The following is a 55,541-nucleotide window of genomic DNA, read 5'->3' as shown; positions in this document are numbered from 1 at the left end:
CCCTTCCGAGGCCTTGTTGATTCCTCATCAATTACGGTCAGGCAAACCTAACTAAATCTGTTCGGCCCCAACGGATCGGGACCGTGGTTTCGATTCCACATTCCCGTGGGTTTAAGGTCAAGGCGTGGGTTCAGGTATACGTCGCGACTGACGCCGGTGCGAGGGCTCGATACCCCTCCGTCGACCGATTCTCCCGTCGTATCCAACAACGATGTCGAAGGCAGGGCTCGATGAGCAGTACTACCGAGGTGGCGGCCGCCGAGGAGCCGCGCCGCGTCTCCCTCTACAAGGGCGATCCGGGCATGTTGAACTGGGTGCTGCACCGCATCAGCGGCGTCACCATCTTCTTCTTCCTGTTCGTCCACGTGCTCGACACCGCGGTGATCCGCGTCGACCCCACGGCCTACGACAAGGTCATCGAGACGTACAAGACCCCGATCATCGGCCTGCTCGAGATCGGTCTCGTCATGGCCATCCTGTTCCACGCGCTCAACGGCGTCCGGGTGATCCTCGTCGACTTCTGGAGCAAGGGCGTGCAGTACCAGAAGGCGATGTCCATCGTGGTGTGGACCGTCTTCCTGCTCACCGGCGCCGGAATGGCCGCGCGCCTGCTCTACATCATGATCTCGCACGCGTAGGGGGCAACGACAGATGACTACAGCGAACGAACCCAAGCTCGCCAAGACCCTCCTCAAGCAGTACGACCGCCCCGCATCGCTCGACGCGCCGCGATCGCCGCACCGCCCCGCGGGCAACAACTTCGAGAAGTGGGCGTGGCTCTTCATGCGCTTCTCGGGCGTGGCTCTGCTCGTGCTCGTCTTCGGACACGTCTTCATCATGCTGGCCATCGACAACGGCGTGCACCGCATCGACGCGGCCTTCGTCGCGAAGCGGTGGGCCAGCCCCTACTGGCAGGTCTGGGACATCACGATGCTGTGGCTCGCACAGCTGCACGGCGGCAACGGCCTGCGCGTGATCATCGACGACTACGCCCGCAAGGACCGCACCCGGTTCTGGCTCAAGACGCTGCTGGCTCTGTCGATGATCCTCGTGGTCGTCCTCGGCACCTACGCGCTGCTCACCTTCAATACGGCCACCAACTAGCGCGCGAGAGGACTCACCCGCATCATGCAGGAACATCGTTACGACGTGGTGATCATCGGTGCCGGCGGCGCCGGTATGCGCGCGGCCATCGAGGCCGGCCCCCGCGCCCGCACCGCGGTGCTCACCAAGCTCTACCCCACCCGTTCCCACACCGGCGCGGCGCAGGGCGGCATGTGCGCCTCCCTCGCCAACGTCGAGGAGGACAACTGGGAGTGGCACACCTTCGACACGGTCAAGGGCGGCGACTACATCGTCGACCAGGACGCCGCGGAGATCATGGCCAAGGAGGCCATCGACGCGGTGCTCGACCTGGAGAAGATGGGCCTGCCCTTCAACCGCACGCCCGAGGGCAAGATCGACCAGCGCCGGTTCGGCGGCCACACGCGCGATCACGGTAAGGCGCCCGTGCGTCGCGCCTGCTACGCCGCGGACCGCACCGGTCACATGATCCTGCAGACCCTGTACCAGAACTGCGTCAAGCACGACGTGGAGTTCTACAACGAGTTCTACGTGCTCGACATCGCCCTGACGGAGACCGAGGACGGCCCCGTCGCGACCGGCGCCGTCGCGTACGAACTCGCCACCGGCGAGCTGCACGTCTTCCACGCCAAGGCGATCATCTTCGCCACCGGCGGCTCGGGGCGCATGTACAAGACCACGTCGAACGCCCACACCCTGACCGGCGACGGCATGGGCATCGTCTTCCGCAAGGGCCTGCCCCTGGAGGACATGGAGTTCCACCAGTTCCATCCGACGGGCCTCGCAGGCCTGGGCATCCTCATCACCGAGGGTGTGCGCGGCGAGGGCGGCATCCTCCGCAACGCCGACGGTGAGCGGTTCATGGAGCGCTACGCCCCCACCATCAAGGACCTCGCGCCGCGCGACATCGTCGCCCGCTCGATGGTGCTCGAGGTGCTCGAGGGCCGCGGCGCCGGCCCGAACAAGGACTACGTCCTCCTGGATGTCACGCACATCCCGGAGGAGACCCTGATGGCCAAGCTGCCGGACATCATGGAGTTCTCGCGCACCTACCTCGGTGTCGACCCGGTCACCGAGCTGGTTCCCGTGTACCCCACGTGCCACTACGTGATGGGCGGCATCCCCACCAACATCCACGGTGAGGTGCTGCGCGACAACGACCACGTCGTCCCCGGCCTGTACGCCGCGGGCGAGTGCGCGTGCGTGTCCGTGCACGGCGCCAACCGCCTGGGCACCAACTCGCTGCTCGACATCAACGTCTTCGGTCGCCGCTCCGGCATCGCCGCCGCGGAGTACGCGAAGACGCACGACTTCGTGCCGCTCCCGGAGAACCCGGCCGACATGGTCGAGAACTGGGTCGCGGGCATGCTCAGCGACCACGGCAACGAGAACGTGATGGCGATCCGCACCGAGCTGCAGCAGACGATGGACAACAACGCCGCCGTCTTCCGCACCGAGAAGACCCTGACGCAGGCGCTCGAGGACGTGCGCGCCCTCAAGAAGCGGTACGAGCACGTCACCGTCACCGACAAGGGCAAGCGCTTCAACAGCGACCTGCTCGAGGCCATCGAGCTGGGCTTCCTGCTCGAGCTGGCCGAGGTCACCGTCGTCGGCGCCCTGAACCGGAAGGAGACTCGCGGCGGTCACGCCCGCGAGGACTACCCGAACCGCGACGACGTGAACTTCATGGTGCACACCATGGCGTACAAGGAGGGCGAGGGCCTGGAGTCCGGGATCCGTCTCGACACCAAGCCCGTCGTGCAGACCCGCTACGAGCCGATGGAGCGTAAGTACTGATGACCGCCGCAGTTGACACCCCCGCCTCCGTGCAGCCGCCGGTCCCGCCCGGCTCCACGATGGTCACGATCAAGGTCTACCGGTTCAACCCGGAGGATCCCGACGCGGCGGGCTGGCAGAGCTACCGGGTTCCCGCGCTCCCCTCGGACCGCTTCCTGAACCTGCTCCTGTACATCAAGGGCTACCTCGACGGCACCCTGACCTTCCGCCGGTCCTGCGCCCACGGCGTGTGCGGCTCGGACGCCATGCGCATCAACGGCGTCAACCGCCTCGCGTGCAAGATGCTGATGAAGGACTTCCTGCACGGCGACAAGGACGTCACCATCACGGTCGAGCCGATCCGCGGCCTGCCCGTGGAGAAGGACCTCGTCGTCGACATGGAGCCCTTCTTCGACGCCTTCCGCGCCGTGAAGCCCTTCCTGATGACCTCGGGCAACGAGCCGACCCGCGAGCGCATCCAGTCCCCCACGGACCGCGAGCGTTTCGACGACACCACCAAGTGCATCCTCTGCGCCTGCTGCACCACCAGCTGCCCGGTGTACTGGATGGACGGCTCGTACTTCGGCCCCGCGGCCATCGTCAACGCGCACCGCTTCATCTTCGACAGCCGCGACGAGGGCGCCGCCGAGCGCCTCGAGATCCTCAACGGCGTCGACGGCGTGTGGCGCTGCCGCACCACCTTCAACTGCACCGACGCGTGCCCCCGCGGCATCCAGGTGACGAAGGCCATCCAGGAGGTCAAGCGCGCCCTCCTGTTCAGCCGCTAGAACCATTTCTGCAGCCCGGAACGCCCCGGACCTCACCCGAGGTCCGGGGCGTTTCTCATTCGACGAGAGGCCGTCCATGGACCTGATCGACACCCCGATCGACGGAAGCCTGTTGCGCGGCCATCTCGACCTCGAGTCGACGGCGCGCGGCCTCCTGCCGCACCGCCTCCCCGCCGCTGCCCGCCGCCGCATCCCGGATGCGCGGCTCACTTCCGCCGAGGCGCAGCCGTCGGGAGTGCGCCTCTCGTTCCGTACCGCGGCCACCGTCATCGAGCTCGAGACGCTGCCGACCAAGCGCGCGTACGCGGGCCTCCCTCCCCTGCCCGACGGTGTCTACGACCTCGTCGTGGACGGCGGGCTCGTCGCGCGGACGACGGTGCCGGGCGGGAACGTCGAGACCGTCGTCGACATGGTGACGCAGGAGGCGGAGTTCACCGAGGGGCCGACGGGAATCGCCCGGTTCGCCGACCTGCCCGCCGGGGAGAAGGACGTCGAGATCTGGCTCCCGCACAACGAGATCACCGAGCTGATCGCGCTGCGCGCCGATGCGCCAGTCGCTCCACTGCCCCGGCGCGAACGCGTCTGGCTGCACCACGGCAGCTCGATCAGTCACGGCTCGGGGGCCACGCACCCGACGGGGACCTGGCCGGCGATCGCCGCCGCGTCGGGCGGGGTCGACCTCATCAACCTGGGGTTCGGCGGCAGCGCCCTCCTCGACTCGTTCGTCGCCCGCACCATCCGCGACACCCCCGCCGATCTGATCAGCCTCAAGATCGGCATCAATCTCACCAACATGGACGTGATGCGCCTGCGCGCGTTCGTCCCCGCGGTCCACGGCTTCCTGGACACCGTCCGCGACGGCCACCCGACCACCCCGCTGCTGCTCGTCTCGCCCATCCTGTGCCCGATCCAGGAGGACACTCCCGGGCCGGTGATGCCGGTCCCGTCGGCCGCGGGCCTGCGGTTCGAGGCCACCGGTGACCCGGCGGAGGTCCCGGCGGGAAGACTGACGCTGAGCGTCATCCGCGATGCGCTGGAGCGCATCGCGGCCGACCGGGCCGGGGAGGACGCGAACCTGCACCTCCTCGACGGGCGCGCCCTGTACGGCGTGGACGACAACGCCCGCCTGCCGCTCCCGGACGAGCTGCATCCCGACGCCGCCACCCACGCCCTGATCGGAGCCCGATTCGGCGAGCTCGCATTCGGTGCGGGCGGCCCCTTCACGTCCTGACGACCCGGCCCGTTCAGGCCCCGACGAGCCGATTGGCGAAGGTCGACACCGTGTAGACGCCGACGCCGAACACGACCTCGAGCGCATTGCGGGGCGTGAATCCCGCGTCGAAGAACTCCTGGAGTTCCGCGTTCTCCACCCGACCGGCGCCGTCGAACAGCCGCCCGACGAGCGTGACCGTCGCCGCGACGGGCGCGTCGTCGGAGCGCAGCCCGGCGGCGATGTCGCGCACCACGTCCGCCCGGTCCATCCGGGCCAGCTCCGCCGAGTGGATCCGGACGCACACCTCGCAGCCGTTGCGGTGCGCGACTGCGAGTATCACGGCCTCCCGCACCACGGGAGGCAGCGACACCGCCTCGAACGCCGCACTCGCCGCAAGGAATCCGTTGAGCAGGGCCGGCGACTCCGCCTGCAGCGCGGCGGCGCGCGGCACCCCGCCGAACTTCGCCCGGATCGCCTCGAGGGCCGGGCGGGACTCGTGCGGCGCCGTGTCGACCGTGTGCACCGTGAACACCATGATCACTCCTATTTTAGACAATCTAGTTGACGATTACCGGCACGATACAGTCAATCCGGTTGTCGAAACAAGGGGTGACGCAGTGTCAAGACCGGGCTACGAGCTACCGCTCCTCCTTCTCGACGGCTTCCGCGAGGCGGTCGACGAGGCGCACCGCATCCTGGCCGACCAGGGCTTCCCCGAGGCCCGCCCGCGCGACGGATTCGCAATGCAGGCCGTCGGCGACGGCTCGACCGCCGGCGAGATAGCCACGACGCTCGGAGTGTCGAAGCAGGCCGCAGCGAAGACCATCGCGCGCCTCGTCGACCTGGATTACGTCGCCATCGGCCACGACCCCGAGGACGGTCGACGACGACTCGTCGCGCCCACCCTCCGCGGACACGCGATGCTCCACGCGAGTGCGGCGGCGTTCCGCTCCGTCCACACGGCATGGGAACAGCGGATCGGCACCGCCCGACTCGACGCCATGCTCGACGATCTGGCATCCCTCACAGCATCGCCGACCCGCCTCGACACCTTGGCGACACTGAACGGGGACGCGGATGACCAGCAGAAACACCCTTCAGGGCGCCGCGACACCACATGAGCGTTGACATGACACCATAGTGGTGTCATAATTGACGCCATGGACATCACGCCCTTCGTCAGCGACCTCCAGCGCCAGCTCATCGCCGCGGCGGAGCGCGACTTCGCGGAAGCCGGGGACAACGGCGTCGACGACGCCGGCGCGACCGCGGAGCGGCTCGCCTCGGGCCTGGACGCCGCCGCCCGGCTGGTCCTGCTCGACGCACTGTCCGCGGCCGCGGCCGAGATCACCCGTGACCTGGTCCCCGGCTCCGTCGACCTGCGTCTGCGCGGCCGCGAGGTGGACTTCGTCGTCGCCGCGCCGCGCGCGGAACCGGACGACGAGGCCACCCCCTCCGGCGGCCTCGACTTCGACGACGCCAGCACCTCCCGCACCACCCTGCGCCTGCCCGACGCGCTCAAGGCTCAGGTCGACGAGGCCGCCGCCGCGGAGGGCGTGTCGGTCAACACCTGGCTGGTCCGCGCCGTCGCGGCGGCGCTGGCTCCCCGCAAGCGACGATCCACGCAGCGTGCGCTCCGCACCGGCGACGACTTCGCCGGCTGGGCGCGCTGACCGCTCCCCCGACACCCGAACCCCACCAGCTCGACGCCGAACCCCGCACCCCGCGGGGTCGGCCGAACACACCCTCGAGAGGCCCGTCATGCCCGTCTTCCCCACCCCCGAACCCATCGACCTCGCCGTCAACCTGCAGGTCGGCGACCTCGAGGTCATCGCGTCGGACCGCCCCGACACCGTCGTCACGATCTCCCCCAGTTCCCCGAACAAGGCCGCGGACCGCCGCGGCGCCGAGGCCGTCCGCGTCGAGTTCGACGGTGCCCGGCTCGTCATCGTGGGGCCCAAGCCGAAGTTCGGGCTCATGAGCATCATCGGCGCCTCCGAGTCCGTCGACATCACCGTCGAGCTGCCCTCCGGCTCCCGGTTCACCGCGGAGAGCGCCGTCGGCGGTGTCCGCACCGAGGGCCGCCTGGCGGCCACCCGGATCAAGGCGAGCACAGGCACCGTCGAGCTCGAGACCACGGGCGACCTGTGGCTGCGCGCGGGCCACGGCAACGCCACGGCCGGCGCGGTCGAGGGTTCCGCGGAGATCACCGCCGACCACGGGCAGATCCGCATCGCGTCCATCGCCGGCGACGCCGTGCTCAAGGCCTCCCACGGCAGCATCCGCATCGGGGAGACGACCGGCGGCGTCGAGGCGAACCTGTCCTACGGCGACCTCGACATCGACCGCGCCGCCTCGTCCGTCGCGGCGAAGACGGCGTACGGCGCCATCACCCTGGCCGAGGTCTCCGGCGGCGCCATCGACCTCGAGAGCAGCTACGGACGGCTCACCGTCTTTGTGGCGGAGGGGGTTCCGGCGTGGCTCGACCTGTCCTCCAAGGAGGGACGTGTGCGCAATCGTCTCGAGGAGGGCCTCCCGGACGCGGGCGATCCGGCCACGGAGCCCGCGGGCGAGCACGTCTCCGTGCGGGCGCGGGCGAAGTTCGGCGACATCGACATCCGGCGCGCTCGCTGAGCGCCCATCCCCCGTCAGGAGAACATCATGACCATGACCACCACCGCGGCCATCGAGGTCCGCGGCATCGAGAAGAGCTACGGCGACCTACCGGTGCTCCGCGGGGTCGACTTCGACGTCGCCCCCGGCAGCGTCTTCGCCCTGCTCGGCGCGAACGGCGCAGGCAAGACCACCCTGGTCCGCATCCTCTCGACCCTGCTGCGCCCCGACGCGGGCAGCGCGACCGTGCACGGCCACGAGGTCACCGCCGAGCCGCAGCAGGTCCGCGAATCCATCAGCCTCACCGGGCAGTTCGCCGCCGTCGACGAGATCCTCACGGGCCGGGAGAACCTCGTGCTCGTCGCGCGGCTGCGCCACCAGGGCGACCCCGGCACCGTCGCCGACGGCCTCCTGGAACGGTTCCGCCTGACGAACGCGGGCGGACGCCGGGTCGGTACCTATTCCGGCGGCATGCGGCGGCGCCTCGACATCGCCATGAGCCTCATCGGCGACCCCGCGGTGATCTTCCTCGACGAGCCCACCACCGGCCTCGATCCGGAGGCCCGCATCGACGTGTGGGAGATCGTGAAAGAACTGGCGGCGCAAGGCACGACGGTCCTGCTGACCACACAGTACCTCGAGGAGGCCGAGCAACTGGCGGATCGCATCGCCATCCTGCGCGACGGCCGGATCGTCGCGAACGGCACCCTCGCGGAGCTCAAGCGACTGCTGCCGGCGGCGAAGGTCGAGTACGTCGAGAAGCAGCCGTCACTCGAGGAGGTCTTCCTCGCGCTCACCGGATCCCGCACCGAACCCACCACCCACACCACGGACATCGAGGACCGATCATGACCACCTACGCCGTCTCGGACACCGGTGCGCTGCTGGGCCGATCCCTCAAACACATCACCCGCAGCGCCGACACGATCATCACCACGGCGCTCACGCCGATCGCGATGATGCTGCTGTTCGTCTACGTCTTCGGCGGGGCGATCAAGGGCAGCACCGGCGGCACGAACTACGTGAACTACCTGTTGCCCGGAATCCTGTTGATGGCCATCGCATCCGGCATCGCGTACACGGCGCTGCGACTGTTCAACGACATGCAGGGCGGGATCTTCGAGCGCTTCCAGTCGATGCCGATCGCGCGGTCGTCGGTGCTGTGGGCGCACGTGCTCACCTCGATGGTCGCGAACGCGATCACCGTCGTGATCATCCTCGGCGTCGGCCTGCTCATGGGCTTCCGCTCCTCGGCCGGCCCGCTCGCCTGGCTCGGCGTCGCCGGGATCCTTGCACTGTTCACGATGGCGCTCACCTGGATCGCGGTGGCGGTCGGTCTGACGGCGAAGTCGGTGGACGGCGCGACCGGGTTCTCGTACCCGCTCATCTTCCTGCCCTTCATCAGCTCCGCGTTCGTGCCGACCGCCACGATGCCCGGGCCGGTGCGCGCCTTCGCCGAGCACCAGCCCGTCACCTCGATCGTCAACACGATCTCCGCCCTGCTCGCGCAGCGCCCCGTCGACGGTGCCGACCTCGCCTCCGCACTCGGCTGGAGCGCGGGCATCCTGGTCGTCGCCTACGGCGCCGCGACGCTCGCGTACCGTCGCCGGATCCGCTGAGCCGACCCGACGCTCAGTCCTTCTGGTGCGTGGGCGTCGCGAAGAACTGCACCACCACGAAGGCGATCACGAGCGCCGCCGCGGGCAGGATGATCGTCGATCCCATCGCGTCGGCGAACGGGCCGCGGAGGAACTCCGGCAGGGCGCCGGTGGCCATCGCCCCGCCTCCCCCGCCGGCGGCGGCGTGCCCCGTGGCGGCGGTGAACTTCTCCTCGATCTGGTGCTGCATGAGCACGCCGACCGCCGCGCTGCCGAGCACGGCACCCACCTGGCGGGTCATGTTGTAGACGCCCGATCCGGCGCCCGCCAGCTGCAGCGGCAGGTTCCGGTTCGCGGTGGCGGCGAGCGGCCCCCAGATGAACGCGTTGCCGACGCCCATCAGCCCGATCGGCAGGAGGATGCCGACCACGGGCGTGGTGTCGTGCGCGACGAGGGCCAGCCAGAACAGCGCGATCGCGTTGGCCGCGAAGCCGAATCCGGTGAGGTAGCGCGGATGCACCTTGTCGGCCAGCTTGCCCGACGGTGCCGCCAGGGCCCCGGAGATCACGGCGAGCGGGATGAGCAGCAGCGCCGAGCGGGTGGGCGTGAGCCCCATCGACTTCTGCGCGAACAGCATCAGCGGGATCGACATGCCCGTCACCGAGAATCCCATGCACGCGATGGCCGCGTTGGACAGCGAGAAGTTGCGGTCCTTGAACAGCGACAACGACATCAGCGGCTCGGCGGCCTTGGACTGCCACCACACGAAGACCACCAGCAGCACCACGCCCGCCGCGATCATCCCCCAGATCTCTGCGGACCAGTCCTCCTTCTGCCCCTCCTGCAGTCCGAAGGTCACCAGGAACAGGCCGGCCGCACTGAGCAGGATGCCCGGGATGTCGAGCCTGTGCTTGTGCGTGGGCAGGTTCGGCACGAGGATCACTGCGGCGATGAATGCTGCGATACCCACGGGCACGTTGACGAAGAACACCCACTCCCAGCCGAGCCGATCGACGAGCACGCCACCGGCCAGCGGCCCGACGAGGATCGCGACGCCCGCGACGGAACCCCACAGCGCCATGGCGGTGCCGCGCTTGGCCGCCGGGAAGGTGCGGGTGATCACGGCCATCGTCTGCGGCGTCATCAGTGCGGCGCCGATGCCCTGCACCACGCGCGCGGCGATGAGCATGCCGATCGTCCCGGACAGGCCGCACCACGCCGACGAGAGCGTGAAGATCGTCAGGCCCACGAGGTAGAGCCGCTTCGGGCCGAACATGTCGCCGAGGCGCCCCGCCAGGAGCAGCGGCACCACGTACGCCAGCAGGTAACCGCTGGTCACCCAGATGACGCCGTTGAGGTCCTTGCCCTGGGTGAGGTCGATCCAGATGGAATCGGTCGCCACCGAGACGATCGTGGAGTCGACGAGGATCATGAAGAAGCCCACGACCAGCGCCCAGAGGGCGGGCCAGGGGCGGTAGCCCGAGGGGAGCCCGGGCAGCGCGCCCGGGTCGTACTGCGGTGCCGTGGTGGCGTCATTCGCCATGACAGGGGGCCTTCCATTCGAGGGTGTCGTCGTCGAGTCGTTCGACGGTGCGCCGCAGCCAGTCCGCCTCCGCGGCGCGCATCGCGATGAGGTAGTCGATGTCGAGCAGGTGGACCTCGACGGTCCGTTGCAGCGCGCGGGCCAGCCCGTCCCGCATGGCCCGTACGTCGTTGTCCACCCGGTCGAGCCGGGTGCGGAGCAGGTCGACGACGGTGTCCCGGTCCAGGTTGTGCGCCTCGGCCACCGCCAGCGGGAAGGCGGGGTACTCCTCGGCCGGCCTGGCCAGCATGTCGGCGAGCGTCGCGTGCAACCGTTCCCGGCCCGCGGCGGTGATCGCGTACGTGGTGCGCTCGGGTCGGTTGCCGTCGCGCTCCGTACCGACGGCTCCGACCATTCCGTCCTCGGCCAGCCGGTTCACCGCGTGGTAGAGCGAACCCGCCCGGAGCTTGACCACGAGGTCCTCGCGCCGGTCGACCATCGTGGTGAACATCTCGTAGGGATGCATGTCCCGCTCGACGAGCAGCGCCAGTGCGGCGATCGCCAGCGGGGTCAGTGCCCGTTCCCGCGCCATCCCCCACCTCCGATCCGTGCGCCCGGCGGCAACACTACGCCCCGATTACTCCAGATGGAATATTGCAGTGCGGGGTGATCGCCCAAACCGGGCGGAACCGCTCCGTGACACCGCTCACATCACGCGAAGGTCAGCGTGACCAGCGGGATCGGCCGGTCGATCGTCGCTTGGAAGGCCGCGAGATCGGGGTTGTCCGCGAGCGCCCACGCCGCGAACTCGGCGTACTCATCGCCCACGAGCACCCGAGCCGTGGCGGCGACGGTGCGCTCCCCGATCTCGACGGTGACCGCCGGGTGCCGCCGCGCGTTGTGCCACCACGCCGGGTAGGTCTTCTCGATGAACGAGCTGAGGTACAGCTGCTCTCCCCGGAACAGCGGCCCGACGGGCACGGTGTGCGGGCGCCCGGACCGTGCACCCGTGGTGGTCAGCAGGAGCAGGGAGCCGCCGGCGTACGCGCCGCCGACCACCCCCTCGTTGGCCCGGAACTCGGCGATCACGTTCCGGTTCCAGTCGCCGATGGTCTCCTCGGTCAGCGTGTTCCAGGGCATCTCGGGGTCGTCGTAGGAGCCCGGTACCGATGTCTGCTCAGTCATACCCATCACTGTCGCGGGTATTGGTGTCAGTTTCCGTCCGCATGGACGGAGGAAGTTCGCCAGGCCCGGGCCGCCGACGGCTTCTTCCCGCACGACATCATCCGCGGCGGCAGGTCCTCCGCGGTCACGGTCACCGCCCACGCGCGCCCGTCCTCGTGCTCGACGGTGACATCGTGGAACGCGGCGGGCGGCGCACCGTCGGACGCGGTGCGCAGGACGTCGGGCCCGACGGGACCGAGCAACTCGCGGACGGCGACCTCCGCCGCCTGCTCGGCGGGCGGGATCGACGAACGTCCGCGCAGCCCGGACGTGGAGACCACCCCTGCGCGCGCGGCGTCGAGGGCCTCGCCGGCCTCCGCGCTCGACATGCGGCCGTACGTGTAGCCGGTGGGCAGGACGATCACCACGGGGGCGAACCGGTGGCCGCCGGTGTGCGAGCACTCCCACACCACCGGCTCGGGGTAGCGGGCGGCGAGTTCCGCGGCGATCGGCCGGCCGAGAACGGCGCAGCACACGTCGCGCTTGCCGTTGGTGCACACGAGCGCGATCGGGTCGGCGGGGTCGCCGGCCGCCGGGTCGTCGACGGGCAGGCGCGGGATCTCGGCGTAGTCGGTGACGGTGAACATCCGCAGCGAACTCCGGCCGGGCACCGAGTCCGCGACGAACACGCGCATCGGCCCGGTCCCGCCCGCGCGCCCGGGCCGGTGGATCAGCAGCACCCGCAGGGCGCGCTGGTCGGCGAACCGTTCGATGGCCGCCCCCACGTCCGGAGCGAAGGTTCCGCCGGAGAACGGATCGCGGCCCCAGCCGGATTCGTTCTCGATGCAGAGCCAGCCCGTCTCCGTCGTCGCGGTGCCGGGGAGCGGCTCGTCCGTGAAACTCGAACAACGCTCCGTCATACCGCCACCGTAGCGGACTACGATGAGCCGCGATGATCGCGCGCGCCCTGAGAACCGCAACCGTCGTCGGCCTTCTCGGCACGCTCGCCGTCGCCCCGGCCGGCGCGACGCCCGCTCCCGCACCGTCGCCCACTCCCGGGCCGGCCGTGGCCACGCTGGTGACCGACGCCTGCCCGCACAAGCACGTCCCGCCGCCCGCCGTCGACGCCTCCGAGGTGCCCAAGCCGGGCACGCCCGCTCCCGCGCCGCTCGCCGTTCCGGACCCGCCCGTGGGTGGCGCGAAACTGGGCGGGTGCGGCCTCGTCGTGCCCGACGGTGCGCCGCCCGCCCCGCCCGGTATCGACTCCGCGGGTTGGCTCGTCGCCGACGCCACCGACGGGACGGTGATCGCCGCGAAGGATCCGCACGGCCGGTACCGCCCGGCGAGCACGATCAAGCTGCTGCTGGCACAGGTTGCGCTCCGCGACCTGAAGCTCGACACCGTCGTCGAGGGGACCGCGGAGGACGCCGCGCAGGAGGGCGACGCCGCCGGCGTCTCCCCCGGCGGCCGGTACACCGTCAAGGACCTGCTCGAGGGCCTGCTGCTGATCTCGGGCAACGACGCCGCGCACGCCCTCGCGCGGCAGCTCGGCGGCGTGGACGCCGCGGTCGCGAAGATGAACGAGCTGGCGTCCTCACTCGGGGCGCACGACACGCGGGCCGCGACCCCGTCGGGCCTGGACGGCCCCGGCATGAGCACCAGCCCGTACGACCTCGCCCTCATCCTGCGGGCGGCCCTGCAGGACAAGCGGTTCGTGGAGATCGCCGCGACCCCGCGGATCACCTTCCCCGGCCACCCGCCGGTGCCGACGACCGGACCGCCCACACCCGTGCCTCCGGGGTCGAGCGCGCCGCCCGCGCCGACATCCGTTGCGCCGTACCCGATCCTCAACGAGAACCGGTTGCTCACCGACTTCCCCGGCGCGGTCGCGGGCAAGAACGGTTACACCGACGACGCGAAGAAGACCTTCGCCGGCGCCGTCGACCGCGACGGTCATCGCTACGTGATCGTCCAGATGTTCGGCCTCACCCACACGGGCAACACCTACTGGGACCAGTACCGCCGCCTGCTCGACTACGGCGTCGCGCTGCGCGGCAAGTCGGTCGGCACGCTCGTCGCGGCCTCGGGATCCGGTGCGCCGGAGCACCGCCCCGACGAGGGACACGACGCGGTGGTCGAGAGCGGACCGTCGGGCATGGGGAACGGGACCAAGCTGCTGATCGGTCTGGGCGGCCTCGCGGTCATCGCGGCGCTCGTCGGCGCGGCCATGCGTACGAACCGGGGCCGCTGACGTGGTCGCCGCGCCGGTCGGGGCGGCGACGGTGCCCGACAAGGGACTTCGCCCGAACTCCCTGGGGCTGCTCAGCAACATGGCGATCGGGCTGTCGTCGACGGCGCCCGCGTACAGTCTCGCGGCGACGCTCGGCGGCGTCGTCGCGCACGTGCACGGCAAGGCGCCGGCGATGTTCGTGGTGGCCTTCGTGCCGATGCTGCTGGTGGCCCTCGCCTACAAGGAGCTCGCCGCCGACACCCCCGACGCGGGGACCACCTTCACCTGGGGCAGTAGGGCGTTCGGGCCGTGGATCGGCTGGATGGGCGGCTGGGGCCTCGCGGTGTCGGCGATCATCTGCCTGGCGAACGTCGCGGAGATCTCTGCGACCTATCTCCTGCGCTTCGTCGGGCTGAGCGACCTCGCCGACGACCGGCTCGCGGTGGTCGGTTTCGGCTGCGTGCTGATCGTGGCGATGACGTGGGTGTCGTACCGCGGGATCGTCGTGTCCGAGCGGATGCAGAACGTGCTGATGGCGATCCAGTTCGCCGTCCTCGCCGTCGCGGCCGGTGCCGCCCTGTGGGCCGTGTACAGCGGGCGGGCCGGAGCGCAGGCGGTGCGACCGACCTGGGACTGGCTGGACCCGACGGGCCTGAGCGCCTCGCAGATCGCGGCCGCCGTGATCCTGTGCATCTTCCTGTACTGGGGCTGGGACGCGTGCCTCGCCGTCGGCGAGGAGACCAGGGACTCCTCCTCGACCCCGGGCCGTGCCGCGGTGCTCGCGACCGTGGTGCTGATGGGCACCTACGTGCTGGTGGCCGTTGCCGTCCAGGCCTATTCGGGTTTCGGGCAGACGGGCCTGGGGCTCGGTAACACGGACAACCACGACGACGTCCTGACGGTGCTCGGCCGTCCCGTCGGCGGCGCAGTACTGGCGGGCCTGCTCGTACTCACGGTGGCGCTGTCGGCGCTCGCCTCCACGCAGTCTACGGTGCTGCCCACCGCCCGCGGGACGCTCGCGATGGCGATCTACCGGGCTGTGCCCGAGCGCTTCGCCCGCGTGCACCCGAGGTATCTGACGCCGTCCTTCGGCACCGTCGTGATGGGCGCCTCCGCGCTCGCCTTCTATCTCACGCTGGCGCTGCTGAGCCGCAACACCCTCGAGGACTCGATCAGCTCGCTCGGACTGGCGGTCGCGTTCTACTACGCGATCACCGCGTTCGCCTGCGCGTGGTACTTCCGGCGGACCGTCCGGCGGTCGCTGCGGAACCTGGTACTGCGGCTGATCTGCCCCGTGCTCGGCGGGGCGGCGATGATCTGGGCGTTCGTGCAGAGCGCCGCCGACATGATCGCCCCCGACTACGGGCAGACGGTGATCGGTGGGGTCGGCGGTGTGTTCGTCATCGGTATCGGGATGCTGGTGCTCGGCGTACCGCTCATGATCGCGTGCGCCGTGACGCGGCCCGCGTTCTTCCGCGGCCGGACGCTCCCGCGCGCCAGCGCGCCCGAGGACGCCTGAGTCAGCGCTTGCGGCGCAGCAGGGAGCCGAGGCCGAGGCCCGCGACGAGACCCGCGGCGCCGGCGATCGCAGCGCGACCCGGATCGGACTCCTGGCGGATGACCGGCGCGATCACCACGGGATCGGGTGCCGACGGGATCACGTAGCGCTGATTGCGCGGATCGGTGGCCGCCCAGGCGGTGGCGAACAACAGCATCCGCGCGGTGAAGTAGATGAACAGCATGATGCCGAGGATCGGGCCGAAGGTCGCGCCGGCGGGACTACGCAGTGTGGCACCGATGATCAGCGTCGCGAACTGCGTGAACACGGTGAACACGACGGCCATCAGCAGTCCGGCGTGCAGGGCGTTGCGCCACGGGAAGCTGACGCGCGGCATCCGCGCGATGACGAAGGTCCACAGGACCCAGGTCGCGAACACCGTGACCAGCAGCGTCACGCACGCGATCAGGATCGCCAGGCCGGGAACGTGATCCAAGCCGATGGCGGTGAGCAAGGTCTTCGTCAGTGGGCTGCTGCCCACGGCGATGAGCGCCGAGCACACCACGATCGCGGCGAAGAGGCCGATGAGTGCCGCCAGATCGCCCAGCTTCTTGCTGACGAAGTTCTGCTCGGGCTCCTCGCTGTCCCACATCTCGGTGAGCGCGGCACGCACGTTGCCCACCCAGCCGAGGCCGGCCCACAGGCCACCGAGCAGGCCGATCAGTCCGACGGTGCCGCGCGAGGAGATCGCTCGGTCCAGGAGCTGGTTGACCGTGGTCGCCATCTCCTGGTTCGACATCAGGTCGCTGATCCGTTGCTTGATCTCCGCCAACAGCTCGGCGTCGTTGACCAGCACGTAGCCGCCGATCGAGAACACGACCATCGCGAGCGGGAACAGCGCGAACACGCTGAAGTAGGTGATCCCGGCGCCGTAGTAGTCGCCCTTGTTGTCCTGGTACCGCATGGCGGCGGCCATCACGTGGTCGAACCACGGCCATTTGTCACGGTACTTCTGGAGCATTCGGGAATCCTCCTGCGGGTGTTCGCTACGTCACATCGGCTAGGGCGCCAGGAACCCTACCCTGTCGTAGACGTCCGCGAGGGTGCGCGCCGCGATCTCCTGCGCGCGCTCCCGTCCCGATGCCAGCACCTTGTCCAGTTCCGCGCGATCGTCGAGGTACCCCTTGACGCGGTCGCGCAGCGGCGCGGCGAAGTCGACGAGGACGTCCGCGACCTGCGTCTTCAGATCGCCGTAGCCCTTACCCTCGTACGCCCGCTCGAGCTCGGGGATCGGGGTGCCGGTGAAGGCCGACTCGATGGTCAGCAGGTTCGACACGCCCGGCTTGTGCTCCCGATCGAAGCGGATCTCCCGCTCCGTGTCGGTGACCGCCGACTTCACGCGCTTGGCGATGATCTTCGGGTCGTCGAGGATGCTGATCAGGCCGGCGTCGGACTCCGCCGACTTGCTCATCTTGGCGGTCGGGTTCTGCAGGTCGTAGATCTTGGCGGTGTCGGAGACGATGTGCGCCTCAGGGACCACGAAGGTCTTCTTGAACCGGGTGTTGAAGCGCTGCGCCAGGTTCCGAGTGAGCTCGAGATGCTGCCGCTGGTCCTCGCCGACGGGTACCAGCTGCGGTCGGTAGAGCAGGATGTCGGCGGCCATGAGGATCGGGTAGGTGAACAGGCCCACGGACGAGCTGTCCGTGCCGTTCTTCGCCGACTTGTCCTTGAACTGCGTCATCCGGCTGGCCTCGCCGAAACCCGTGATGCAGGACAGGACCCAGGTCAGCTCGGCGTGCTCGTGGATCTGCGACTGCACGAACATCGTCGACCGCTCGGGGTCCACGCCGAGCGCCAGCAGCTGCGCGGCCGCGAAGGCGGTGCGCTCGCGCAGGGCCTTCGGATCGTGCGGCGTGGTGATGCCGTGCATGTTCGGGATGAAGTAGAAGGTGTCGAACTCGTCCTGCAGCTGCACCCACTGCCGCACCGCACCCAGGTAGTTGCCGAGATGGAACGAGTCCGAGGTCGGCTGGATACCCGACAGCGCGCGCTGCCGCTTCGCGGGGGTGGGGGCGGTTTCCGTCACGGGGAACGAGTCTATCGGCCACGCTCCGGCCCGTCGCCCCAGTATCGGGCCCGACGGTGCCCACCCCGGTCCGGCGCCCCTGTCATCGTGGCCGCCACGGTCGGGCGGGGGCTCGTCGGGGCGATCGTCGCCGACCTGTCGACCACCTCATGACCGTGACGGCCAGGGTTTCACAGCGGCCCGCCGACGACGAGGCGCGGCGAGCGCTCAGGCGTATTCGACGGTGACCGGCGCGTGGTCGGACCAGCGCAGGTTGTAGGCATCCGCGCGTTCGACCACGGCCGACGACGCCCGCTTCGCCAACGCGTTGTTGGCGATCTGCAGGTCGATGCGCCAGCCGGAGTCGTTGTCGAAGGCCTTGCCGCGCCACGACCACCAGGCGTACGGACCGGGCACGCCGGGGTGCAGGTCGCGCACGACGTCCTTGAACGCGCGCCCTTCACCGATGTACTCGCTCATCCAGGCCCGCTCCTCGGGGAGGAACCCCGAGTTCTTGACGTTGCCCTTCCAGTTCTTGATGTCCAGCTCGGTGTGGCCGATGTTCCAGTCGCCGCACACGACGACCTCGCGCCGCCGACGGCCGAGCTTCGCCAGGTACGCGCCGAACTCCGCACGGAAGCGATCCTTCTCGTCCTGTCGTTCGGTACCGACGTCACCGGACGGGAGGTAGAGCGAAGCGACCGTGAGATCCTCGAAGTCCGCCTCGATGTAGCGGCCCGCGTGGTCGAACTCCTCGCTGCCGAAACCGATCCGCACGGCGTCGGGCTCGCTCCGGGACAGCACCGCCACACCGTTGCGGCCCGCCGTCGAGGACTCCGCAGCCGCCAGATGCCAGCCCTCCTCCAACGCGGGCGCGAGCGCGGTGAGCGTCTGCTTGTGGGTGGCGCGTACCTCCTGCAGCAGCACCACATCGGCCTTCGTCTCGCGCAGCCAGGGCAGCATGCCGAGGTTCTCCTCGGACCGCTGCTTCACCGCGGCACGAACGCCGTTGACATTGATCGAGGTGATGATCACGCGAGCGCCTCCACGGTGAGACCGGCCGCGGCCCACGCGGACCGCACGACCGGGCCGTCGGCATCGTCGGACACCCCGAGCAGCACCTGCACGCCCCGGTCCGCGAGGACGGCGACGAAGGTGCCGAAGGCGCCGTCGTCATCGGCGAGGACCTGCTCGGCCTCCGCCACGCCGAGCACCACGAGCGCCTGCCCGCCGAGCCAATCGAGGTCACCGAGGCTGTCGGCCAGCGCGTCCCAGTTGCCACCGAAGTCGAGCGGGAACTGCAGGACGGCCGAGACCTCGTTGAGCAGCGCTGCTTTGGTGCGCATCCGGCTGCCGCGGGCCACGAGCACGCGGGGCCGATCACGACGCTTGAGCGAGTCCAGATCGGCACTGGTCAGGGCTGCGCCGGAGCCGGACTGGAGGAACTGCGGAAGGGTGCTCATCGGATCCTCGTGAAGGTCTCGTAGTGGTCGAGGGTGTACCAGGCGCCGCCGTCGGCACCCGTGATGATCCGCTCCGCATCGCGCCCGCGGCCGGACTTCTTGATGTTGATGTCCCATTCGGTGTACTTGGCGGCCTTGCCCTTCGAATCGGTCTTCGGCAGCCGGTTCTCGAAGTTGCCGAAGTTACGGCCGCCCTGCGTACCCGAACCGTCCTTCGGGGGCCAGGTGCCCGCGTCGATCCGCGCGAGCGTCGCGAGCACTCGCTGCGGGACCGCGGAGTTCGACGGCGCCCCGGCCGACGAGCGCGCCGGGCCGGGCTTGGCCGTCACCGTCGACCCCTTCACCGTGGACGACGACGCGACCGGTGCCGCGGTGGCACCGGGCTGTGCCGACGACTTGCCGCAGGCGACGAGACCGAAAACGGCGAGTACGGCTATCGCGCAGAGAGCGAGAATCCTTCGCATGCCCCAAGACCCTACCGACGGGCACCGACAGGTTCAGCGCCCCGTCGCGCGACCAGCACGCCGACCACGAACACGAGCAGGCCCGCGACCGCGAGGCCGCTGCCGACCAGTGCCGGCGCGGTGTACGCGCCACCGGCGGCGATGACCGCGCCGCCGAGCAGTGCACCCAGTGCGTTCGCGATGTTCAGCGCGGAGTGGTTAAGCGTGGCGGCGAGGGTCTGCGCCTCACCCGCGACGTCCATCAGCCGGGTCTGCAGGGCGGGCACCAGCGCCGACGCGGTGAGGCCGATGAGGAAGAACAGTGCCACGGCCGCGAAGGGCTGCGGCGCGAACAGGGAGAACAGTGCCTGCAGCACCACCAGAGCGGCAAGCGCGACGGCGATCGACCCGATCACCGAGCGGTCCGCGGCGCGACCGCCCACGGCGTTGCCGATCACCATGCCCACGCCGTAGACGGCCAGCACGATGGGCACCGAGGTCGCGCTCAGCCCGGACACCGAGGTGAGCGTGGTGGCGATGTAGGTGTAGACGGCGAACATCCCGCCGAACCCGACGATGCCCGTGAGCAGCGCGAACCAGACCTGCGGCCGGGCGAGCGCACCGAGCTCGGTGAGCGGGTTGGTCACCGGGATGCTCACCGACGGCAGGAACGCCAGCAGCGCGGCGACCGTGACGGCGCCGATCACCACGACGACGCCCATCGCGTACCGCCAGGTGAACGCATTGCCGAGCCACGTCACCAGCGGCACTCCGATCACATTGGCCACCGACAGGCCCATGAGCACCTGTCCGACCGCGCGGCCCCGCCCCGCCGGTCCGGCCAGATGCGCCGCGACGAGCGCCGCCACGCCGAAGAACGCGCCGTGCGGCAGGCCGGCGACGAACCGGGCTGCCATGAGCGTGCCGTAACTGGGAGCGAACACCGACAGGGCGTTGCCCGCGGTGAACGCGACCATCAACCCGATCAGTAGCAGCCGGCGCGGCACGCGGGCGAACGCGGCCGCGATGAGCGGCGCGCCGACGACGACGCCCAGCGCGTAGGCGGAGATCACGTGCCCGGCGACGGGCTCACTGACCTCGAGGTCCTGCGCGATGCCGGGCAGTAGTCCCATGGCCGCGAACTCGGTCGTGCCGATGCCGAAACCGCCGAGCGCCATGGCGCCGACCGCGAGCCTGGTCCGGGTAGAAGAATCCACGTGACCATGTAACGCCCCGGTCTGTTCCCTCCTTCCCACCTCGTCCTGTGACCTCGTTCACGGGAATTCGGTCCGTTATGATGAAGACGAGGTCATGAGTGTCAGCGCGCAGCCCCGGCTTGCTGACCGGCAACCCTCCGCCGCGGTGGGGTGCCCCGGGTGATGACCTGGTTTCCCGGCGAACCCTGTCGGGCGGCAAGCGCGAGGAGAGGTTCGGTGACCATCACCATCCGCACAGGTCGATCCATCGACAGGTCCCCGGGCGACTGGGCCCGGGTGCCGGACGGTGCGATGCAGTCCCTGTCACTCGGCCCCCTGGTACTCGAATCCGGTGTCGTCCTCGAGGACGTCACGATGGCCTTCCAGCGCTGGGGCCGACCGAACGCCGACCGCAGCAACGTCCTGCTGGCCCTGCACGCCCTGACGGGCGATTCGCACGTCACCGGCCCGCCCGACGCCGATCACCGCTCAGCGGGCTGGTGGGACGGCCTGATCGGCCCCGGAGCGGCGGTGGACACGGACGAGTGGTGCGTCGTCTCCGCGAACGTCCTGGGCGGGTGCTCAGGTTCGACGGGGCCGGCGTCGCTCGCTCCCGACGGGCGGCCCTACGGCTCCCGCTTCCCCGTCATCACGGTGCGCGACCAGGTGGAGGCCGAGGCGGCGCTGCTGCGCGCGCTCGACGTGCACGACATCGCGTCGGTCGTCGGCGGCTCCATGGGCGGCGCGCGGGCCCTCGAATGGGCCCTCATGTACGGCGACTTCCTGCGCTCGGCACTGATCCTCGCCGTGGGCGCCCGCGCGACGGCCGATCAGATCGGCACCCAGACCACGCAGATCGCGGCGATCACGGCGGATCCGCACTGGCACGGCGGCGACTACCACGACACCGACGGTGCGCCGACCGCCGGCCTGGGCGTCGCCCGCCGGATCGCGCACCTGACCTACCGCACCGAGATCGAGCTGGACAGCCGGTTCCGCAACGATGCGCAGGGCGACGAGGAGCCGCGCGCGGGCGGCCGCTACGCCGTCACCTCCTATCTCGACCACCAGGCCGAGAAGCTGGTCAACCGGTTCGACGCCGGCAGCTACGTGGTACTCACCGAGGTGCTCAACCACCACGACGTGGGCCGCGGCCGCGGCGGCGTCGAGACGGCGCTGCGCAGTTGCCCGGTCCCCGTGGTCGTCGGCGGGATCGATTCCGATCGCCTGTACCCGCTGCGCCTGCAGGAGGAGATCGCCGAGCTGCTGCCGGGCTGCGAGGGACTGGTCGTGGTGCACTCGCGCGACGGCCACGACGGCTTCCTCACCGAGATGGACGCCGTCTCGGAACTACTGTCGCGCACCCTGGACATCGCGCGCCGCTGACGGGGCGTCACCGGGGGGATCTACGGGGCCGGGGTGGTCACCGTCGGCGCCTCCGAGGAGGACGACGATGCCGCCGGCGCCGTCTGGGATGCGGTCGCCCCGGGTACGCGCCGGGCAGCATCGGGTGATGCGTCCGAGGACGCGGCACCGTCGGGATGGGCGGCGCCTCCCCCGGCGCCCGCACCAGGACCGACCAGCCCGTTACCCGGGAGGATCTCGCGGGACGGGGGCACTGCCGACCCGGGCGGCGGATTCTGGCCGGAGCCCTCGGCGGGCGGCGTGACACTCGGCTCCGTCGGCACCGGCGTTCCGGACGGCGTGCCCGTCGGGATGGACGGCAGGATCGTCGTCGGAAGCGTCCGGGTCGGCGTGCTGGGCACGGTCGGCGTCGGAGTCGGCCAGGGGGCCCGTGTCGTGGTCGGGTGGACGGGCGGCGGCGCGAACGTGGTCATCGTGGGCGTCACTTCGTTCCGGCCGGTGTCCCGTGGGACCGACGTGGGCACGAGAGTGTCCACGGGCGGCAGGGTCGAGGCGGCGCTGGAGGTAGGCAGCGGCCCCACCTCCGAGCTGGGCGCCGTCTCGGCGGACGAGCGCACCTCCGTCGAAGTCGGAACGACCTGGTCGGTGGTCTGGCCGGCCGGCCCGATGATGCCGGTCGCGTAGCCGGTGGCGAGGACCGCGCCGGTCAGTGCGGCGAGCACCAGCAGCGGCAACACGGCGGCGGTCAGGCGGACGCTGTGCCCGCCGAGGCCCCCGAGGCCACTGCTCACCAGTGATGACGGTGCCGTTCCCGCGGCCCGGCGGTCCGCCGCGAGCAGCGCCGCGCCGGTGGCGGCGATCGCCTCGGGCTCTTCGACGGACAGGGGCTCCGCGCCCGCGGCCCGGGCGATGTCGGCGACGGCCTCGCGGACGCCGGCGTTCTGCGCGCCGCTGCCCACCAGAACCACTGCTTCCGGGGCCGCCGCGGCGCGACCGATCGTGGCGTGCAGGAACTCCGCCACCCCGTGCGCCGCGCCGACTCCCGCGTCCGGGCCGTCGACGACGACGCCGCGCGCTCGGCGCTCGGCGGTGACGGCTCCGTCGCTCACGGTGTAGATCCGCAGGCCGCCCGCTCCCAGGTTCGCGATCATCACGCTCGGATACCGCGCGATCAGACCGCGCTCGTCGAGCGCTCGGAGGACCGCGTCGGATTCACGAACGATTCCCGCGGACCGGACGCCGCCACGCGCGCCGCAGCGCACGGACATCAGGTCCCGGCGCGACTCGACGGTCACGGCCGACGCGTCGACGGTGCGCTCGGAATGGCTTGCCAGCAGGTCGAAGCCCGAGGAGAGGAGGTTGCCCCGCCGCCCGAGGCGGTACGGCCCGGGATCGATCGTGCGGGCCTGCCGACCGACGATCCGCCCGTCCTCGAGATCGAGGAGGACGCAGTGCACGGGTCCGGGACCCACGGACGCGCCGAAGGACGAGATCCCCATGGCACCTCCGTTCGAGTCGCTGACCGAGTCGTTACCTCAGCACATCGTACCCGATGCCAAAACGTTACATACAGGAATCTACATTTGAAGTTTGTATCACTGGGGTTACTTGGTGCCCAACGGGCTGATCCCCCACGACACGACGAGGATCGCCACCGCCGCCACGGCCAGCACCGACACGTCGAACCACCGGCCGCGGACGCGGAGCAGACCCTGACGCCGCTCGGGGAGGGTGGCGCGCAGGACGGCGGCGAAGCCCGTCCCGGCCCCGAACACGACGAGGCCGCGGCGCCAGTACTCGAGCCCGACGAGCACCATTCCCGCCGCGAGGATCGCCACCACCACGACGTACCCCGCGTTCGCGATCACCGTGCGCACCGTCCGGGCACGGCGGAACTGCTCGACCGCGGGCTCGGGCACTACGCTCCGTCCGCGCGGGCGAGGTCGCGCTCGGCGGCCTCGATCACATTGCCCAGCAGGAAGGCTCGCGTCAGCGGGCCGACACCGCCGGGGTTGGGCGAGAGATGACCGGCGACCTCGGCGACTCCCGCGGCGACATCGCCGCGCAGGCCCTCGTCGGTCCGGCTGACGCCCACGTCGAGCACGGCGGCGCCGGGCTTGACCATGTCCGCGGTGATCAGGCCGGGGACGCCGGCGGCGGCGATCACGATGTCGGCGCGGCGGACCTCGGCCGCGAGATCACGGGTTCCGGTGTGGCACAGCGTGACCGTGGCGTTCTCGGACCGCCTGGTCAGCAGCAGGCCGATCGGCCGGCCGACGGTGACCCCTCGACCGACGACCACGACGTGCGCCCCGGCGATCGGAACGTCGTAGCGGCGCAACAGATGCAGGATGCCGTGCGGGGTGCACGGCAGCGGGCCGGGAGCGCCCAGCACGAGTCGGCCCAGGTTGGTAGGGTGCAGGCCGTCCGCATCCTTGGCGGGGTCGATCCGCTCCAGGATCGCGTTCTCGTCCAGGTGCTTCGGCAGCGGTAGTTGCACGATGTATCCGGTGCACGCGGGATCGGCGTTGAGCTCGTCGATGACGGCCTCGAGCGCGGCCTGCGAGATGTCGGCGGGCAGATCGCGGCGGATCGACTCGATGCCGACCTTGGCGCAGTCGGCGTGCTTGCCCTTGACGTAGGACCGCGAGCCCGGGTCGTCGCCGACGAGGACCGTACCGAGCCCCGGGGCCACGCCCCGCGCGCGCAGCGCGCTCACCCGCTCCCGGAACACCTCGAAGAGCTCGTCGCGGGTCGCCTTGCCGTCCAACACCTCAGCCGTCACAGCCGATATCCTATCCCCCTGATTCAGCGTGCCGATTTATCCCGGTTCGAGTCGCGGTTGTTCGAGTTACATCCGATACTGAACCCATGACTGATCAGAACCCCCTCCAGCAGGGATTCCAGCAAGGGATCCAGCAGGGCATCAAGGCCACCTGGCAGGCCGTCCTCGCCCTCGGCGTCCTCTCCGTCCTGATGGGCATCGTCATCGCGGTGTGGCCGGGTCCGACGACCCTCGCCATCGCGATCCTGTTCGGCATCTACCTGCTCATCAGCGGCGCCTTCCAGGTGATCGCCGGGCTGATCGGTGAGGCGCAGCACCGCGTGCTCTCGGTGATCAGCGGCGCGCTGTCGATCGTCATCGGCGTGGCCTGCTTCCGCGACGACTTCATCACCTCGATCGCGATCCTCGGCATCTGGATCGGCGTCGCGTGGATCTTCGCCGGCATCACCCAGATCGTCACGGCCGCGAGTGACCGGCTGCTGCCCGGCCGCGTCTGGGTCGTGATCCTCGGCGTCATCACCCTGATCGGCGGCGTGGTGCTCGTCTCCAGCCCGTTCTCGGTGGGCGTTCTGGTGTGGGTCGGCGGCATCTGGGCCGTCGCCATCGGCATCACGCAGATCATCACCGCCCTGCAGCTGCGCAGCGCCGCGAAGCGGTTCGGCGCCCAGCAGCCCTCGCAGTACGCCGGCTGATCGGACCTCCTCTCGCACATGCGGAGCACGGGTGACAGGATCGTCACCCGTGTTCCGCATTCTCTTCTTCGAACCCCGGATCGCCCCCAACACGGGCAACGCGATCCGCATCGCCGCCGTCACCGGATGCGAGCTGCACCTGGTCGAGCCGCTGGGCTTCGACCTCTCCGAGCCCAAGCTCCGTCGGGCCGGTCTGGACTACCACGACCTCGCGCACGTGAGCGTGCACGCCGACCTCGAGGCCGCTTGGGCGGCGCTCGCCCCCGAGCGGGTGTACGCCTACACGGCGCACGCGACGCGCCACCACCACGAGGTGGGCTACCACCCGGGCGATGTCCTGCTCTTCGGCCCCGAACCCACCGGGCTCCCTCCCGAGGTGCTCGCCGACCCGCATGTCACCGAGGCCCTGCGCATCCCCATGCTCGCCGGCCGACGCTCCCTCAACCTCGCCAACTCCGCCGCCATCGTCGCGTACGAGGCGTGGCGGCAGAACGGGTTCGACGGTGCGCTCTGACGCCCGGCGCTAACCCGCCGGCCGCGCGTCGGGTTCGTTGAACCCCGTCTGGCTGTTGAGCATCGGACGCAGGCGCGCGGTCTTCTCGGCGGTCCAGCCCGGGGGCTCCAGGATCGCCGCCCACGCGTCGACGACGGCCTTGACGTACGTGTGTCCGTGCCCGTCGGGCACGCTCCCCGCGACCGCCAGGTCGGCGGAGACCTGCAGGAAGGTCACGATCGGGATCCACGACACCGAGGACAGGACGTCGGGGCCGCGCTTCTCCTTGAGCCAGTCCGGCTGACTGAACAGCAGATCCGGGCTCCACCGGCCGATGGGGTCGGAGGCGTGCTGCAGATACACCGCGCGCGGATGGGACCACGGCTGCGCCGGGTTCGCCAGATCCTCCGCACGCGCGGCGAACCGCACGTTGGCGCCCTGCTGGTACACCGGCAGCCACTCGGGCGAGCCCGCGTCGCGCTGCTGCGTCAATCGCACCCACATCTCGTTGTTGAAAGTCGGGCCGGAGAACAGCGCACCGTCGGTCCTGGCGACGAGGTTGTTGAGGGACAGGAAGGGCGCCTCACCCCCGAACGAGCCGAGGCTCTCGCCGAACACGACGAGCTTGGGCCGCTGCCCCTCCGGCAGCGCCTTGACGCGCTTGTCGACCGCCTCGAACAGGGCCTGGCCGGCGTCGAGGGCGTTCTGCTTGTCGACGAGGAAGGACAGCCAGCTCGGCAGGAACGAGTACTGCATGCTGACGATGGCCGTATCGCCGTTGTACATGTACTCGAGCGCACCGGCTTCCGCCTCGTTGATCCACCCCGTGCCGGTGGTCGCCGCGACCGCGACCACCTTGCGGTGCAGGCCGCCGGTGCGTTCGAGTTCCGCCGCCGCTTTCTCCGCGATGTCCTTGTACCGGTTCGGGTTCCCCGAGTCGGAGGACTCCAGGCCGGCGTAGGCACGGATCGGCTCCACCGCCGGGGCGCCGTTGAACGCAGTCAGATGCGCGACGGTCTGCGCGTTCGACACGAACACCCGCCCCTGCTTACCGAGCGAGGACCAGTCGACCAGAGATCCGGGCCCGCCCGAGCGGAAGGCGCTCGTGGGTACGGGGCGATCGGCAGCGCCCTCACGGCTGGCCTTCGAGAACGCCGTGTTCATCGCGTCCATCGCGCCGCGCACCACGACGCCGTTGACGATCTCGATACTCAGGAAGACCACCAGCGCGACGGCGATCACCGCGGAGACGCGCGGCGGGCACACCCGGTTGAGACGGGCGATGAGCCACCGCACGATCCATCGCACACCCTTGCCGAGCTCGACGAAGGCGTAGAGGAAGACGACCGACAGCACGCCGATCTGCAGGTAGTCGACGAAGGTCAGGTAGGCCACACCCATGAGGTCGCGCAGGTCGGTCTGCCAGGTGTCGAAGAACACGACCATCCCGACGGTGCCGATGACACCGATCGCCAGGAGCACCCACCAGCCCTGCTTCGGCACCGGCGGGCTGCTCTCCTTCGAGCGCATGAAGCGCACCAGCCACACGGCGACGACACCGATGAGGTAGCCGATCGCACCCGATCCACCGCTCACCAGGCTCTGGAACAGCGGACCGCGGGGCAGGAGCGACGGGGTCAGTGAGAGCCAGAGGAACACCAGGCCCACCGCGGTCCCGGTGAAGGTGTAGCGGTGCGACCACCAGTCCCGTAACCGGTCCAGCACCCGCACCGACTGCTCGGCGGCTTCCTCCGCCACGTCTTCGACCGACTCGCTCACCCGGACCTCCCCCTTCACGATTGCGCTGCGACCTCTGATCATGCCCCGTCGGGATCGGCGGCGCCCGCGAACGTGTACGGGATGAGCTCGGCCCGGTTCGTATCGACGGCGATCGGCCGGCCCATCTGCGGGAAGGCGCGCTGCGCGCAGCGCGGCCGGTCGCACACCTTGCACCCGGCGCCGATCGGCACGAAGGAATCGGGCTCGTCGAGTGCCAGGCCCCGCGAGTAGACCAGGCGGTGCGCGTGGGCGAGGTCGCATCCGAGTCCGATCGCGAAGTCCCGGCCCTGCCCCAGGTATCCGCCCGCGGTGCGCTCGGACGTCGTCCGGGCGATCCACAGGTAGCTGCGACCGTCGGGCATCTGCGCCACCTGTGTCCGGATCCGCCCCGGCGTGGCGAAGGCGTCGTGCACCACCCACAGCGGGCAGCCGCCGCCCGCCCGGGAGAAGTGGAAGGCCGTGGCGGACTGGCGCTTCGAGATGTTTCCGGCACGATCCGTGCGCACGAAGAAGAAGGGCACGCCGCGGCGCCCCGCCCGTTGCAGCGTCGACAATCGGTGGCACACCGTCTCGAAACCGACCTCGAACCGCGCACACAGCAGGTCGATGTCGTACCGGAGCTCCTCCGCGGCGCGCAGGAACCGCTCGTAGGGCAGCACGAGCGCCCCCGCGAAGTAGTTCGCCAGCCCCACACGCGCGAGATCCCGCGACCCCGTGGGCAGCGAGGTCTCCCCCGCGACGATCCGGTCGATCTCCGCCGCCTGCGTGAGGAAGCCGAGCTGCGTGGCGATCTGGAACGCCCGTTGGCCGTGGTCGAGGCGCCGCGCCAGCGTGAGCACACGCGCGTCCGGATCGTAGGACCGACGGGGACCGGGCCGATCCGGTTCGCCGCCGGAGATCCGCACGGTGACGCCGTGCTCGTCACGCAGGAGCCGGGCCAGCTGCAGATCCAGCCCGCCGATGGTGAGCCCCGCACCGTCGAACAGCTCCTCGGCCGCGCGGTCGAGCGAGTCCACGTGATTGCGGCGGTCGTAGAAGAAGTCGCGGACGTCCTCGTACGGTGTGGAGACCGCCCCGCCGGCACCGCCGGCGATGCCGCTGGAGAGCCGGTCGACCTGCTCGGTAGCGCCCTGCAACTGACGGTGCATCGCCACCACGGCTCGCGCGACCGAGGGCGAGCGGGCCACGATGTCGTCGAGTTCGGCGGCGCTCACCTCCCCCGCCTCGCCGCTCTCGACGAGAGCGTCCTGCAGGTCGGCGACGAGCCGGGCGTCGGACTCCGGCGCGAAGAAGGACATGTCGAGATCGAAGGTGGTGTTCAGCCGCATGAGCACGGGCACGGACAGCGGCCGCTGGTCGTTCTCCAACTGGTTGACGTAGCTGACCGACAGGTCCAGGGTCTTGGCGAGCGCCGTCTGGGTGAGGCCGCGCTCCTCCCGGAGCCGCTTGATGCGCCCGCCCGCGTACAGCCTCTGCATGGAGGAAATCTAGCACCGACGATTTCCACAATCTTCGCAAAGTCTCGGATCCGGCTTCGCAGAGATCCACATCTGCAAGCGGTTTCGCGTCGCCATGTCGATGCATAGCGTGTGAATCGATCCCCCGTTCCCTTCCCAGAGGAGCCCATCGTGCAGACGCACACCGTGCGCACCCGCCGCTCAGCCGAGTCCTTCCCCCGCGAGGAGCACCTCGCCTGGAAGATCGCGGAGGTCGCCGCCGACCCCGTCGCCGTGCCGGACGACACCGCCGAGATGGTGATCAACCGGATCATCGACAACGCCTCGGTCGCCGCCGCGTCCGTCACGCGCCGCCCCGTCGCCAATGCTCGGGCGCAGGCGCTCGCCCACCCCTACGGGCCCGGTGCCACCGTCTTCGGCGTCCCCGGCCGGTTCTCCCCCGAGTGGGCGGCGTGGGCCAACGGCACCGCCGTCCGCGAGCTCGACTTCCACGACACCTTCCTCGCGGCCGAGTACAGCCATCCCGGCGACAACATCCCGCCGATCCTCGCCGCCGCCCAGCACAGGGGCTCGACCGGCGCCGACCTGATCCGCGGCCTGGCCACCGGCTACGAGATCCAGATCGACCTGGTGCGCGCGATCTGCCTGCACGAGCACAAGATCGACCACGTCGCACACCTCGGTCCCTCGGCCGCCGCCGGCATCGGCACCCTGCTCGGACTGCCGACCGACACGGTCTACCAGGCCGTCGGACAGGCGCTGCACACCACCACCGCCACTCGGCAGTCGCGCAAGGGCGAGATCTCCAGCTGGAAGGCCTACGCCCCGTCGTTCGCGGGCAAGATGGCGGTCGAGTCCGTCGACCGTGCGATGCGCGGTGAGGGCGCACCGTCGCCGATCTGGGAGGGCGAGGACGGCGTGATCGCGTGGCTGCTCGGCGGCCCCGAGGCCGTCTACGAGGTGCCGCTGCCCGGCGCCGGCGAGGCCAAGCGCGCCATCCTGGACTCGTACACCAAGGAGCACTCCGCGGAGTACCAGAGCCAGGCGCCGATCGACCTCGCGCGCCGGATGCGTGAGCGCGTGGGCGATCTCGAGCAGATCGAGAAGATCGTGCTGCACACCAGCCATCACACCCACTACGTGATCGGCACCGGCTCGAACGACCCGCAGAAGTTCGACCCGCACGCGTCGCGCGAGACGCTCGACCACTCGGTGATGTACATCTTCGCCGTCGCTCTGCAGGACGGCGGCTGGCACCACGAGCGGTCCTACGCCCCCGAGCGCGCGCAGCGGCCCGACACCGTCGAGCTGTGGAACAAGATCTCCACCGCCGAGGATCCCGAGTGGACCCGCCGGTACCACTCGACCGACCCCGACGAGAAGGCCTTCGGCGCCCGCGCCGAGATCACCTTGAAGAACGGCGCGATCATCGTCGACGAGCTGGCCGTGGCCGATGCGCACCCGCTGGGCGCGCGGCCCTTCGCTCGCGAACAGTACATCGAGAAGTTCCGCATCCTCGCCGACGGCGTCATCGAGAAGGCCGAGCAGGACCGCTTCCTCGACTCCGCGCAGCGCACCCCGTCCCTCGGGGCCGGCGAGCTCGACCAGCTGACGTTCACCGTCTCCGACGAGGTGCTCGCCCGCACCCCGAAGCTGAACCCGGGGCTCTTCTGATGAGCGGCGGCGACACCGGCGTCGGTGGCCTGCTCACCGCCCGAGCCTCGGCGAGCGACAAGCGCAGGGCCTTCCGCGCCGCACTGGCGTCGGACCGCATCGCGCGGCTGCCCGGCGCCTTCAATCCGCTGACCGCCAGGCTGATCCAGGAGATCGGATTCGAGGGCGTGTACGTCTCCGGCGCCGTGGTCGCCGCCGACCTCGCCCTGCCCGACATCGGCCTCACCACGCTCACCGAGGTCGCGATGCGGGCCCAGCAGATCGCCCGCGTCACCGAGCTGCCCACCCTCGTCGACGCCGACACCGGCTTCGGCGAGCCGATGAGCGCGGCCCGCACCGTCACCGTTCTCGAGGACGCGGGCCTCGCCGGCCTGCACCTGGAGGACCAGGTGAATCCGAAGCGGTGCGGCCACCTCGACGGCAAGGCCGTGGTTCCGACGGACGAGGCCGTCCGCCGCATCCGTGCAGCGGTCGCGGCCCGCCGGGACCAGGACTTCGTGATCTGCGCACGCACCGATGCCGCGGGCATCGAGGGCATCGACGCGGCCGTCGAGCGGGCGAAGGCCTACGCGGGCGCGGGCGCGGACCTGATCTTCACCGAGGCCCTCTACACCACAGCCGATTTCGAGCGCTTCCGTGCGGCCGTCGACATCCCGTTGCTGGCCAACATGACCGAGTTCGGCAAGTCCGACCTCATCGACGCCGGCACCCTCGAGTCCATCGGCTACAACGCGGTGATCTACCCGGTCACCACATTGCGCCTGGCGATGTTCGCCGCTGAAGATGGCCTGCGCGAGATCGCAGCCCAGGGCACCCAGAAGGAACTCCTCTACCGGATGCAGCACCGCAGCCGCCTGTACGAGCTCCTGCAGTACGAGCGCTACAACGACTTCGATTCCGGCATCTTCGACTTCCAGCTGAAGGGAAACCAGTGATGACACCTGCAACCTCCCCCGGTCGGCCTTCGGCCTCCAGCCCGCCGGACATCCGCAAGGGCCTCGCCGGCGTCGTCGTCGATACGACGGCGGTCTCGAAGGTCGTGCCGGAGACCAACTCCCTGACCTATCGCGGCTACGCGGTGCAGGACCTCGCCGAGCACTGCGGTTTCGAGCAGGTGGCCTACCTGCTGTGGAACGGCGAGCTCCCGACCGACGCGCAGCTCTCGCTCTTCACGCAGCGGGAGCGTGCGGCGCGCCGCGCCGACCGGTCGCTGCTGAGCCTGGTGGCGCGGATCCCCGAGACCTGCCATCCGATGGACGTCGTCCGCACTGCGGTGAGCTACCTCGGCGCAGAGGACACCGACGAGTGGAACCGCGATCCCGTCGCGCTCCAGGCCAAGGGGCTGCGCCTGCTCGCAGTCCTCCCGACGGTCGTCGCGGCGGATCAGCGGCGCCGACGCGGCCTGGAGCCGATCGCGCCGGACCACACGCTCGGCTTCGCGGCGAACTTCCTGAACATGTGCTTCGGCGAGGTCCCCGAGCCGGCGCTGGTGAAGGCCTTCGAGGTCTCGCTGATCCTCTATGCGGAGCACAGCTTCAACGCCTCGACCTTCGCTGCCCGGGTTGTCACGTCCACCATGTCGGACATCTACAGCGCCGTCACCGCCGCCATCGGCGCGCTGAAGGGTCCGCTGCACGGCGGCGCGAACGAGGCCGTCATGCACGACATGGAGGAGATCGGCGATCCCTGCGCCGCCGAATCCTGGATGCGCGGCAAGCTCGAGCGCAAGGAGAAGGTGATGGGCTTCGGGCATCGCGTGTACAAGAACGGCGACTCGCGCGTCCCCACGATGAAGCAGTCGTTCCTCGAGATCGCGAACCGGACCGACGGCGCTCGCTTCGTCGAGATGTACGACATCCTCGAGAAGACGATGGTCGATGCGACGGGCATCAAGCCCAACCTCGACTTCCCGACGGGGCCCGCGTATCACCTGCTGGGATTCGACACGGAGGTCTTCACACCGATCTTCGTGATGGCACGGATCACCGGCTGGACGGCCCACATCATCGAGCAGACCGAGGCCAACGCACTCATCCGGCCGCTCAGCGAGTACGTGGGGGTGGAACAGCGCCCGGTGGTGGCGTAGGCCCCATATCATCGAGTACGACAGCGCCCGGGGCCATCGCCCCGGGCGTTGAGGTAAGACGTCGAAGTCCCACGAAGACCGGTGGAGCGTGAACATGTTCAAGAAAGTCCTGGTAGCCAACCGAGGCGAGATCGCGATCCGCGGATTCCGCGCAGCGGTGGAGAGCGGCGCGCGAACCGTCGCCGTGTACCCGTACGAGGACCGCAACTCCCCGCACCGGCAGAAGGCCGACGAGGCGTATCAGATCGGTTCGGAGGGGCATCCCGTCCGGGCGTACCTCAGTGTCGACGAGATCATCCGGATCGCGAAGCAGGCCGGTGCCGACGCGGTCTACCCGGGATACGGATTCCTGTCGGAGAACCCGGACCTGGCCTCGGCCTGCGCGGAGAACGGCATCACGTTCGTGGGTCCGCCGACCGAGGTGCTGGAACTGACCGGCAACAAGGCCCGGGCGATCGCCGCGGCCCGCGAGGCGGGCCTGCCGGTCCTGACCTCGACGGCGCCGTCCTCGGACGTCGACGAGCTGCTCCGCGCCGCGCAGGACATGCACTTCCCCGTCTTCGTCAAGGCGGTCGCGGGTGGCGGCGGGCGCGGCATGCGCCGCGTCGCCGTGATCGAGGACCTGCGCGACGCGATCGAGATCGCCTCGCGGGAAGCGGAATCGGCGTTCGGCGATCCGACGGTGTTCCTCGAGGAGGCGGTGATCGACCCGCGGCACATCGAGGTCCAGATCCTGGCCGACACCGCGGGCAACGTGATCCATCTGTTCGAGCGGGACTGCTCGCTGCAGCGCCGGCACCAGAAGGTCATCGAGATGGCGCCGGCGCCGAACATCTCGGAGGAGCTGCGCACACGCCTGTGCACGGACGCCGTGAACTTCGCCACGCAGATCGGCTACTCGTGCGCGGGCACCGTCGAGTTCCTCGTCGACCCGCAGGGCCGGCACGTGTTCATCGAGATGAACCCGCGGATCCAGGTGGAGCACACCGTGACCGAGGAGGTCACCGACGTCGACCTGGTGGCCGCACAGCTCAAGGTCGCCTCGGGTTCCACGTTGCCCGAGCTGGGGCTGACGCAGGATGCGATCCGCCTCAACGGGGCCGCGCTGCAGTGCCGCATCACGACGGAGGACCCGACGGACGGCTTCCGCCCGGACACCGGCCGGGTGTCGGCGTACCGGACGCCGGGCGGCGCGGGCATCCGCCTCGACGGTGGCACCTCCGTCGGCGCGGAGATCAGCCCGCACTTCGATTCGATGCTGGTCAAGCTGACCACTCGCGGCAGGGACCGGGCCACGGCCATCGTCCGCGCCCGGCGGGCGTTGGCGGAGTTCCGCATTCGGGGCGTGGCGACGAACATCCCGTACCTGCAGGCGGTCCTGGCCGATCCCGCGTTCGTGGCGGGCGAGGTCACCACCTCCTTCATCGAGCAGCGCCCGGAGCTCCTCACCGCGCGGGGCTCCTCGGACACGGCGAGCAAGATCCTGCGCTACCTGGCGGACGTCACCGTCAACAAGCCGCACGGCACCCGCCCGACCAAGGTGTACGCCTCCGACAAGGTCCCCGCGATCGACCTGACCGCCCCGGCACCGGACGGCTCGAAGCAGCGCCTGACGAAGCTCGGCCCCGCCGGGTTCGCCGCGGACCTGCGCGCGCAGACCGCGCTCGCGGTCACCGACACGACCTTCCGCGATGCGCACCAGTCACTGCTGGCGACACGTGTGCGGACCTCGGCGCTGGCGACGATCGCCCCGTACGAGTCACGGATGATGCCGCAGCTGCTCTCCGTCGAGGCATGGGGCGGCGCCACCTACGATGTGGCGCTGCGGTTCCTGCACGAGGACCCGTGGGAGCGGCTGGCCACGCTGCGGGAGGCCATGCCCAACATCTGCCTGCAGATGCTGCTGCGCGGCCGTAACACCGTGGGCTACACCCCGTACCCGCAACAGGTGACGGACTCGTTCGTCGCCGAGGCCGCCGCCACGGGTGTGGACATCTTCCGGATCTTCGACGCGCTCAACGACGTCGAGCAGATGCGACCCGCGATCGAGGCCGTGCTCGCCACGGACAGGGCCATCGCGGAGGGCGCCCTCTCCTACACCGGCGACCTCGCGAACCCGGGCGAGAGCCTCTACACCCTCGACTACTACCTGGGTGTCGCGGAGAAGATCGTCAAGGCGGGCGCGCACGTCCTGGCCATCAAGGACATGGCCGGCCTGCTGCGGCCCGCGGCCGCCACGAAGCTGGTCACGGCGCTGCGCAAGGAGTTCGACCTCCCCGTGCACGTGCACACCCACGACACCCCCGGCGGGCAGCTGGCCACCTACCTCGCCGCCTGGCAGGCCGGCGCGGACGCCGTCGACGGTGCCGCCGCCCCGCTGTCGGGGACGACGAGCCAGCCCTCGCTGTCCTCTATCGTCGCCGCCACCGCACACACCGACCGGGACACGGGGATCGATCTCGACGCGGTCTGCGCGCTCGAGCCCTACTGGGAGGCGGTGCGGGGCGCGTACGCGCCGTTCGAGTCCGGACTCAAGGCCCCCACCGGGCGGGTCTACCACCACGAGATCCCCGGCGGGCAGCTGTCGAACCTGCGGCAGCAGGCCGGAGCGCTGGGCCTGGCCGAGCGATTCGAGGACATCGAGAACGCCTACGCCTCGGCCGACCGCATGCTCGGCCGGCTGGTCAAGGTCACTCCGTCGTCGAAGGTCGTGGGCGATCTCGCCCTCGCCCTCGTCGGTACCGGCGTCTCCGCCGACGAGTTCGCCGCCGACCCCGGCAAGTACGACATCCCCGACTCGGTGATCGGCTTCCTCCGCGGCGAGCTCGGCACCCCGCCCGGAGGCTGGCCCGAACCGCTGCGCACCCGCGCCCTCGAGGGCCGCGCCGAAGCCGCACCGGTCAGCGACGTCCCCGCCGACGAGGCCACCGAACTCGAGGGCACCTCGGAACAGCGCCGGGCGTCCCTGAGCCGGCTCCTGTTCCCCGGGCCGATGCGCGAGTTCACCGAGCACCTCGCCGAATTCGGCGATGTCTCCAAGCTCTCGACCAACCAGTTCCTCTACGGGCTACGGCAGGGCGAGGAGCACCGCGTCCAGCTCGCCACCGGCGTCGAACTGCTCATCAAGCTCGAAGGCGTCGGTGAACCGGACGAGCACGGCAACCGCACGCTGGTCTGCACCCTCAACGGGCAGCTGCGCACCGTCTCCGTGCGGGACCGAGCCGTTCAGGCGGACGTACCCGCCGCGGAGCGCGCCGACAAGAGCAACCCCGGGCACATCCCCGCGCCCTTCGCGGGCGTCGTCACCCCGACGGTGCACGCGGGCTCCACGGTGGAGGTGGGCGATCAGATCGCCACGATCGAGGCGATGAAGATGGAGGCCGCGATCACGGCCCCCGTCGCGGGCACCGTCAGCCGCGTCGCCCTCGCCGGGCCCACCCAGGTCGACGGTGGCGATCTCGTCGCCGTCATCGACGCCTAGGAGCCACCGGAGAGACCAAGGGGCCCGGCCGCGTTCGCGCGGCCGGGCCCTCGTCGTCGAGCGCCGGACTACAGCGTCGCGCGGACGGCCTTCGCCGCGGCGACCAGGTTCCGCAGCGAGGCCACGGTCTCCTCCGTGCCGCGGGTCTTGAGGCCGCAGTCCGGATTCACCCAGAGGCGCTCCGCGGGAACGGCTTCCAGCGCCGCGCGCAGCGAGGCCTCGACCTCGTCCTGCGCGGGCACGCGGGGCGAGTGGATGTCGTAGACGCCGGGGCCCACCTGGTTGGCGAAGCCCGCCTCGTTGAGGTCGTCCAGGATCTCCATGCGCGAGCGGGCCGCCTCGATCGAGGTGACGTCCGCGTCGAGATCGGCGATGGCGCCGATCACGTCGCCGAACTCCGAATAGCACAGGTGCGTGTGGATCTGGGTGTCGTCCACGACGCCCGAGGTCGACAGCCGGAACGAGCCCGTGGCCCAGTCCAGGTAGGCCGGACGGTCCGCGGCGCGCAGCGGCAGCAGCTCGCGCAACGCGGGCTCGTCCACCTGGATGATCTTCACGCCGGCCCGCTCGAGGTCGACCGTCTCGTCCCGGATGGCCAACGCCACCTGATCGGCGGAGTCGGCGAGCGGCTGGTCGTCGCGCACGAAGGACCACGCGAGGATCGTGACCGGGCCGGTGAGCATGCCCTTGACGGGCCGCTCGGTCAGCGTCTGCGCGTAGGCGATCCAGGAGACCGTCATCGGCTCGGCGCGGCGCACGTCACCGTACAGGATCGGAGGCCGCACGCAGCGGGTGCCGTAGGACTGCACCCAGCCGTTGTCGGTGGCGAGGAAGCCCTCGAGCCGCTCGGCGAAGTACTGCACCATGTCGTTGCGCTCGGGCTCGCCGTGCACGAGGACGTCGATGCCGAGATCCTCCTGCAGCTTCACCACGTCGGCGATCTCCGCCTGCATGCGGCGCACGTACTCCGCCTCGTCGATGCGCCCGGCGCGCAGATCCGCGCGCGCGACACGGATCGCACCGGTCTGTGGGTAGGAGCCGATGGTGGTCGTCGGCAGGAGCGGGAGACCCAGTCGGTCCCGCTGTGCGACCGCGCGTTCCGCGGCGGCGGCCCGGCCGGTGCCCGCGGCGCGCAGTGCGGCGAGCCGGTCGCGGACGGCACCGTCGTTCAGGCGGGCGTCGGCCTCGCGTGCGGCGCGCACGGCGGCGCTCTCCGCGAACTCGGCAGCCACCACGGGACGGCCCTCGGTGAGCGCACGGGACAGGACGACGACCTCGCCGATCTTCTCCTCGGCGAAGGACAGCCAGGCGCGCACCCCCTCGGCGCCCGCGGGCTCGGGTGCCGTCTCGGCGGCGACGGTGTAGGGGACGTGGAGCAGGGAGCACGACGTGCTCACGGCCAACGCCGCGGCGGACCCGGACAGCGTTCCCAGGGTGGCGAGCGCCGCCTCCAGGTCCGTGCGCCAGACATTACGTCCGTCGACGACGCCCGCGAGCAGCAGCTTGCCCGCCAGTGCCGGCGTCCCCGCGACGAGTTCGACGACGGCGGGATCGGTCACCAGGTCGACGGCGATCGCCTCGACTCCGGTACCTGCCAGCGCGGCGAGCGAGGGCCCCGGCGAGCCGAAGTAGGTGGCGACCGCGATCGACGGCCGCTCGACGGCGGACGCCAGCTCGCCGTAGACCTTCGCGGCGGTGTCGGCGAGGGCCAGGCCCGCCTCGCTGACCAGCACGGGCTCATCGAGCTGGACCCACTGCGCGCCCGCGGTGGCGAGCCGCGCGAACAGGTCGCGGTAGAGCGGCAGCAACTCGTCGATGCGGGCCAGCGGGTCGCCGGCACCGTCGACGGCCTTGGACAGCGCGAGGAAGGTGATGGGGCCGACCACGACAGGGCGCGCCGGAACGCCCTGCGCGAGGGCCTCATCGAGGTCGTCGAGGACCTTCTCCGAATGCAGCGAGAAGACGGTGTCCGGACCGATCTCGGGCACGAGGTAGTGGTAGTTCGTGTCGAACCACTTCGTCATCTCGAGCGGGGTGACCTCCGCGGTGCCGCGCGCGGCGGCGAAACAGCGGTCGAGCCGGTCCTCGATGCCCGCAACGCGGGGCGGCAAGGCGCCGAGCAGCTCGGCGGTGTCGAGGATCTGGTCGTAGTAGCTGAAGGTGTTGGTGGGCACGGAATCCAGTCCGGCGGCGGCCAGACGGGCCCACTCGTCGCGCCGCAGGCCCGCGGCGGTGGTTTCGAGATCGGCGCGGCTCACGGAGCCCTTCCAGTAGCCCTCGATGGCGCGCTTGAGCTCGCGGCGGGGGCCGATGCGGGGAACACCGAGAACGGTGCGGGTGAAGTTCGGTGCGGTCACAGGTGGACCGTTCCTTTCGTGCGTAGCGGGCGGCGACCGCCTGTCCGGGCGCACGTACGCACGACGACGAGCCCGCCTGTCGACGTCCCGTCCTCCTGCGGTCGCACGCCCATTCCACGAGGCGGCACACCACCGGACGCGGCGCGTCCGGTACAGCGGGCAGGTATTCGGACTCGCAGGCCTCGTACTCGTTCCTACCGGTCGCTGCTTCCCAGACCGGGGCCCAGTGCGTCGTCGCGACTTTCGTTCCTGCTCACCGCTGCGGGACAGTCCCGGATTCCCACCGGGTTCCCTCTTCACGTCGCGGCGCACCGCGCGCTTCGATGCCGCGTCCGAGGCCTCGGGCGGCAGACCAGCTGCGTCTCCAGCATGCCACTTCGTGCATCCTTGCCGTGCGTCGGCACGCCCGGAGCGGGCTCGGCCGTCTCCCGTCCGGATCAGTCGTCGACGGTGAACCGCTTGAGCCGGCTCGTCCGCCCGGCGATCAGGCGAACCCGGGACTTCGGCAACCCGAGATGGGCGGCGAGCAGAGCGACGGCCGCCGTGTTCGCCCTCCCCTCGGTCGCGGGTTCGCGAACGAACAGGGTGAGCGTGCCGTCATCACCGACCTCGACGACGGGCCCCTTGCGGCTGCCCGGCTTGATCGTGCAGGTCACAGTGTGCGGGCTCATCGGTCCATGATGTCAGGTTCGCCACTGAGTACAGTGGATTCATGGGGATGCGGAGGATCGGGCTGAGCGTCGCGGCGGCGCTCGCCGTACTGGTGGTGCTGGCGGGCGGTGTCGTGTGGTGGTCCACGGCCCATGAGACACCGCTCTCGCGGCATCTCCCCGCCGAGCTGAAGCCGCGGACCTTCCCCACTGTCAGCACGGCGGGGCTCGACCCGTCAAGGATTCGCATCATCGAGAATCTGCGGCGGGAGTTCGACGCGAACCGGCCCGGCACGTACTACTCGGAGGGCGTCGAGGAGCCGTGGTGCGCCGACTTCGTCTCGACGGTGCTCCGCGATTCCGGCCTGCCCCTGCGCAACCCGAACTCCGGCACCTGGCGGATTCCGGGCGTGTACACGCTCACCGAGTACTTCCAGAAGGCAGGGAAGCTGGAGCCCGCGACGCCGTACCGCCCGCAGCCCGGCGACGTGGTGCTGTACGCACCGGAACACCCGCAACTGCGGCAGCACACGAACATCGTCGTGTCCGTCGACGGTGACACGGTCACCACGGTGGGCGGCAACCAGGCGGGCGGGATCAGCGCACTGACCTACCGAGTGGCGGACACGTTCGGCATCGTCGGGTACGGGGTGCCCGTCCGATGACGGTGCTCGACGCGCTGCGGGCGCGGATCGCCGCCGGGAGCACGCCGGGAGCACGCTCGGACGGGCTGCGGATCGCGCTGTCCATCGAGGGCGGGGGCTCGCGATCGGCGTACTCGGCGGGAATGGCGATGGCCGTTGAGGAGTCGGGGCTGCTCCCCGCCTTCGACGCGGTCTACGGCACTTCCGGCGGCGGGCTCAACGCGGCATGGCTCCTGTCCGGGGAGGGCCTGCGGTGGCTGCCCTCGTGGGGCTGGGACGCGGTTCTCGCGGAGCGGGTGGTGCACCCGCGGCGCGCCCTGCGCGGCGGCGTCGTCGTGGACACCCGCCATCTGGTGGACCGGGTGTACTCCGACGTGACGCCCATGGATTTCGCGGCGATCCTCGACAACCCGATCAGCCTGCACCCCTTGGCCGTCGACGCGCACACGCGACGCGTCGCCGACCTGTCCCCGTACCTCGTCGACGCGGCGTCCGTGCGGACCGCGCTGCGCGCGACGACGGCGCTGCCGCTGCTCGCCGGTCCCCCGGTGCGCCTGGCCGGGCGGGAGTTCCTCGACGGCGGGCTCGCGGAGAAGGTCCCCCTGGCCACACCGATCGAGCAGGGCGCCACGCACCTGGTGGTACTGCGCACCGTCGAGGAGGCGGCCGAGGCCGCGCGCCGCGGCTCGCGGGCCGAGAAGTGGATCCTGGACGCCTATTTCACCGCGCGGCGCGCCGCGCCTCCGCCCGGCCCCGTCGTGCCGGGCACCGCCGAGGTGCTGCAGATCTGGGTTCCGGAGGGCAGCCCGGCCGTCGGCCGCCTCTCGAACGACGGTCCACTGATCTCCCGCGCCGTCGAGCTCGGTCGCGACGCCGCGCTCACCGCCCTGCGCGCGTAGTCCGCTCGGGCGACGAGCTTCCGATCATCGCGTCGGCGTGGCCCTCGACCCACGCGAGCAGGGGCAGCATGCGGTCCATCAACTCCACGCCGAGCGGCGTGAGGCTGTACTCGACGTGCGGCGGCACCGTCGGGAACGACTCGCGGTGGACCAGGCCGTCCACCACGAAGGTCCGCAGCGTGGAAGCGAGCATCTTCTCGCTGATCCCGTCGACGGCTCGGCGCAACTCGCCCCAGCGGAGTGTCCCCGCCGTCAGACTCGCCAGCACGAGCACGCCCCACTTGCTCATCACATGGTCCAGAACGACCCGAGAGCTGCACCCCTGGTCGAAGAGCCGGGAGCCTTTGGCGAGGTCATCGACATAACTTTCCATTAGGTACGTACCTTACATGAAAGTGGGTACCCATGATGTGGAATGTTAGGGATGCGAGGTCCGGTTGTAGTCGACGACCACCTACGGAAGGAACACCATGACCATCCTCGTGACCGGAGCCACTGGAGCGCTCGGACGCCTCGTCGTCGACGGCCTCCTCGACCGCGGCGCGGCGCCGACGGACATCATCGCCGGAGCCCGCGATACCGCGAAGGCCGCGGATCTCACTGATCGCGGGGTCCGCGTCGTCCGACTCGACTACGACGACCCGGCCACCGTGCGTGCGGCCGTCGAGGGCGTCGACGCCGTGCTACTGATCTCCAGCTCCGAAGTGGGGCACCGGATCGCGCAGCATCGGAGTGTCATCGATGCGGCGAGGAACGCCGGTGTCTCGAAGTTCGTCTACACGAGCGCACCCCGAGCCACCACGACGGACCTCGTGCTCGCCCCCGAGCACAAGGCGACAGAGGAGGCCATAGTCGCCTCGGGGCTGCCGTCCGTCATCCTGCGCAACAACTGGTACACCGAGAACTACGCGAGCGACCTGGAGGCGGCGCGCGCTACCGGCGTCCTCGCCGCGAGCACGGGGGCCGGACGAGTGGCTTCGGCGAGCAGGCGCGATTTCGCGGACGCGGCGGCGGTGGTCCTTCTCGATGACGGTCACCTCGGCTCGGTGTACGAGCTCGGCGGCGACACCGCCTGGGACTACACCGAACTCGCTGCTGCGATGACCGAGGTGACGCGGCGCACCGTCGAGTTCCGCGACGTCTCGCTCGACGACAGGGTCACGGGCCTGAAAGCCGCGGGACTGGACCCGGGGACCGCGGGATTCGTCGCCGCGATCGACACGGGCATCCGCAACGGCGCGCTGGCCGGCACCGACGGCAGCCTCTCCCGGCTCATCGGCCGGCCCACCACACCGCTGGTCGACGGCCTGCGAGCCCTCGTCTGAGCCTGTCACCCGGCGAGCAGCCTGCCGGCGAGCCGTTCCGCCACGTCGGCGGCGCTCGCGGGGGGCGGCTCGCCGGCCAGGAGGTATCGGCGGAGCACCGCGAGAGGCACGTCGTACATCGCGAAGAACACGTCGGCGCGCGGCAACCCGCAGTCACGGGAGACGCGACGCACGATGGCGCCGGTCGCGACCGCCCGCTCGGTGCTGAGTCTCGCCCACTCCTCCGCCGTCGCGGGAGGCCAGTCGTCGACCGCGAAGGCCTGCGGCCCCGCCTGCAGCACGAGGGCCTCTCCGAGATCCGCGCGGCACCGGTCGACGACCCAGTGCACGCTCGCGGCCGCCTCCGCGGCGGTCCCGATGTCGCCCCAGGCTGCGGTGTACGCGTCCTGGAACCGGCGGACCGCGCGGAGCCAGACGGCGGCGAGCAGCGCGGGGCGCCCGGGGTAGAGGTGGTACACGGATCCACTGGGGGACTTGGCCTCCCGAGCGACCGCGGCCACCGTCAGGCCCCGCGTTCCGTCCCGCGCGAACAGCCGTACGGCGGCGTCGAGCAGCTCGTCCGGGTCGTGCATCCTCGGCCTTCCCATGGCCGTAGATCCTATGCTAGACCTGTTTTAGAGAGTAATCACTAAAACAGGAGGACCGATGACGGGCACCGCTCGGATCACCCTCGATACGGCAGCCGCGATCCTGGCGGCCCAGCCCTTCAACGATCTGGTGGGCGCTCGCATCACCCGATTCGGCGAGGGCGAGGCGGAACTCGTCCTCGACATCGAGGACCGGCACCGCCAGCAGTTCGGAGTCGCACACGGCGGCGTACTGGCGTATCTCGCCGACAACGTCCTCACGTTCGCCGCCGGGTCGGTCCTGGGCGCCGACGTACTCACCGGCGGCATGGACGTGAGCTACCTGCGAGCGGCGAGATCGGGACGACTGCGGGCGCGGGCGTCCGTCGTGCACCGCGCCCGGTCGCACGCCGTGGTCACAGTCGAGATCCGGAACGAGAACGGCGGGTCCGGCGCGGCCGCCCTCTGCGCGATCGCGCGGGGCACGGTCTTCGCCACCTCACCCCGGGGCGCCGCCGCGTGAACGCGCAGATCACCGATGCGGACTGGGCGCTCGCGCTCGACACGGTGCGTCGCGCGCGGCTCTCGTCCTTCCACTGCGCCGTCGCGTCTCTCAACCCCGACGGTTCGCCGCACGTGACGCCGATCGGATCGGTTCTGCTGGACACGCGCAGTCACACCGGTCTCTACATCGACGTCTTCAACGTCCACCTCGCCCGCAATGTGACCGCCGATCCCCGCATCACGATTCTGGCCGTCGATTCCGGACCGATCAGATGGGGTCGTGCCCTGGTGCGCGGGCACTTCGACCGCACGCCGGGGGTGCAATTGACGAGCACCGTCGGTCCCAGCCGGCGCGCCGCCCCGGACGAGGCGGAGCGGTTCCGGGCGATCGTCGGGCCGCTCGCACGGCTCCGCGGCGGTCGGACCATGTGGTCGGATCTCACCCGCGTGCGTGACCTGGCCGTCTCATCCGTGCGCCCGATCCGCCTGGGCACCATGACGAGTCGGTGACTCATCTCCGCAGGCGACCGGCGTGCCCTGGTGGAACATGACGGACCAGCGGTTCTCCCGGCGCCGCCACACGGTGAGCCTGCGGGTGACCCGGTCGCCCTGCGCCAGCGTGTACGTGAGCAGGTAGACGGAAGCGCCCAGAGCGCGGACCTGGAACTCGCTGGTCTCCCAGTCGGATTCGTCCGGCGGCGAGATCAACCGCTGCTCGATCACCTCCCGGACGTACTCGCGGCTGTACCGCCGTCCCGACGCGCCGACCTCCCAGAAGTCCGGTGCGACGGCATCATCGAAGTCCGCGAGGGTGCTCCACGCCGGGCCGTGGAAGAGGGGCTCACGGCGGCGCAGTTCCTCGAGAACTCCCCGCAGGCGCGGGGCGGTGCCGCGGTCGGGTTCGTACGCCTCCTCCATCACTCCTCTGAGGCTAGCCTCACTGCCAATCGCGGGAGCGAGAGGGCACGGACAGGTCCATGCGCTGCAGCCTGTCGGCGACGACGGTGACCGCCCCCTCCGCGTTCTGCAGCTTCCCCCGCACCAGCAGCGCGGGCGCCGACTGCGCGAGGCGCCGGTACCGCGCCCACAGCCCGGGGCTGCACACCACGTTGACCATGCCCGTCTCGTCCTCGAGGTTGAGGAAGGTGACGCCGCCCGCGGTGGCCGGCCGCTGCCGGTGCGTGACGGCCCCGCCCACCAGGACGCGGTCACCGTCGGGCAGCGACAGGAGTCTGTCGGCGACGACGACCCCGAGCGCATCGAGCGTGGGACGGAGGAACTCCGTCGGGTACTTCCCCGGAGTGACGGACATCGCCCACACGTCCGCAGCGGCGAGCGCTGACTCGCTCATGCCGGGTAGCGTCGGCGGAGCCCCTGCAGTCGCAGTGCCGGGCAGCCGATCCGGGCGTTCCCTCGCCGCTGCCCCTGCCTCCCAGAGCTCTCGCCGCCGGCCGCGACCGAAGCAGTCCAGCGCCCCCGCCGTGGCCAGCGCCTCGGCCTGCGCCACAGTGAGCTCCACTCGCGATGTGAGATCCACCAGGTTCGCATACGGACCGCACGCGTCCCGCTCGGCGACGATGCGCTCGGCGAGCTCGTCACCGATGGTGCGGATCGCACCGAGGCCGAGCCGCACCTCGAGCCCCGCATTCTCCAGGTTCGCCCACACCAGGCTGGCGTTCACGTCCGGCCCGTGCACCACGACACCGTGCCGGCGCGCATCGGCGACGAGGGACTGCGGCGAGTAGAAGCCCATCGGCTGCGCGCGCAGCAGCGCCGCGCAGAAGGCCGCGGGGTGATAGCACTTGAACCACGACGAGTAGAAGACCAGTGACGCAAATGACTGCGAATGACTCTCGGGGAAACCGAAATTGGCGAACGCCACCAGTTTCTCGAAGATCCGGTCTGCCACATCCTCCTCGATGCCGTGCCGCTCCTTCGCGCCCGCGCGGAACAGATCGCGCAATCGCTCCATCCGGTCGACGGAGCGTTTGGAGCCCATCGCTCGGCGCAACTGATCCGCCTCCGCGGGACTGAACCCGGCCACGTCGACGGCGAGCTGCATGAGCTGCTCCTGGAAGAGCGGCACCCCCAGGGTGCGTTTCAGCGCCTTCCACATCGACGGGTGCTCGACCGTGGGTTCCTCCTGCTCGTTGCGGCGGCGGATGTACGGATGCACCGAGCCGCCCTGGATGGGGCCGGGCCGGATCAGCGCGACCTCGACCACCAGGTCGTAGAAGTTCCGCGGCTTCAACCGGGGCAGGGTCGCCATCTGCGCCCGCGACTCCACCTGGAAGACACCGACCGAGTCCGCGCGGCAGAGCATCTCGTACACGTTCGGATCCTTCAGGTCCAGCTTCGCGAAATCGACCTCGATACCCTTGTGCTCCTCGAGGAGGCCCTGCATGTAGTGCAACGCGCTGAGCATGCCGAGCCCCAGCAGATCGAACTTCACCAGCTTGATGTTGGCGCAGTCCTCCTTGTCCCACTGGAGCACGCTGCGGTCCTCCATGCGGGCCCACTCGGTGGGGCACACATCGGCGATGGGACGGTCGCAGATCACCATCCCACCGGAGTGGATGCCCAGGTGTCGCGGCAGATCGGCGATCTGCGCCGCCAACTCGACCACGCGGTCCGGGATGCCCTCGGGCACCGGATCCTTCCGCCAGCCCCAACTGGAGATCTGTTTGCTCCACGCGTCCTGCTGCCCCTGCGAATAGCCCAGCGCTCGTGCGGTATCGCGCACCGCGGACCGACCGCGGTAGGTGATGACGTTGGCCACCTGCGCGGCGTACTCGCGGCCGTACTTCGTGTAGACGAACTGGATCGCCTCCTCACGGCGATCGGACTCGATGTCGACGTCGATGTCGGGCGGACCGTCGCGTTCCGGCGCCAGGAACCTCTCGAACAGCAGCTCGTTCGCGATCGGGTCGACCGCGGTGATGCCGAGCGCGAAGCACACCGCCGAGTTGGCGGCGCTCCCCCGCCCCTGGCACAGGATGTCCTTCTCGCGGCAGAAGCGCACGATGCTGTGCACGATGAGGAAGTACCCCGGGAAGGTGAGCGTCTCGATCACGTTCAGTTCGTGCTCGATCTGCCGGTAGGCCTTCGGGTTCCGCTCCGGCGGACCGTAGCGCTCCAGTGCGCCGCGCCGGGTCAGCTCGCGCAGCCAGGTGGCCTCGGTGTGTCCGGATGGAACGTCGAAGGGCGGGAGGTTCGGCGCGATCAACGCGATCTCGAACGCGCATTCCGCCCCCAACTCCGCAGCACCGGCGATCGCACCGGGGTGCTCCGGCAGCAACAGCGCCATCTCATCGCCCGAGCGCAGGTGCGCGCCGCCCGTGGCCGGCAGCCATCCGTCCAGTTCGTCGAGGCTGCGGCGGGCCCGGATGGCCGCGAGCGCGGACGCGAGGCGGCGCTGGTCCGGTCTCGCGAAGTGCGCCCCCGTGGTGGCGACGGTGCCCACCCCCATCCGGGCGGCGACCCCGGCCAGGAGGTGGTTGCGCTCGTCGTCCTCGGGGACGCCGTGCACGGTGAGCTCCATGCTCACCCGGTCCTGGCCGAACCGGTCGACGAGCCGCGCGAGGGCGGCGGCGGCACCGTCGGGCCCGGAGACCTGCAGCCCCCTGCGAACAGCACCCTTGCGGCATCCCGTGAGGATGTGCCAGTGGCCGCCCGACCATTCGGCGAGCCGATCCGGATGGAAGCGCAGGAGCCCCTTCTCCCCCGCCTCCATGTGCGCCTCGGCCATCGCCCGCGACAGCCGGCGGTAGCCCTCCTGCCCGCGGGCCAGCACGAGCAGATGCTCGCCCGACGGATCCTCGGAACCGGTGCGCTCGGCATCGTGCTCCAGCGACAGCTCGGCTCCGAACACCGTGGGAACGCCGAGTTCTCGTGCCGCCTCGGCGAACCGGATCACGCCGTAGAAGCCGTTGTGATCGGTGACGGCGAGCGCCTTCAGGCCCAGCGCGTGGGCCTGCTCCACCATCTCCTCGGGCTGCGCCGCCCCGTCGAGGAAGCTGAACGCGGTATGCGCGTGCAGCTCGGCGTACGGCACGCGGGAGAACCCTGGGGCACCGCCGGCCGGGACGTAGGCCTCGCGCTTACGGGACCACGCCGGCGCATCGCCACCGTCGCCCGGGGGTTCCTCCGCGCGACGCACCGGAGCCCGACCGGAGAGCACCCGCTCCATCTCCGACCAGCTCCGCGGCCCGCTACCCCAACCCACACCTCAACAATACGCTCACGTGTTCGATGTGTTCAATATGCTCGAACACGAAGGAGTCACCGCAGACGCGTGAGGAGCACCTTCAGCGCCGGAAGTGGGTCATAACCCTCGATCGGCATGGCGAGCTGCCGGGTGACCAGGGCGTCGGTGGCATCCATCACCAGCGCGGATTCGGTGATGCCGAGGCCGATGGAGGCGCCGATCTTCTCGCCGACCTCCTCCACCGCGCGACGCCCGCGCCGTAGCGGTTCCCGCAGGTCCGGCTCGACCGACGCGGCGGCGAACAGGTTGAGCCGGGCGACACCCCGCGTCCGGCCTCCGTCGATCGACCAGCGGACGAACTCCGCCAGCCGTTCGGCGACCTCCTCGAGCGTGGACTTCTCGACGCCCTCGAAGGCCGCCCAGAAGGTGAGATCCTCCTCGACCATGTGATCGACGATCCCGCGCACCAGCGCGGCGCGCGAGCGGAAGTAGTTGGACGCCGTCCCGGCGGGCACGCCCGCGGCGCTGTCGACCGCGCGGTGCGTCAGTCCCCGGAGACCGAGCGTGCCGAGCACCTCGATCGCCCCGTTCAACACCTCGTCGCGCCTGCCCATGGGCGAGAACTGTACCCGATACTACGTTCGAAGTAGAACGCGTTCAGGCCCCGTCGGCGAGGCCGGGGGTGAGCTTGGCGAGGGCGACCCGCACCGCGGCGACGTCCCGGTCCGTCAGGTGGTCGAAGACCAGCCGGCGCACCTCCTCGACGTGGCCGCGGGCGGCACCGTCGAGCGCGGCGAAGCCCGCGTCGGTGAGCTCGGCGTACGCTGAACGCCCCTCGGCGCGCCGCACCAGCCAGCCGCGCTCGCCCAGCTTGCGCAGTACGTGCGACAGGCGCGAGGGCGACGAGTTGGCGGCCTCCGCGAGCGCAGAGAGCCCCAGTGTGCGGTCCGGCGCCTGCGACAGCTGGGCCAGCACCATGAACTCGTAGTGGGTGATGCCCGCGTCGACGCGGAGCTGTGTGTCCAGCTTCGCGGGCAGCCGCATGGCGACGTTGATGAGCGGCAGCCACGCCCTCATCTCCTCATCGGACAACCACCGGGTACTCCCCGCGTCCGCCTTCATGTCGCACCCCCGAAACATCACATCGTCGCTGCAGTTTAGCGGCTGCCGATTCCAGTGAACGGTCCATCACCGAGTCGGTAGAGTCGGTTCGCATGAGCCGACCGAGCACGACGCCGGGCCCCTCCTCGGACGCGGACATCCCCGCCTATCTCGAGGCGCTCGGCCTCCCCGGCCTCTCGGACATCCACGTGCACTTCCTGCCCGAGCCCATGCTGGTCAAGGTGTGGGACTTCTTCGACCGCGCGAGCGCCGAGTACGGGCGCGAGTGGCCCATCGCCTACCGCTTCGACGAGGCCACCCGCCTGGAGCTCATCCGCGGCATGGGCGTCCGCGCGATCCCCGCGCTCACGTACCCGCACAAGCCGGGCATGGCGGTCTGGCTCAACGACTGGTGCGCCGAGTTCGCACGGCGCGTGCCCGACGCGATCCCCTGCGCCACCCTCTACCCCGAGCCCGGGGTCGGGGAGTACGTCGCGGCCGCGATCGCCGACGGTGCGCGGTTGTTCAAGATGCACGTCCAGGTGGGCGTCTTCGCGCCGGACGATCCGCTGCTCGATCCCGCGTGGCAGGTCCTGTCCGCCGCGCGGATCCCCGTCGTCATCCACGCCGGGTCCGGTCCGGTGGAGGGCCCCTACACCGGGCCCGACCGGGTCGCGGAGGTGCTGCGGCGCCACCCCGACCTCACGCTGGTGATCGCCCACCTCGGCATGCCCGAGTACGAGCGGTTCGCCGATCTCGCCGAGCAGTTCCCCCACGTGTACCTCGACACCACCATGGCCGCCACCGATTTCACCCTGCGAACCGCCCCCATGCCTCCGGGCTACGTCGAGCGACTCGGAGCCCTCGCCGACAAGGTGGTGCTCGGCAGCGACTTCCCGAACATCCCGTACCCCTACGCGCACCAGCTCTTCGGGCTGGCACGCCTGGGCCTCGGCGACGACTGGATGCGCAAGGTGCTGTGGCACAACGGCCGCGCCCTGCTGGAGCGCGCGGGCGACTGAACGGCTGTCGATGCAGCGGTCGTTACGATGGCCCTCATGCAGATCCGACGGGCCGCGCTGGCGCTGATCGTCGCGGGGACCCTCGCGGCGTGCGGCGGCGCTCCGTCGTCGCCGAAGGCGCTGTCGCTCGACCGCTCGAAGACGGAGTTCGAGCAGGTCGGGATCGACGAGACCCGCGATGACGTGACGGCGCTCGTCGCGACCGCGACCCGCCTCGGCGCGCAGCTGGCGGCCCGCGACACCCGCGCCGCGAGCACCGCCGTCTCCCCGTGGTCCGTGCTGAGCCTCCTGGGCATGCTGCGGGCCGGCGCGGAGGGCGAGACCGCCGCGCAGCTCGACGGTGCCGGGCTCGGTGCCGCGAAGGACCTCCCGCGGGCGATGGCGGCCCTGACGGGCCAGACCGCGCAGTGGGCGGGCGATCCCGGCACGGTGCCCGCCACCTCGCCGCCGGCGTCGCCGCTGTTCCAGTCGCAGGTGGCGCTGCTGACGGCGAAGGAGCCCGAGGACCGCCGGGTGCGGCCGGCGTACCTGGACGCGCTGTCCGCCTCCTACGGCACCGGCGTCTACCCAGTGGACTTCCGCCAGGACGTGGGCGAGCCGCTCGGGGAATGGGTCGCGGTGAACACCGGCAGCACGCTCACTTCAGCGCCGCTGAAGACCGGCTCCGACACCCGGCTGGCCGCCGTGTCCACCGCGTATCTCGCTGCGGCGTGGCGCTTCCCGTTCGATGCCGCCCGGACGCGACCGTCGCCGTTCACAGCCGCCGACGGTGCCGTGGTCGATCCGCCGACCCTGCGCGGCACGGTGCCCGCGCGGGTGGCCGCCGGCGAGGGCTTCTCCGCGCTGCAGCTCGACTACGGCACCACGCTGGCGCTGCAGATCGTGCTACCCGCGCCCGGCACGCCGGTCGCCGATGCCGCGAGCGAGGGCCGGTTCACGGCCGCTCGGATCGCGCTCGCGGCGGCACCGTCGGTCCCGCACGAGGTGAGCCTTCCGAAGTGGCGTTCGACGTCCTGGACCCCGCTCGTCGACCCGCTCCGCGACGCGGGCCTGACGGGGCTGTTCGCCGGGCCCGGCCTCGACGGCATCGCGCCCGGATCACCGACGGTGGCCGACGCTCGTGCCGCCGCCGTGTTCACCGTGGGCGAGAAGGGCACCGCGTCGGACACCGCGACCGCGACCGCACCGGAAACCGACCCCGGGCCCGCCCCGTTCGCGGTGGACCGCGCCTTCGCGTACGCGGTGGTGGACACCGCGACCGGACTCCCGTTGATCATGGGCACCGTCGACCGACCGGGCTCCTGACTCCCGCTTCCTGGTCGACGCCCACCGTACGCGTACGACTTGCGATGTCAAAACCGTGATGCCGGTTGCGGTTTCAACCAAAGTCTCGACTTCACGTTAAGGTTGAGGCATGACCTCGAAGCTCCCCCGCCCGCTCCGCGCGGCGGCCCGTTCGGCATGGGCCCTCACGGGCACCGCGCTGCTCGCCGTCATGGTCGCGCTCGTCGCGGGCGGCGCCGTCTTCCTCGTGGCCGCCGGGACCACTCCGCCGGCTCCGGCGCAGGAACGGGAGAACGCCGAGAACACGCGCGTCGCCCTCAAGGCCGCCGACGAATCGCGCACCCTGTTCGGCCTGCTGTCGAGCGCCGTGGTCTCCGCCGGCAACGGCCTGAACACCTCGGCGGGCTCGGTACCGCAGATCTTCGACAGCATCGACACTGCGAAAACCGGTTCCCAGCAATTGGTCTCGGGACTGGACGAGGCGTCGTCACTGTCCGCCGCACTGGCGCAGGTGAACCGCGCCACCGCCACCCTCGGCGGCGCGCTCGAGCGGACGCAGGGCCTGCAGCAGGTGGCGGCGGGCACCCGTGCGGCGCTCGTCGCGCTGCGCGGACGGCTCGTCGAGCACCCGTCTCCCGGTTCCGCCGAGGCGGTCGCGCAGCTCGACCGCGCGCTGTCGGGCTCGAAGGGCGTGGGCGCCCTCGATGACGTCGCCGGACTGCGCAGCACGCTCGCAGGCATGACGAGCAGCCTGAGCAGCGCCTCCGCCAACGCCGATGCCTCGCTGACCTCCGCACGCAGCGCGGCCCGGCAGCTGCGGGACGGCCTGACCAAGCTGGCCTCCGCCCGCAAGGACGTGAACACCTCCATCACCAACCTGACCACCGGTGTGGGACAACTGAAGACGGCGCTGGGCGCCATCGACGGCCAGCTCGCCCTCACCCAGACCCGCCTGCGCTCGGTGACCAGCGCACCCGCACCGGCGCCCGACCCCGGCATCGCCCGTCCCCTTGCCTGGGCGCTCGTCGCGGGCGGTGCGGCAGGCACCGTCACCTATCTCGTCGCGCTCGGCGTCGCGCACCGGCTGCGCCGCCGGGAGGCGGCAACGGCGCAGGCCCCTGCGGTCGCAGCGGCTGTGGCGCCGACAGCGCCCGAGCCGGTGGACACCGACGAAGCCCTCGCCACCGGGCACCACCGTGTACTGCCACCGGCCGAGGACGACGACGCCGGGACCGACATCGTTGGAACCGCGCCGGAGGGCGACGCGCATGCGCCTGCGGCACAGTCGGGCACGGCACCGTCGGCCGAGGACACCGCAGCGTTGCCGGGGAAGCCGGCCAAGCACCGTCGGAACCGCTTCCGGCCCGCGCCCTCCGACGACACCAATCCGTATCTCTCGGTGGCCTTCTCGGGCAGCGCGGGCTAGGCGCGCTACTCGTACACGCCCTCCACCTCCCATCCGCCGGCGTACTGCAGCAGCAGGGCCCGGCCGTCGTCGCGGCCGGGTGCGGGCTCGAGCAGCACCTGCGCACGGGCGCGGGGTTCGGCGGCGGCGTCGGGTGCCCACCAGCGTTCGTCGACCAGCCACGGTCCCGCCCACCAGCTGAGCACCCAATCCCGCGATCCCCAGGTGAGATGCGTGGGTTCGCCGGTGAAGCCGCCGCGTTCGGTGACCCGGACGGCGTCGCCCGCGGCGTCGGTCATGGTGACCGCCGCGCCCGTGATCAGCACCGCCGGCGCAGGTTCCGGCATCCGGCCCGGCCACGGCGCGTCCGGGTCGCGAGCCGGGACCGTCTCGTCGCCCAGCGGCACCCAGGTGACCCGCTCAGCGGGGCCGCGGCCGCCGCTGCGCACCCCCATCCGTACCGATTCGCCGCCGAGGAGGCCCTGTACCCGGACCAGGGCGCGACGGAAGCGGGCGGCACCGTCGCCCTCGTCGCCCCACATGCCGGCCTGCAGCGCCCCGGCGTCCACCACCTCGACGGGTTCGAGCCGCAGCAGGACGATCGGGGCGCCCGGGCCGCCCTGCCTACCTCGGCCTCCGGTGAGCCAGCCGTCGATCTGCCAGCGCACCCGGTCCGCGGTGCCGTCGGGGGTGAGCGGCTCGGCGCAGCGCCAGATGCGGGTGTGCCGCTCGCCGTTCTCCGCGATCGCGGACACCTCCAACCGCAGGCACGCCATCCCCGCCGCGGACAACTTCTCGTGCAGCTCCGAGGCCAGGGCGCGGCCGGCGAAGGCAGCGGCGTCGACGCGGCCGATCGGCGGGTCCGGCCGCAGTTCCGCCTCCAGCCCGGGCGGCAGCACCGCGGTGGACGGGGGCCTGTCCGCCACCGCCCGGGCCTGACGGTGCGCGGCGATCGCGTCGACTCCGAAGCGGGTGGCCACGTCAGTCGCGGAGAGCGCCGCGAAGACGCCGAGGGTGCGCAGCCCCAGCCTGCGCAGCAGGTCGATGAGGTCGGCGCGGTCCTCCGTGGCGAGCGCCGGCTCGGCCCCCAGTTCGGCGATGGCCAGCGGGGCCAGGAAGGCCGCCGATTCCCCCGGCGGCACAACGACGCCGCGGCGGGCGGCCAGGGCCGCGGTGAACACCTCGTCGGCGATGCCGGCGAGCGACTCCGCGCCCACGGACGAGGCGGCGTCCACGAGGCGTTCCGCCGCCTGTTCCTCGCCGCCGAAGAACCGGGCTGCGCCGCGCGCGGGGATCACCACGAGCCCCGGGCGCAGGACCTCGATGAGCGGGATCAGCGCGGCCACGGCACCCGCGACGGGCTCGAAGATCCGCGCGTCCCGGCCCTCATCGGCCTGCGCGACGTGCAGGTCCGGGCAGCGGGCCTGCGATTCGCGGCGCTTCATGCCGCGCCGCACCCCGTCCGCACGGGCCGCGGCGTTGCACGCCACCACCCGGTTCCCGTGTAGCACCGCCACGGGGCGATCGGGCGCGAGATCGGCATCGGCCGCCGCCGCGGCCGCCGGCCAGTCGGGGCACCACAGGGCGAGGATGCGCTGAGCCCTCGGCTGCGGCAGGGTCTGCAGCGCCTGCTGCGGGGCGGTCATCGGGCCACCGCCAGCCCGGTGTCCGACGGTGCCGTGCCCGCCGCGCCCCGGTAGGGGTTGCGGCAGCCGCGGCCGCGCGCGGAGAAGACCAGGTCGATCCCGCGGATCCGCCCGCGACCGGGGCGGGCGCCGAGGCCGGTGTAGCCCTGGACGCGTGCGCCGAGGTGCAGCGAGGCGCCCTCCCACGTGCCACCGGTGACCAGCAGCACCGAGCCCCGAGAACGGGCGCGGGCGGCGATCGCCCGGCCACGGCTGGGCGGCACCGCGATGCCACCGAGCTCGCACAGCACCACATCGGCACCGTCGAGCAGGATCGACGCGACGGCCACCGGATCCCCCAGTGGCCCCTCGATGAGCGCGATCCGCTCCGGATCGGCCCCCTGTTCGAGTGCCGCGGCCATGCCGAAGCCCTGCGCCCCGCACAGCGCGACGCGGGCGCCGGCCCGCGAGACCGTGGCCACCAGCGAGACCGCGAGCGAGCCCGCACCCTCGAGTGTGGCGATGCTCCCGCGGGGCAGGCCGCCGCCCGGGAGCAGCGCGGCGAGTTCCTCGTGCACCGGGAGCACACCTGCGGCGGGAACGGCACCGAGCTGCGCGGATTCCTCCTGCAGCGGCGGCCCCTGCGGCGCCTGAGCCTTCCCCGGACGATGCTTCTCCGGCAGCGCCGCGAGCCTTTTGCGCAGCTCCGCGAGCTTCTCCTCGCGGTTGCCGCCCATCGCTTGAACACGTGCGGACACCTGTCACACCCCTCCCCTACGTTCTGATCCACGTTCGGAAGCAGAGTCACAGGGAAGGTGTGACTAGAACTTCTGTTCGATACGAGTCTCAGCGTAGATCCGCGATCGGAGCGCCGTCAAGCGTCCAGGTGGGAGAGGTTCCGCGAGGCGATGCACATGACGCATCGATACATTTTCGCAGGTGAGGAGGGTCTTCATAGCGAGGTGATGCGCCGGACGCATCATCTCGCCACACGACCGACGGCCAAGGAGACGTCTAGCCTCGGCCTTTCGCGGGTGAGGTCGTGTCGGACATGAAGAAAGGTGCTCTGAGCTGGAAGAATAGGGGTTACCACACCAACCTATTTCCAGTCTCGAAGGAGCACCTTTCTGGTGAGTCAGTCTACGTCCTGCTACCCGAAGGTGTCGGTCGACGCGGCCGGAACGAACCTCGTCTCGCATGCCGGGACAGTGCTGTTGCTTCGTACCGCCGAGACGGTCGGTCTGACCGCGGCTCTGACCAGTGCGTTGATGCCGTGGCGCAAGCCGAACGCGATCCACGATCCGGGGAAGACGGTGCTTGATCTGGCGGTGTCGATCGCGGCGGGCGGGGACTGCCTGGCCGACCTCGATCAGCTCCGCACCCAACCACAGGTGATGGGCCAGGTCGCCTCCGATCCGACGGTGTCGCGGCTGATCACCGCCTTAGCAGGCGATGTCGACGCGGCGTTGGCGGCGATCGCTGCGGCGT

The 55,541-nt window shown here is 70.7% G+C and carries 54 protein-coding genes and 2 riboswitches; of the genes, 28 read left to right on the top strand and 26 right to left on the bottom strand.

The annotated features are described in order from the left end of the window. Positions 1-230 precede the first annotated feature (230 nt). The 5 genes from sdhC (at position 231) to AXK60_RS09095 (ending at position 4,878) form a co-directional block, all read left to right on the top strand. On the top strand, positions 231-638 hold the full coding sequence (gene sdhC, locus AXK60_RS09115; protein ID WP_068570802.1) for a succinate dehydrogenase, cytochrome b556 subunit: 408 nt from the start codon (positions 231-233) through the stop codon (positions 636-638). A gap of 13 nt (positions 639-651) precedes the next feature. After that, positions 652-1,104 (top strand): succinate dehydrogenase hydrophobic membrane anchor subunit, encoded by a 453-nt coding sequence (locus AXK60_RS09110; RefSeq protein WP_068570800.1) that lies wholly within the window; start codon positions 652-654, stop codon positions 1,102-1,104. A 24-nt stretch (positions 1,105-1,128) separates the two neighbouring features. Next, the gene (gene sdhA / locus AXK60_RS09105) at positions 1,129-2,880 is read left to right on the top strand and encodes a succinate dehydrogenase flavoprotein subunit (protein ID WP_068570798.1); all 1,752 of its coding nucleotides are present in this window, start codon (positions 1,129-1,131) and stop codon (positions 2,878-2,880) included. Further along, positions 2,880-3,647, top strand: a complete 768-nt coding sequence (locus AXK60_RS09100) for a succinate dehydrogenase iron-sulfur subunit (protein WP_068570796.1) — start codon at positions 2,880-2,882, stop codon at positions 3,645-3,647. Before sdhA ends, AXK60_RS09100 begins: the two co-directional genes overlap by 1 nt. 76 nt (positions 3,648-3,723) lie before the next feature. Then, positions 3,724-4,878 carry a GDSL-type esterase/lipase family protein gene (locus AXK60_RS09095; RefSeq protein ID WP_068570794.1) on the top strand — a complete coding sequence of 385 codons (1,155 nt, stop codon included), beginning with the start codon at positions 3,724-3,726 and terminating at the stop codon, positions 4,876-4,878. Between the two features lie 13 nt (positions 4,879-4,891). Here AXK60_RS09095 and AXK60_RS09090 read toward each other — a convergent pair whose 3' ends face one another. Beyond that, on the bottom strand, positions 4,892-5,395 hold the full coding sequence (locus AXK60_RS09090) for a carboxymuconolactone decarboxylase family protein (protein ID WP_068982514.1): 504 nt from the start codon (positions 5,393-5,395) through the stop codon (positions 4,892-4,894). Positions 5,396-5,477: 82 nt separating this feature from the next. Here AXK60_RS09090 and AXK60_RS09085 point away from each other — a divergent pair, with 82 nt between their 5' ends. The 5 genes from AXK60_RS09085 to AXK60_RS09065 all read left to right on the top strand — a co-directional run bounded on the left by AXK60_RS09085 (position 5,478) and on the right by AXK60_RS09065 (position 9,092). Beyond that, positions 5,478-5,981, top strand: coding sequence for a MarR family winged helix-turn-helix transcriptional regulator (locus AXK60_RS09085; RefSeq protein WP_068570790.1), 504 nt, complete (start codon positions 5,478-5,480; stop codon positions 5,979-5,981). A 39-nt stretch (positions 5,982-6,020) separates the two neighbouring features. Beyond that, positions 6,021-6,533, top strand: coding sequence for a toxin-antitoxin system HicB family antitoxin (locus AXK60_RS09080; RefSeq protein ID WP_068570788.1), 513 nt, complete (start codon positions 6,021-6,023; stop codon positions 6,531-6,533). An 88-nt stretch (positions 6,534-6,621) separates the two neighbouring features. Beyond that, positions 6,622-7,494, top strand: coding sequence for a DUF4097 family beta strand repeat-containing protein (locus AXK60_RS09075; protein WP_068570786.1), 873 nt, complete (start codon positions 6,622-6,624; stop codon positions 7,492-7,494). Between the two features lie 33 nt (positions 7,495-7,527). Then, positions 7,528-8,325: an ABC transporter ATP-binding protein gene (locus tag AXK60_RS09070; RefSeq protein ID WP_068570855.1), complete on the top strand. Its 798-nt coding sequence runs from the start codon at positions 7,528-7,530 to the stop codon at positions 8,323-8,325. Beyond that, entirely contained in the window at positions 8,322-9,092 is a 771-nt protein-coding gene (locus AXK60_RS09065) for an ABC transporter permease (RefSeq protein WP_068570784.1), read from the top strand. Before AXK60_RS09070 ends, AXK60_RS09065 begins: the two co-directional genes overlap by 4 nt. Before the next feature lie 13 nt (positions 9,093-9,105). On the opposite strand, the gene AXK60_RS09060 is transcribed toward AXK60_RS09065, so the two are convergent. The 4 genes from AXK60_RS09060 to AXK60_RS09045 form a co-directional block, all read right to left on the bottom strand. After that, entirely contained in the window at positions 9,106-10,614 is a 1,509-nt protein-coding gene (locus AXK60_RS09060) for a DHA2 family efflux MFS transporter permease subunit (RefSeq protein WP_082777918.1), read from the bottom strand. Beyond that, positions 10,604-11,185 (bottom strand): PadR family transcriptional regulator, encoded by a 582-nt coding sequence (locus AXK60_RS09055; RefSeq protein ID WP_068570782.1) that lies wholly within the window; start codon positions 11,183-11,185, stop codon positions 10,604-10,606. The genes AXK60_RS09060 and AXK60_RS09055 overlap by 11 nt, the downstream gene beginning before the upstream one ends. 119 nt (positions 11,186-11,304) lie before the next feature. Beyond that, a complete protein-coding gene (locus tag AXK60_RS09050; protein WP_068570780.1) occupies positions 11,305-11,778 on the bottom strand; it encodes a nitroreductase/quinone reductase family protein in 474 nt (157 codons plus the stop codon). A gap of 26 nt (positions 11,779-11,804) precedes the next feature. Continuing rightward, positions 11,805-12,677, bottom strand: a complete 873-nt coding sequence (locus AXK60_RS09045; protein ID WP_068570778.1) for a ferredoxin family protein — start codon at positions 12,675-12,677, stop codon at positions 11,805-11,807. Between the two features lie 32 nt (positions 12,678-12,709). On the opposite strand from AXK60_RS09045, the gene AXK60_RS09040 reads away from it, so the two are divergent. Both AXK60_RS09040 and AXK60_RS09035 read left to right on the top strand, forming a co-directional pair. After that, positions 12,710-14,008 (top strand): D-alanyl-D-alanine carboxypeptidase family protein, encoded by a 1,299-nt coding sequence (locus AXK60_RS09040; protein WP_068570776.1) that lies wholly within the window; start codon positions 12,710-12,712, stop codon positions 14,006-14,008. A 1-nt stretch (position 14,009) separates the two neighbouring features. Further along, positions 14,010-15,506 carry an APC family permease gene (locus tag AXK60_RS09035; protein WP_068570774.1) on the top strand — a complete coding sequence of 499 codons (1,497 nt, stop codon included), beginning with the start codon at positions 14,010-14,012 and terminating at the stop codon, positions 15,504-15,506. Position 15,507: 1 nt separating this feature from the next. On the opposite strand, the gene AXK60_RS09030 is transcribed toward AXK60_RS09035, so the two are convergent. The 6 genes from AXK60_RS09030 to AXK60_RS09005 form a co-directional block, all read right to left on the bottom strand. Next, positions 15,508-16,506 carry a YhjD/YihY/BrkB family envelope integrity protein gene (locus tag AXK60_RS09030; RefSeq protein WP_068570772.1) on the bottom strand — a complete coding sequence of 333 codons (999 nt, stop codon included), beginning with the start codon at positions 16,504-16,506 and terminating at the stop codon, positions 15,508-15,510. Between the two features lie 39 nt (positions 16,507-16,545). After that, positions 16,546-17,571, bottom strand: coding sequence for a tryptophan--tRNA ligase (trpS, locus tag AXK60_RS09025; RefSeq protein WP_068570770.1), 1,026 nt, complete (start codon positions 17,569-17,571; stop codon positions 16,546-16,548). 207 nt (positions 17,572-17,778) lie between these two features. Beyond that, the gene (locus tag AXK60_RS09020) at positions 17,779-18,585 is read right to left on the bottom strand and encodes an exodeoxyribonuclease III (protein WP_068570767.1); all 807 of its coding nucleotides are present in this window, start codon (positions 18,583-18,585) and stop codon (positions 17,779-17,781) included. Then, positions 18,582-19,013 (bottom strand): barstar family protein, encoded by a 432-nt coding sequence (locus tag AXK60_RS09015; protein ID WP_068570765.1) that lies wholly within the window; start codon positions 19,011-19,013, stop codon positions 18,582-18,584. The genes AXK60_RS09020 and AXK60_RS09015 overlap by 4 nt, the downstream gene beginning before the upstream one ends. Beyond that, positions 19,010-19,477 carry a guanyl-specific ribonuclease gene (locus AXK60_RS09010; protein ID WP_068570763.1) on the bottom strand — a complete coding sequence of 156 codons (468 nt, stop codon included), beginning with the start codon at positions 19,475-19,477 and terminating at the stop codon, positions 19,010-19,012. The genes AXK60_RS09015 and AXK60_RS09010 overlap by 4 nt, the downstream gene beginning before the upstream one ends. Positions 19,478-19,488: 11 nt before the next feature. Then, positions 19,489-20,634 (bottom strand): MFS transporter, encoded by a 1,146-nt coding sequence (locus AXK60_RS09005; RefSeq protein WP_082777917.1) that lies wholly within the window; start codon positions 20,632-20,634, stop codon positions 19,489-19,491. Between the two features lie 129 nt (positions 20,635-20,763). Continuing rightward, positions 20,764-20,881, top strand: a riboswitch (SAM riboswitch). An 8-nt stretch (positions 20,882-20,889) separates the two neighbouring features. On the opposite strand from AXK60_RS09005, the gene metX reads away from it, so the two are divergent. Further along, the gene (gene metX / locus AXK60_RS09000; protein ID WP_068570759.1) at positions 20,890-22,038 is read left to right on the top strand and encodes a homoserine O-acetyltransferase MetX; all 1,149 of its coding nucleotides are present in this window, start codon (positions 20,890-20,892) and stop codon (positions 22,036-22,038) included. A 20-nt stretch (positions 22,039-22,058) separates the two neighbouring features. Here the strand turns inward: metX and AXK60_RS08995 are convergent, their stop codons facing one another. From AXK60_RS08995 to AXK60_RS08985, 3 genes are all read right to left on the bottom strand, one after another. Further along, positions 22,059-23,516, bottom strand: a complete 1,458-nt coding sequence (locus AXK60_RS08995) for a hypothetical protein (RefSeq protein WP_068570757.1) — start codon at positions 23,514-23,516, stop codon at positions 22,059-22,061. A 105-nt stretch (positions 23,517-23,621) separates the two neighbouring features. Beyond that, positions 23,622-23,936 carry a DUF3017 domain-containing protein gene (locus tag AXK60_RS08990; RefSeq protein ID WP_068570755.1) on the bottom strand — a complete coding sequence of 105 codons (315 nt, stop codon included), beginning with the start codon at positions 23,934-23,936 and terminating at the stop codon, positions 23,622-23,624. Beyond that, positions 23,936-24,802: a bifunctional methylenetetrahydrofolate dehydrogenase/methenyltetrahydrofolate cyclohydrolase gene (locus tag AXK60_RS08985; RefSeq protein ID WP_068570753.1), complete on the bottom strand. Its 867-nt coding sequence runs from the start codon at positions 24,800-24,802 to the stop codon at positions 23,936-23,938. The genes AXK60_RS08990 and AXK60_RS08985 overlap by 1 nt, the downstream gene beginning before the upstream one ends. Before the next feature lie 86 nt (positions 24,803-24,888). Here AXK60_RS08985 and AXK60_RS08980 point away from each other — a divergent pair, with 86 nt between their 5' ends. Further along, a complete protein-coding gene (locus tag AXK60_RS08980; protein WP_068570752.1) occupies positions 24,889-25,494 on the top strand; it encodes an HdeD family acid-resistance protein in 606 nt (201 codons plus the stop codon). 49 nt (positions 25,495-25,543) lie between these two features. Then, the gene (locus AXK60_RS08975; RefSeq protein ID WP_068570750.1) at positions 25,544-26,008 is read left to right on the top strand and encodes a tRNA (cytidine(34)-2'-O)-methyltransferase; all 465 of its coding nucleotides are present in this window, start codon (positions 25,544-25,546) and stop codon (positions 26,006-26,008) included. A gap of 9 nt (positions 26,009-26,017) precedes the next feature. On the opposite strand, the gene AXK60_RS08970 is transcribed toward AXK60_RS08975, so the two are convergent. Together AXK60_RS08970 and AXK60_RS08965 are read right to left on the bottom strand one after the other, a co-directional pair. Beyond that, on the bottom strand, positions 26,018-27,808 hold the full coding sequence (locus AXK60_RS08970; protein ID WP_082777916.1) for an alpha/beta-hydrolase family protein: 1,791 nt from the start codon (positions 27,806-27,808) through the stop codon (positions 26,018-26,020). Next, positions 27,805-29,244: a short-chain fatty acyl-CoA regulator family protein gene (locus AXK60_RS08965; RefSeq protein WP_068570748.1), complete on the bottom strand. Its 1,440-nt coding sequence runs from the start codon at positions 29,242-29,244 to the stop codon at positions 27,805-27,807. Before AXK60_RS08965 ends, AXK60_RS08970 begins: the two co-directional genes overlap by 4 nt. A gap of 150 nt (positions 29,245-29,394) precedes the next feature. Between AXK60_RS08965 and prpD the strand changes: the two genes are divergently transcribed. The 4 genes from prpD to AXK60_RS08945 all read left to right on the top strand — a co-directional run bounded on the left by prpD (position 29,395) and on the right by AXK60_RS08945 (position 36,464). After that, the gene (gene prpD / locus AXK60_RS08960; RefSeq protein ID WP_068570746.1) at positions 29,395-30,897 is read left to right on the top strand and encodes a 2-methylcitrate dehydratase PrpD; all 1,503 of its coding nucleotides are present in this window, start codon (positions 29,395-29,397) and stop codon (positions 30,895-30,897) included. Then, entirely contained in the window at positions 30,897-31,832 is a 936-nt protein-coding gene (gene prpB, locus AXK60_RS08955) for a methylisocitrate lyase (protein WP_068570744.1), read from the top strand. Before prpD ends, prpB begins: the two co-directional genes overlap by 1 nt. Further along, positions 31,832-32,983, top strand: coding sequence for a bifunctional 2-methylcitrate synthase/citrate synthase (locus AXK60_RS08950; RefSeq protein WP_068570741.1), 1,152 nt, complete (start codon positions 31,832-31,834; stop codon positions 32,981-32,983). Before prpB ends, AXK60_RS08950 begins: the two co-directional genes overlap by 1 nt. 94 nt (positions 32,984-33,077) lie before the next feature. Continuing rightward, positions 33,078-36,464, top strand: a complete 3,387-nt coding sequence (locus tag AXK60_RS08945) for a pyruvate carboxylase (protein ID WP_068570849.1) — start codon at positions 33,078-33,080, stop codon at positions 36,462-36,464. Positions 36,465-36,532: 68 nt separating this feature from the next. On the opposite strand, the gene metE is transcribed toward AXK60_RS08945, so the two are convergent. Both metE and AXK60_RS08935 read right to left on the bottom strand, forming a co-directional pair. Further along, positions 36,533-38,821, bottom strand: coding sequence for a 5-methyltetrahydropteroyltriglutamate--homocysteine S-methyltransferase (metE, locus tag AXK60_RS08940; protein ID WP_068570739.1), 2,289 nt, complete (start codon positions 38,819-38,821; stop codon positions 36,533-36,535). Between the two features lie 158 nt (positions 38,822-38,979). Next, positions 38,980-39,134, bottom strand: a riboswitch (cobalamin riboswitch). Between the two features lie 124 nt (positions 39,135-39,258). Continuing rightward, positions 39,259-39,492, bottom strand: coding sequence for a DUF167 domain-containing protein (locus AXK60_RS08935; protein ID WP_068570737.1), 234 nt, complete (start codon positions 39,490-39,492; stop codon positions 39,259-39,261). A 41-nt stretch (positions 39,493-39,533) separates the two neighbouring features. Here AXK60_RS08935 and AXK60_RS08930 point away from each other — a divergent pair, with 41 nt between their 5' ends. Both AXK60_RS08930 and AXK60_RS08925 read left to right on the top strand, forming a co-directional pair. Continuing rightward, positions 39,534-40,136 (top strand): CHAP domain-containing protein, encoded by a 603-nt coding sequence (locus AXK60_RS08930; RefSeq protein WP_068570736.1) that lies wholly within the window; start codon positions 39,534-39,536, stop codon positions 40,134-40,136. Beyond that, positions 40,133-41,014, top strand: coding sequence for a patatin-like phospholipase family protein (locus AXK60_RS08925; protein WP_068570734.1), 882 nt, complete (start codon positions 40,133-40,135; stop codon positions 41,012-41,014). Before AXK60_RS08930 ends, AXK60_RS08925 begins: the two co-directional genes overlap by 4 nt. On the opposite strand, the gene AXK60_RS08920 is transcribed toward AXK60_RS08925, so the two are convergent. Beyond that, a complete protein-coding gene (locus AXK60_RS08920; protein WP_244881070.1) occupies positions 40,995-41,303 on the bottom strand; it encodes a winged helix-turn-helix transcriptional regulator in 309 nt (102 codons plus the stop codon). The two genes, AXK60_RS08925 and AXK60_RS08920, sit on opposite strands and share 20 nt — an antisense overlap. A 181-nt stretch (positions 41,304-41,484) precedes the next feature. Here AXK60_RS08920 and AXK60_RS08915 point away from each other — a divergent pair, with 181 nt between their 5' ends. Further along, the gene (locus tag AXK60_RS08915; protein WP_068570729.1) at positions 41,485-42,339 is read left to right on the top strand and encodes an SDR family oxidoreductase; all 855 of its coding nucleotides are present in this window, start codon (positions 41,485-41,487) and stop codon (positions 42,337-42,339) included. Between the two features lie 5 nt (positions 42,340-42,344). Here the strand turns inward: AXK60_RS08915 and AXK60_RS08910 are convergent, their stop codons facing one another. Next, positions 42,345-42,926 (bottom strand): TetR/AcrR family transcriptional regulator, encoded by a 582-nt coding sequence (locus AXK60_RS08910; RefSeq protein ID WP_068743555.1) that lies wholly within the window; start codon positions 42,924-42,926, stop codon positions 42,345-42,347. A 58-nt stretch (positions 42,927-42,984) separates the two neighbouring features. Between AXK60_RS08910 and AXK60_RS08905 the strand changes: the two genes are divergently transcribed. Next, positions 42,985-43,428: a PaaI family thioesterase gene (locus tag AXK60_RS08905; protein ID WP_068570726.1), complete on the top strand. Its 444-nt coding sequence runs from the start codon at positions 42,985-42,987 to the stop codon at positions 43,426-43,428. Then, on the top strand, positions 43,425-43,919 hold the full coding sequence (locus AXK60_RS08900; RefSeq protein ID WP_231855403.1) for a pyridoxamine 5'-phosphate oxidase family protein: 495 nt from the start codon (positions 43,425-43,427) through the stop codon (positions 43,917-43,919). The genes AXK60_RS08905 and AXK60_RS08900 overlap by 4 nt, the downstream gene beginning before the upstream one ends. Here the strand turns inward: AXK60_RS08900 and AXK60_RS08895 are convergent. Genes AXK60_RS08895 through AXK60_RS08880 form a run of 4 tightly spaced genes read right to left on the bottom strand, consistent with a single transcriptional unit; the run spans position 43,875 to position 48,738 of the window. Continuing rightward, positions 43,875-44,327 carry a nuclear transport factor 2 family protein gene (locus AXK60_RS08895; protein WP_068570724.1) on the bottom strand — a complete coding sequence of 151 codons (453 nt, stop codon included), beginning with the start codon at positions 44,325-44,327 and terminating at the stop codon, positions 43,875-43,877. The genes AXK60_RS08900 and AXK60_RS08895 overlap by 45 nt on opposite strands. Before the next feature lie 19 nt (positions 44,328-44,346). Further along, positions 44,347-47,634 carry an error-prone DNA polymerase gene (locus tag AXK60_RS08890; protein WP_068570722.1) on the bottom strand — a complete coding sequence of 1,096 codons (3,288 nt, stop codon included), beginning with the start codon at positions 47,632-47,634 and terminating at the stop codon, positions 44,347-44,349. Positions 47,635-47,690: 56 nt separating this feature from the next. Then, the gene (locus AXK60_RS08885) at positions 47,691-48,230 is read right to left on the bottom strand and encodes a TetR/AcrR family transcriptional regulator (protein WP_068570721.1); all 540 of its coding nucleotides are present in this window, start codon (positions 48,228-48,230) and stop codon (positions 47,691-47,693) included. A 43-nt stretch (positions 48,231-48,273) separates the two neighbouring features. Further along, positions 48,274-48,738, bottom strand: a complete 465-nt coding sequence (locus tag AXK60_RS08880; protein WP_068570719.1) for a MarR family winged helix-turn-helix transcriptional regulator — start codon at positions 48,736-48,738, stop codon at positions 48,274-48,276. Between the two features lie 92 nt (positions 48,739-48,830). Between AXK60_RS08880 and AXK60_RS08875 the strand changes: the two genes are divergently transcribed. The 3 genes from AXK60_RS08875 (at position 48,831) to AXK60_RS08865 (ending at position 52,449) form a co-directional block, all read left to right on the top strand. Next, complete coding sequence (locus AXK60_RS08875; RefSeq protein ID WP_068570717.1) at positions 48,831-49,739, top strand: amidohydrolase family protein; 909 nt, start codon at positions 48,831-48,833, stop codon at positions 49,737-49,739. Between the two features lie 36 nt (positions 49,740-49,775). Continuing rightward, a complete protein-coding gene (locus AXK60_RS08870) occupies positions 49,776-51,044 on the top strand; it encodes a serpin family protein (protein ID WP_175399969.1) in 1,269 nt (422 codons plus the stop codon). Positions 51,045-51,153: 109 nt separating this feature from the next. Then, the gene (locus AXK60_RS08865) at positions 51,154-52,449 is read left to right on the top strand and encodes a hypothetical protein (protein WP_068570713.1); all 1,296 of its coding nucleotides are present in this window, start codon (positions 51,154-51,156) and stop codon (positions 52,447-52,449) included. 5 nt (positions 52,450-52,454) lie between these two features. Here AXK60_RS08865 and AXK60_RS08860 read toward each other — a convergent pair whose 3' ends face one another. Continuing rightward, on the bottom strand, positions 52,455-54,074 hold the full coding sequence (locus tag AXK60_RS08860) for a DNA polymerase Y family protein (RefSeq protein ID WP_068570712.1): 1,620 nt from the start codon (positions 54,072-54,074) through the stop codon (positions 52,455-52,457). Then, positions 54,071-54,811: a hypothetical protein gene (locus tag AXK60_RS08855; RefSeq protein ID WP_139057839.1), complete on the bottom strand. Its 741-nt coding sequence runs from the start codon at positions 54,809-54,811 to the stop codon at positions 54,071-54,073. The genes AXK60_RS08860 and AXK60_RS08855 overlap by 4 nt, the downstream gene beginning before the upstream one ends. 372 nt (positions 54,812-55,183) lie before the next feature. Between AXK60_RS08855 and AXK60_RS08850 the strand changes: the two genes are divergently transcribed. After that, positions 55,184-55,541, top strand: a 358-nt coding sequence (locus AXK60_RS08850; protein WP_175399968.1) for a transposase, incomplete at its 3' end; no start/stop codon positions are given.

The organism is Tsukamurella pseudospumae (assembly GCF_001575195.1).
GTDB lineage: Bacteria > Actinomycetota > Actinomycetes > Mycobacteriales > Mycobacteriaceae > Tsukamurella > Tsukamurella pseudospumae.
This window is presented reverse-complemented; position numbering and strand designations above follow the sequence as displayed.

Excerpts from the sequence above, each read along its gene's own strand:
- sdhC (WP_068570802.1), top strand. The coding sequence starts at position 231 with ATGAGCAGTACTACCGAGGTGGCGGCCGCCGAGGAGCCGCGCCGCGTC.
- AXK60_RS09110 (WP_068570800.1), top strand. The coding sequence starts at position 652 with ATGACTACAGCGAACGAACCCAAGCTCGCCAAGACCCTCCTCAAGCAG.
- sdhA (WP_068570798.1), top strand. The coding sequence starts at position 1,129 with ATGCAGGAACATCGTTACGACGTGGTGATCATCGGTGCCGGCGGCGCC.
- AXK60_RS09100 (WP_068570796.1), top strand. The coding sequence starts at position 2,880 with ATGACCGCCGCAGTTGACACCCCCGCCTCCGTGCAGCCGCCGGTCCCG.
- AXK60_RS09095 (WP_068570794.1), top strand. The coding sequence starts at position 3,724 with ATGGACCTGATCGACACCCCGATCGACGGAAGCCTGTTGCGCGGCCAT.
- AXK60_RS09090 (WP_068982514.1), bottom strand. The coding sequence starts at position 5,395 with ATGGTGTTCACGGTGCACACGGTCGACACGGCGCCGCACGAGTCCCGC.
- AXK60_RS09080 (WP_068570788.1), top strand. The coding sequence starts at position 6,021 with ATGGACATCACGCCCTTCGTCAGCGACCTCCAGCGCCAGCTCATCGCC.
- AXK60_RS09075 (WP_068570786.1), top strand. The coding sequence starts at position 6,622 with ATGCCCGTCTTCCCCACCCCCGAACCCATCGACCTCGCCGTCAACCTG.
- AXK60_RS09070 (WP_068570855.1), top strand. The coding sequence starts at position 7,528 with ATGACCACCACCGCGGCCATCGAGGTCCGCGGCATCGAGAAGAGCTAC.
- AXK60_RS09065 (WP_068570784.1), top strand. The coding sequence starts at position 8,322 with ATGACCACCTACGCCGTCTCGGACACCGGTGCGCTGCTGGGCCGATCC.
- AXK60_RS09060 (WP_082777918.1), bottom strand. The coding sequence starts at position 10,614 with ATGGCGAATGACGCCACCACGGCACCGCAGTACGACCCGGGCGCGCTG.
- AXK60_RS09055 (WP_068570782.1), bottom strand. The coding sequence starts at position 11,185 with ATGGCGCGGGAACGGGCACTGACCCCGCTGGCGATCGCCGCACTGGCG.
- AXK60_RS09050 (WP_068570780.1), bottom strand. The coding sequence starts at position 11,778 with ATGACTGAGCAGACATCGGTACCGGGCTCCTACGACGACCCCGAGATG.
- AXK60_RS09045 (WP_068570778.1), bottom strand. The coding sequence starts at position 12,677 with ATGACGGAGCGTTGTTCGAGTTTCACGGACGAGCCGCTCCCCGGCACC.
- AXK60_RS09040 (WP_068570776.1), top strand. The coding sequence starts at position 12,710 with ATGATCGCGCGCGCCCTGAGAACCGCAACCGTCGTCGGCCTTCTCGGC.
- AXK60_RS09030 (WP_068570772.1), bottom strand. The coding sequence starts at position 16,506 with ATGCTCCAGAAGTACCGTGACAAATGGCCGTGGTTCGACCACGTGATG.
- AXK60_RS09015 (WP_068570765.1), bottom strand. The coding sequence starts at position 19,013 with ATGAGCACCCTTCCGCAGTTCCTCCAGTCCGGCTCCGGCGCAGCCCTG.
- AXK60_RS09010 (WP_068570763.1), bottom strand. The coding sequence starts at position 19,477 with ATGCGAAGGATTCTCGCTCTCTGCGCGATAGCCGTACTCGCCGTTTTC.
- AXK60_RS09005 (WP_082777917.1), bottom strand. The coding sequence starts at position 20,634 with ATGGCGCTCGGCGGTTTCGGCATCGGCACGACCGAGTTCGCGGCCATG.
- AXK60_RS08995 (WP_068570757.1), bottom strand. The coding sequence starts at position 23,516 with ATGGGGATCTCGTCCTTCGGCGCGTCCGTGGGTCCCGGACCCGTGCAC.
- AXK60_RS08980 (WP_068570752.1), top strand. The coding sequence starts at position 24,889 with ATGACTGATCAGAACCCCCTCCAGCAGGGATTCCAGCAAGGGATCCAG.
- AXK60_RS08970 (WP_082777916.1), bottom strand. The coding sequence starts at position 27,808 with ATGATCAGAGGTCGCAGCGCAATCGTGAAGGGGGAGGTCCGGGTGAGC.
- AXK60_RS08965 (WP_068570748.1), bottom strand. The coding sequence starts at position 29,244 with ATGCAGAGGCTGTACGCGGGCGGGCGCATCAAGCGGCTCCGGGAGGAG.
- prpB (WP_068570744.1), top strand. The coding sequence starts at position 30,897 with ATGAGCGGCGGCGACACCGGCGTCGGTGGCCTGCTCACCGCCCGAGCC.
- AXK60_RS08950 (WP_068570741.1), top strand. The coding sequence starts at position 31,832 with ATGACACCTGCAACCTCCCCCGGTCGGCCTTCGGCCTCCAGCCCGCCG.
- AXK60_RS08945 (WP_068570849.1), top strand. The coding sequence starts at position 33,078 with ATGTTCAAGAAAGTCCTGGTAGCCAACCGAGGCGAGATCGCGATCCGC.
- AXK60_RS08935 (WP_068570737.1), bottom strand. The coding sequence starts at position 39,492 with ATGAGCCCGCACACTGTGACCTGCACGATCAAGCCGGGCAGCCGCAAG.
- AXK60_RS08930 (WP_068570736.1), top strand. The coding sequence starts at position 39,534 with ATGGGGATGCGGAGGATCGGGCTGAGCGTCGCGGCGGCGCTCGCCGTA.
- AXK60_RS08925 (WP_068570734.1), top strand. The coding sequence starts at position 40,133 with ATGACGGTGCTCGACGCGCTGCGGGCGCGGATCGCCGCCGGGAGCACG.
- AXK60_RS08920 (WP_244881070.1), bottom strand. The coding sequence starts at position 41,303 with ATGAGCAAGTGGGGCGTGCTCGTGCTGGCGAGTCTGACGGCGGGGACA.
- AXK60_RS08915 (WP_068570729.1), top strand. The coding sequence starts at position 41,485 with ATGACCATCCTCGTGACCGGAGCCACTGGAGCGCTCGGACGCCTCGTC.
- AXK60_RS08910 (WP_068743555.1), bottom strand. The coding sequence starts at position 42,926 with ATGGGAAGGCCGAGGATGCACGACCCGGACGAGCTGCTCGACGCCGCC.
- AXK60_RS08905 (WP_068570726.1), top strand. The coding sequence starts at position 42,985 with ATGACGGGCACCGCTCGGATCACCCTCGATACGGCAGCCGCGATCCTG.
- AXK60_RS08895 (WP_068570724.1), bottom strand. The coding sequence starts at position 44,327 with ATGGAGGAGGCGTACGAACCCGACCGCGGCACCGCCCCGCGCCTGCGG.
- AXK60_RS08885 (WP_068570721.1), bottom strand. The coding sequence starts at position 48,230 with ATGGGCAGGCGCGACGAGGTGTTGAACGGGGCGATCGAGGTGCTCGGC.
- AXK60_RS08880 (WP_068570719.1), bottom strand. The coding sequence starts at position 48,738 with ATGAAGGCGGACGCGGGGAGTACCCGGTGGTTGTCCGATGAGGAGATG.
- AXK60_RS08875 (WP_068570717.1), top strand. The coding sequence starts at position 48,831 with ATGAGCCGACCGAGCACGACGCCGGGCCCCTCCTCGGACGCGGACATC.
- AXK60_RS08870 (WP_175399969.1), top strand. The coding sequence starts at position 49,776 with ATGCAGATCCGACGGGCCGCGCTGGCGCTGATCGTCGCGGGGACCCTC.
- AXK60_RS08865 (WP_068570713.1), top strand. The coding sequence starts at position 51,154 with ATGACCTCGAAGCTCCCCCGCCCGCTCCGCGCGGCGGCCCGTTCGGCA.
- AXK60_RS08860 (WP_068570712.1), bottom strand. The coding sequence starts at position 54,074 with ATGACCGCCCCGCAGCAGGCGCTGCAGACCCTGCCGCAGCCGAGGGCT.